The sequence below is a fragment of the Sphingobium lactosutens genome (assembly GCF_013393185.1).
Lineage (GTDB): Bacteria > Pseudomonadota > Alphaproteobacteria > Sphingomonadales > Sphingomonadaceae > Sphingobium > Sphingobium lactosutens_A.
In genome coordinates this window covers 1-54,590 of sequence record NZ_QJQX01000032.1, presented here as the reverse complement: position 1 = coordinate 54,590, position 54,590 = coordinate 1, and the positions used below count along the sequence as shown (strand labels likewise).

The following is a 54,590-nucleotide window of genomic DNA, read 5'->3' as shown; positions in this document are numbered from 1 at the left end:
ATCAGGCGGGTGATGGTGATGGCGCGGACATTTTCGGGTTCGTCGCTCATGATTCCTCTCCTTTCAGATCCTGCAGATACTCATCGAGCCGGTCGTAGCTGGCGGTCCAGAATGTCTTGTAATGATCAATCCACTGCGCGGCGGCGGCGAGCGGCGCAGCCTCCAGCCGGACGGGGCGCGTCTGCGCCGCGCGCCCACGCGAGACGAGGCCCGCCTGCTCCAATATTTTGAGGTGCTTGGATACGGTCGGCTGGCTGAGGCCCGATGGTTCGACCAGCGCATTTACGGTCGATTCCCCTCGTGCCAGTTGCGCCAGCATGGCGCGGCGGGTGGGGTCGGACAGGGCGCCGAAAATCAGGTCCAGCTGCGCGGCAGTCACAATATAGCTCTCCATCTATATAGATAAATGACTATATAATGACCGAGGGGGTGTCAACCATCCCGCGACTGTGCCACATCCCCGTGCGATGACCCGTGATTCTCAGATATTCTCGCTCCCCGGCTTCGATCTCGATGCCTTTGTGGCCGCGACTCTCGCCGAAGATCTTGGCCCCAATGGCTGTGACGTCACCAGTGAAGCGGTGATCCCTGCCGACGCCATGTTCGACGGCGTGATGGACAGCCGCGACGCGGTGACGCTGGCGGGGCTGCCGATCGCTGTCGCCTTCTTTCGCGCGCTCGACCCGGATGTGGAGATCGAGCTGCTGCACCAAGATGGCGATCGGGTCGCGGCGGGCACCGACCTGATGCGCATAAGGGGCAAGGCGCGGGCGATGCTGACGGCGGAGCGATCGGCGCTCAACACCGTCCAGCATCTGACCGGCATCGCCACCATGACCCGCGCCTATGTCGATGCGATCCTGGGCACAGGCGCGACACTGCTCGATACGCGCAAGACGATTCCGGGCCTGCGTTGCCTTGAGAAATATGCGATCCGCATGGGCGGCGCGACCAATCATCGCATGGGCCTGTGGGATGCGGCGATGATCAAGGACAATCATGTCGCCGTCGCCGGAACGGTCGAGGAGGCGGTGCGCCGCGCCGTGGCTGCGGGCGTGGAGCGGATCATCGTCGAGGTCGACCGAGTCGACCAGATCGAACCCGCGCTGGCTGCGGGCGCGACCCATTTGCTGCTCGACAATATGGACGCGCCGACTTTGCGCGGCGCGGTGACGCTAATCGGCGGGCGCGTGCCGACCGAATCGTCGGGCGGCGTCACGCTGGACACGATCCGCGCCAAGGCCGAAACCGGCGTCACCTATATCAGCGTCGGTCGCCTCACCCAATCGGCCCCTGCCGCCGACATCGGACTGGATTTCGCTTATGCTTAAGGCTCTTGTCGCTCCAGCCTTCGTTCTGGCCCTGACCGTCGCGCCCGGCGCTGCGCTGGCCCAGTCGGCGCAGTGCCGCATGCCCGCCCAGGTCGCCCGGCCGAAGCTCGAAGGCCCGACCGACAAGGAACCCAGGCGCGTCCTGCCGATCGGCAGCTATACGCTGGCGATCAGCTGGTCGCCGCAATATTGCTCGACCGCGCGCGACCGGAGCAGCCTCCAGTGCGGGGGCAAGACGGGCAAGTTCGGCTTCACCCTGCATGGCCTGTGGCCCGATGGCTATGGCAAGGAATGGCCGCAATATTGCCGCCCGGCCGACCTGGTGCCGCGCGAGGTGATCCGCCAGAATCTCTGCAACACGCCCTCGCCGCAGCTGATCCAGCATGAATGGTCGAAACATGGCACCTGCATGACCACCAAGCCGGAATTGTATTTCAACCTGTCGCGCGCCTTCTACCAGTCGCTGCGCTATCCCGACATGGGCGCGCTGGTGCGGCGCAAGTCGCTGACGGTGGGGCAGTTCGCCGAAGCCTTCGCCCGCGCCAACAAGGGGCTGAAGGCCGACATGATGCGCGTCACCACCACGCGCGGCAACTGGCTGAGCGAAGTGTGGCTCTGCATGGACCGGGCACTGGAGTTTGCCCGCTGCCCCGCGCATCAGGGCGGTGCGCCCGATAGCGCCTATCTGCGGATCGAGCCGGGTCCGATCATCCCTAATCCGCGCCGTCCCGCCCGGATGCCGACGCCCCAGCGCGAGCCGGGACTGTTCCTGAACCTCGATCCCAACGCCCAGCCGCCAGCCGACGGCACGCATTAAGCCTTATCCGTCGATCGTCACCGTCGAGGGATGGTGACGATCGAGATGCTTGCGGATGATGCGCAGATTCTTCGTATTCGACTTGTAGAGAAAGTCGAAGATGTCGCCCGCGAAGGGGATGGCGCCGACCAGCGTGTCGACGCCGACATTCGCGGCCATGCGGGTCAGCTGCCATTTCGACATGCCCAGGTTCCGCGCTTCCCAGACGATCCAGGCGCCCATGGCGGCAGTGGCGATATCGCCGACCACCGGGATCAGGCCGACCAGACTGTCGAGGCCGACGCGGCGGTTGGTGCCGGGAATGACGAACAGCCCCTCCAGCACCGCCTCCATCGCCTCCACCCGGCGCCGGATCGAGGCGGGGTCGCGGCCGAAGCCGGGCATGTCCCGCACCACGCGATCGAACTGTTCCTGCGAAAGCGCCATTCTCTAGTCTCCTTGCCCCTTAGTTGGGGCGGCGGAAGAGATGGTTCAATGGGTGGCGCGCGCGCGGGGACGCCATGAAGCCGGTCAGGCGCTTCGAGGCCAGCGACCAGCGCACCGGCGATCCCAGCGCGATATAGCCATTCTCGGCCTGCATCAGCGCTTCGGCTTCGGCAATGCGGGCGGCGCGTTCCTCACCGGTGCTGGCCAGGCTGGCGGCCTGCAACTGGGCATCGGCGGCATCGCTGCACCGGACCTTGCGGGCGCAGCCGACCCGGCCCAGATACCAGAGCGCGCTGTCATAGGGCGCAACCTCATCGACCAGCCGCAGGTCCGCCTCCGCGCGCATATCGACGCGCCGGGTGTCGAGGCCGATGGCGGCCAGGTCGTGCCGCAGCATGTTGAACAGCAGCGTAGCGCCCGGCCCGGCAGGCAGCGCGATACGCAACGCAGGTGTAGCGCCATGGTCGGTGCGCCAACGGGTGATGGTAGCGCTGGCCTGGGCGCGCCGGTCGTCCATCGACTGACCGGCCCACGAAGGTGGCGTCGGATTGCGGCTAAGGTCGAGCTGCGATGGCACGATTTGCTCGGTCGTGGCCCATCCGCCCAGCGGGAAGAGGCCCGGCAACTGGCTGCGGTCGATCGCCATGTTGATCGCGGCGCGGACATTGTCGTCGTCCAGCAGCTTGCCCTCACCCACTACCGTCAGGCCCAGCAGCCCCTGCACCGGATCGACCCGCACGGCATCGCGGTCGATCCCCGCGCGCACCAGCAAAGGCAGGTCGGTGAAGCGCCCACCGAGCATCAACGCCGCCTGGCCCTCCCGAAAGCGGATGATGGCGAGCGCCGCGCGTTCGCTGCGCACGATGCGAAGCTGGGATTCCGGCACCGGTCCTTCCGCCGATTCGTCATCGCCGCTCGACCGGTCGATGGGCGTCAGCAACAGCGCCTTGTCGCGTTGCGCGCGGCGATAGGGACCGGTTCCGCCCTCGCGCGAAAGGACGCCCATCTGCGGCTGGGCCAGCATCTGGAGGACGAAGGGGCGCGCTGCCGCCAGCTTGATCTCGATTACCTCGCCGGTCATCGGCACGACCGTCTGCACCACGTCGAGAGGTCCGTCGGGATCAAACCGTCGGAGCGAGACGATCCGCGACATCAGGATGCGCGCGACATCGGGGGCAGTGACCCGGCTTCCATCGGACCAGAAGGCGCGGCGGAGGCGGAAGATATAGCTGCGCCCGTCATCCTCCATGATCCAGCGCTGCGCCAGCGCCGGGACGATATCGCCGCTGGCGTCGAAGGCGACGAGGCCCTGCGCCGTGCTTTCCAGCATCAGCTTGGCGGCAGGGTCGGGCAGGTTCTGGAGCGGTTTCGCGAAATCGTCGCGATCGCCGACTACACTGACGACTACCGGCCCGCTGCCCTCGCCCGAGCAGCCGCCCAGCATGGCACCGAACAGAAGGCCGATCGACAGGCCGTGCCGGCAATGGCGAAGAAGGAAAGGGAAAGCGCCCATGTCTTCTCAACGACTAGCCGCTCATCGCGTTGCCGCCAACAAGGATCGTGGCAACCTGCAATGTCACATAATTGACATCTATAATACGTCTGTTTGTAACAGAAAATTCATACGGGCGTCGCCGAGATGAAAGAAAAACAGATCACGCCCCGCATTCGACTCGCTGCCGGTACCGCACTGGCACTGCTGATGACGACCATGCCTGTTGCAGCCCAGTCGATCAGCGGGGCGGAGGCGGATGCCCTGCGCGCGCAGGTCGCGGCGCTCAAGGCGCAGGTCGACCGGCTGGAGGCGCGTCTGAACAATGTGACGCCCTCGCCGTCCGTACCCGCGTCGACGCCGCCGACGGCTACCGGCGCACCGGTTCAGGTTGCGCAGGCCAAACCCGCAGGCGATACCGCCGTCAGCTGGAAGGGTGGCCCTGTGTTCAGCAAGGGCGCGGCCAGCTTCCACGTCAAGGGGCGCATCCAATATGATGCCGGGCTGCTGATGACGCCCGACAGCGTCAGCGATCGTGCCAAGGGCTATTCCAACGAGTTGCGCCGCCTGCGTCTGGGCGGGGAAGGCCAGTTGGGCGGTGGCTTCGGCTACAAACTGGAACTGGAACTATCGGACAACAGCGTCGATCTGGTCGACACCTTCATCACCTATGAGAAGGGGCCATGGCTGATCACGCTGGGCAATCACAATGCCTTCCAGTCGCTGGACGAACTGATCAGCGATACCGGCGGCGCGGTGATGGAGCGCGCGGCCTTTACGGATGCTTTTGGTTTCGAGCGGCGGCTGGGCCTGTCCGCCCAATATCGCGCCGGCATCGTGCTGGCGCAGGCGGGCATCTTTTCCGACAGCGCCGATTCGCTGACCAATGATTCGGATGGCGCCGACGGCGGCGACGAGAATAACAGCTATGGCGTGGATGGCCGGGTCGTGCTGGCGCCCAAGTTCGGCAAGACCCAGTTGCATTTCGCCGCATCGGGCCATTGGCGCGATTTCCAGCGGTTGAGTGAAAATCCGCAGCGTTACCGGCAGCGCGCCTATCTCCACAGCGCCAACAGCCGCTTCCTGGCGACGCCCAATATCGCTGCCGATGGCGAGAGCCATCACGGGCTGGAGTTCGCCGGTGAGCGCGGGTCGCTCTGGTGGGCGGGCGAGGCGCACTGGCTGCGCGTGTCGCGACCGGGGCTGGCCGATCCGACCTTCTTCGGCGGCTATGGCGAGGTCGGCTATGTCCTGACCGGCGAGAGCCGCGGGTACAAGAATGGTATTTTCGGCATCGTGAAGCCCGACAGCCCGGTCGGCAGCGGCGGCTGGGGCGCGTTGCAGGCGACGCTGCGCTACGATTATCTCAGCCTCAACGACAAGGACATCGTCGGCGGCACGCAGAACGGGATCATCGCGGCGCTGGTCTGGACCCCGATCGAATATCTGCGCTTCAACATCAACTATGCGCATCTGGACTATAGCGACGCCGCGATCCCGGCTGGCGGTCGGCGGGACTATGGCGTGGATGTGATCGGATGGCGCGCAGAACTGGACTTCTGACGCAAGGCGGGGATGGCGGCCTTTTGCTCGTTCGTCCTCGTCGATCAGAACTGATCGGCGATATCCATCAGGCCCAGCAGCTTGCGCGGTGCGATCTGGCGCCAACTGGCGTGCAGCCGCTCGGCGACATGGTCCCAGTCGGTGTCACCGAGGTCGAGGCGAATGCCGACCCAGTCATTGCCGAAATAGGCGGGGCGGTAATAGCGCTCCGGATCGGCCTCCATCAGCGTTGCCTGTTCCTCCGGCGCGGTGGTCTTCACCAGCACGGCAATGATGCCGTCGCCATGATGGTCGCGGGTGAAATAGGCGAATTTCTTGCCCTTGACGATGCCGAAGCAGGGCATGCCGTGGGACAGGATCTCGTCCGCCTGGGGCAGGGCGAGCGCGGCCTCGCGCACCTTGTTGAGCAGCCAGTCGGGCTGGCGCTCGCGCGTGACGAAGTCGGCGAGGGTGCGCGAATAAAGCTGATGCTCGGCAATCAGGATACGCGCGGCGAGGCTGTTTTCGGTGTCGCCGGGCAGGATGGCGACCGGGGTCTGGCCCAGCACCGGCCCGTCGTCCAGCTCGGCCGTGACGATATGGACCGAGCAGCCCGCATGGCTGTCGCCTGCGTCGATCGCGCGCTGGTGGGTGTCGAGGCCTTTATATTTGGGCAGCAGGCTGGGATGGATGTTGAGCATCCGGTTTTCCCAGCCCGACACGAACTCCGGCGAGAGCAGGCGCATATAGCCGGCGAGGGCGACATAATGCGCGCCAACCTCGCGCAACTGCGCATCGATGATGGCGTCGAACTCGGCCCGCTTCAGCCCCTTGTGGCTCTGGCCGAAGGTCGCGATGCCCTCGGCGGCGGCGAGGGCGAGGCCGGGGGCTTGCGGATCGTTGGCGGCGACCAACACGATCTCATAGGGGCAGTCGTCGGCCTTCGCCGCATAGAGCAAAGCCGCCATGTTCGACCCGCGGCCGGAAATCAGGACGCCGACTTTTGCCTTTTGCATAACCACTTCCGTTCGGTTCGAGCCCTTCGACTGCCTGCTAAGGCAGGCGCTCAGGACAGGCTGAAGTCGAGAACCCTGTCATAGCCGTTTCTCGACTTCGCTCGAAACGAACGGGAGGTACATATTATCCCAGATGTGTAGCCGACCAGTCGGCCTTCGCGCTCCAGGTTTCGATGCTGCCCTTGACGGTGCAACCCTTTTCGCCTTCGCTCACCCCGCCGATGCGGAAGACGGTTTCGCCCGCATCCACCAGCGCCTTGGTGACGGCGGCGACATGCGCCTCGTCCACGGCCAGCACCATGCCGATGCCGCAGTTGAAGGTGCGCGCCATTTCTTCCGGCTCAATATGGCCCTGCGCCTGGAGGAAGGCCATCAGGCGTGGCTGCTCCCAGGCGTCGGCGTCGACCGTGGCATGGGCGCCATCGGGCAGGACGCGCGGGATATTTTCCAGCAGGCCGCCGCCGGTGATGTGGGCGAGGGCATTGATCATGCCCGCGCGGACGAGCGGCAGCAGGCTCTTCACATAGATCTTGGTCGGCGCCATGAGCGCGTCGATCAGCAGCACGTCTTGGTCGAAGAGCGCCGGGCGATCGAGCTTCCAGCCCTTGTCGGCGGCGAGGCGGCGAACCAGCGAGAAGCCGTTCGAATGGACGCCCGATGAGGCGAGGCCGATCAGCACGTCGCCGGCCTTCACCTTGTTGCCGGTCAGCGCCTTGGACCGCTCCACCGCGCCGACGCAGAAACCAGCCAGGTCATAGTCGCCCTCGGCATACATGCCCGGCATTTCGGCGGTTTCGCCGCCGATCAGGGCGCAACCGGCGATGCGGCAGCCTTCGGCGATGCCGGCGATGACGCGTTCGGCCACGCCCGACTCCAGCTTGCCGGTGGCATAATAGTCGAGGAAGAAGAGCGGCTCGGCGCCCTGCACGATCAGGTCGTTGGCGCACATGGCGACCAGGTCGATGCCCACGCCGTCATGGCGATCATGGTCGATCGCGAGTTTCAGCTTGGTGCCGACGCCGTCATTGGCCGCGACCAGCAGCGGATCGTCATAGCCCGCGGCCTTCAGGTCGAAAAAGCCGCCGAAGCCGCCCAGTTCGGCGTCTGCGCCGGGGCGGCGGGTGGCCTTGGCCAGCGGGGCGATGGCACGGACAAGGGCGTTGCCCGCGGCAATGTCGACGCCAGCCTTGGCGTAGCTGTAGGATTCGTTGTCGCTCATGAGGCAGCGCTCTACGGTCGAAACGGCGCGATGTCGAGTTTTGCGCGGGGCGCGGCACGAAGCTGGGGATAAGTCGCGCCTTCCTGCTTGGCAGGGCGGGCAATGTTCGCCAAAAGGACGCCCGTGACTGTGAGCCTGACCCTTCCCCGCCCCGCAGCCTTTGCGCGCCTGCTTTCGCGGCCCGTCCAGATCCTCATCGCGATTCTGCTTGGCCTCGCCGCCGCCGCGCTGTTTGCGCAGATGGAGGGGGAGCGCGGCGTGCCGCCGATCGCCAGCGGCGGCGATTTCGAGGTGCGCGGGGTGAAAGTCGACGTCTTCGCCAAGGATGCTGACAGCGCGCGCTACGCCGGCTGGCGCATGGCGCAGCGGCAGGCATGGCGGATGCTCTGGACGCGGACCCATGGCGGGGGCGGCGCGCCGGCCCTGTCCGATTCGCAGCTCGAAGCCATGATTTCCGGCATCGAGGTCGAATATGAGCAGAACGGCCCCAACCGCTATGTCGCGACGCTGGGGGTGCTGTTCGACCGCGCGCGCACCGGGCAGTTGCTGGGCGTTTCCGGAAATGTCATGCGATCGCCGCCGCTGCTGGTGATCCCGGTGCTATGGGATGGCGGGTCGGCCGTGTCCTATGAGCGCACCAATGAATGGCAAAAGGCCTGGGCGCGCTATCGCACCGGGGACAGCGCGATCGACTATGTGCGCGTCGCTGGCTCGATCGCCGACCCGATCCTGCTCAACGCGGGCCAGATCGGTCGGCGCGGGCGCCTGTGGTGGCGCGTGCTGCTCGACCAATATGGCGCGGCGGACGTCGTGATCCCGATCGTGCGGCTGGAACGCGCCTATCCGGGCGGTCCCGTTACCGGCACCTTCACCGCGCGCTATGGTCCCGACGACAGCCTGATCGGCAGTTTCTCGCTGCGCGCGTCCAATGACGGCGGCATTGCGCAGATGATGGACGAAGGCGCGCGGCGCATCGACGAACTCTATATCCGTGCGCTCAACGATGGCCGCCTGCGGCCCGACCCGTCGCTGATCATCGAGGAGCCGGTCGATCCCAATGCGCTGGCGATCGAAAATGCCACCGAGGCGCCGATCGAGGCGCTCGACGTCCCGACCGTACCGACCGTGGGCACGAACAGCGTGTCGATCCAGTTCGACACGCCCGACGTCAGTTCGGTGGGTGCGGGCGAATCGGCGGTGCGTGGCATCCCAGGTGTGCGGTCGGCCGCGACGAGCAGCCTGGCGCTGGGCGGCACATCGGTGATGCAGGTCAGCTTCGACGGTACGATCGACACGCTGCGGGCCGGGTTGCAGGCGCGCGGCTATACTGTCGCCGTCAATGGCAACACTCTGCGGATTTCGCGGCGGCAGGCGTCCCCATCGCCGCAATGAGCCAGATCAGCCTGCCTTTCGAATGGCATGGCGGCGCTGGTGCGGGGGACTTCCTGGTCAGCGACGCCAATCGCCTTGCCGTCGCCCATCTGGAACGCTGGCGCGACTGGCCACTGTCGGTGAGCGTGCTGACCGGCCCGCCGCTGTCGGGCCGAACGACGCTTTCCGGCCATTTCGCGCAGATGAGCGGTGGCGAGATTATCGACGATGCGCAGGGTGAGGACGAGCATCGCCTGTTCCACGCCTGGAACGATGCGCAGACTTCCCGCCGCCCGCTGCTGATGATCGGCCGGACGCCGCCCGCCAGCTGGACGGTGGCGCTGCCCGACCTGCGTTCGCGGCTGGCCGCCGCGCCGCATGTCGCGATCGAGGAGCCGGACGAGCTGCTGGCCCGTGCGCTGATCTGCCGGGCGTTCGACCTTGCCGGCGCCAGCTATGCGCCCGATGTCCCCGACTGGCTGCTGCGCCGGGTGGAGCATCGTTATGGCGCGATTGCGGAGGTGACACGGCTGCTCGACGTGGCGGCGCTGTCATCCGGTCGTAAGATTTCGGTCGCAATGGCGAAAGAGACTCTGCAATCGGCGGGCTATTTGCCTATAGTCCCGCCCGATCCTTCCACCGACCAGCGCGAGTAATTCGTGGCCGAAGCCGATCCCATCGCCAGCCTGTCGCCCAGCGGCGAACGCTATTTCAACCGCGAGCTGTCCTGGCTGGCGTTCAACCAGCGGGTGCTGGAAGAGGCGATGAACCGCGCCCATCCGCTGCTGGAGCGGCTGCGCTTCCTGTCGATATCGGGCGCGAACCTGGACGAGTTCTTCTCGGTCCGGGTCGCGGGCCTCAAGGGCCAGCAGTTGCAGGATGTCGACATGCGCTCGGCCGACGGGCTGACCCCGGCGCAGCAGCTGGCCGCCATTACGGACACCACCGCGACGCTGATGCGTGCGCAGCAGAAAGTGTGGGGCGCGCTGCATGGCGAACTGGTGCAGGTGGGGATAGAGGTGATCGGCCCATCCGCCGAGATGGACGCGGTCTGCGGCGCCTGGCTGCGCGAGCATTTCCTGACGCAGGTCTTCCCGATCCTGACGCCGCAGGCGCTGGACCCGGCGCATCCCTTCCCCTTCATCCCCAATCAGGGGCTGTCGATCGTCTTCGACCTGGAACGGCTATCGGACAAGCAGCCGATCCGCGAGCTGGTGATGATCCCGTCCTCGCTCGCACGCTTCGTACGTATCCCCGGCGAACCCATGCGTTACATGGCGCTGGAGGCGGTGATTCGTCGTTTTTCCGCCGACCTCTTCCCCGGCTATCGCGTCCGCAACAGCGGCGTATTCCGCATCATCCGCGACAGCGATATCGAGATCGAGGAAGAGGCGGAGGATCTGGTCCGCTATTTCCGCAGCGCGATCAAGCGCCGCCGCCGCGGCCGCGTGATCCGCATGGAGATAGAGGAGCGCATCCCCGCGCCGGTCGAGGAAATGCTCCAGGACATGCTCCAGGGGCATGAGGCGAGCGTGGTCGAGGTGGAGGGTTTCATCGGCATCGGCGACCTCAGCGGCATCGTCGACGCCGACCGCCCTGATTTGAAGTTCGAACCCTATGTCCCCCGCTTCCCCGAGCGCATCCGCGAATATGGCGGCGACTGTTTCGCCGCGATCCGGGCCAAGGACATCGTCGTCCATCATCCCTATGAGGCGTTCGATGTCGTCATCTCCTTCCTGAAGCAGGCGGCGTCCGACCCGGACGTGGTCGCGATCAAGCAGACGCTCTATCGCGCGGGCAAGCAGTCCGCGATCATCCGCGCGCTGATCGACGCGGCGGAGGCGGGCAAGTCCGTCACCGCCGTGGTCGAACTGAAGGCGCGGTTCGACGAAGAGCAGAACCTGATGTGGGCCGACGCGCTGGAGCGTGCGGGCGTGCAGGTGGTCTATGGCTTCATCGACTGGAAGACCCACGCCAAGATTTCGATGGTGATCCGGCGCGAGGGCGAGCAGTTCCGCAGCTACTGCCATTTCGGCACCGGCAATTATCATCCTGTCACGGCGCGCATCTATACCGACCTCAGCTTCTTCACCGCCGACCCGGCCTATAGCCGCGATGCCGCCGCGCTGTTCAACTACATCACCGGCTATGTCGAACCCAAGCGGCTGGAAAAGCTGGTCATGTCGCCGCGCGATCTGCGCGACACGCTGTGCGCCTGCATCGATGCGGAGATCGAGCATGTCCGCGCCGGGCGGCCGGGCACCATCTGGGCCAAGATGAACAGTCTGGTCGATCCGGCGATCATCGAGAAACTCTATGCCGCCAGCAATGCAGGCGTGCAGATCGACCTCATTATCCGGGGCATTTGCTGCCTGCGTCCGGGCGTGCCGGGCATGTCGGAGAATATCCGGGTGAAGTCGGTCGTCGGCCGCTTTCTGGAACATAGCCGCATCGCCGTCTTCGGCAATGGCAAGGCGCTGCCCAACAATGGCGCGAAAGTCTATATCAGCTCCGCCGACTGGATGCCGCGCAACTTCGATCGCCGTGTCGAATTCCTGGCGCCGGTGGAAAATGAAACGGTCCACGACCAGATTCTCGACCAGGTGATGGTCGCCAATCTGATCGACACCGAACAGAGCTGGTCGCTCGACAGCGACGGCGTGTATACCCGTCTTGAACCGGGCGACAGGCCGTTCAACCTGCATCGCTATTTCATGACCAACCCGTCGCTGTCCGGGCGCGGCGCGGCGTTCGACAATGAAGCGGTGCCGACCCTGCGCCTGCGCGGAAGGGCCTGACGCCCATGAATTCGATGCTGAGCCGCATCCGCGACGTCGCCGAGCAGATGGCGACGTCGCCTCAGCCGGCCCATGCGCGCACCGCGATCATCGATATCGGCTCCAACAGCGTTCGCCTGGTCGTCTATGACGGGCCGCGCCGCATCCCCTTCATCCTGTTCAATGAAAAGGTGATGGCAGGCCTCGGCGCGTCGCTGGCAAAGACCGGCGCGATCGAGCCGGAGGCGATGGATCGCGGGCTGCGCGCCGTCGGCCGCTTCGCCCATCTCTGCCGTGCGATGAAGGTGACGGACATTCGCTGCGTCGCCACGGCGGCGGTGCGCGATGCGACCAATGGCGGCGAGTTCATCACCCGCGCGAAGGACATGGGCCTGACCGTCGAACTCCTGACCGGCGCGCAGGAAGCGATCGGCGCGGCGTTGGGCGTGCTGTCGGGCATTCCCAATGCGGACGGCATCGTCGGCGATCTGGGCGGCGGCAGTCTGGAGCTGGCGCGCGTGCGCAAGGGCGCAGTGGAGCAGACCATATCGCTGCCGCTTGGCGTGCTGCGCCTGCCGCAGATCCGCGTCAAGGGACCGCGCGCGCTGGAACGCTACGTCGCCAAGATGCTGGACAAGGCGGGATGGCAGCCGGAGCCGGGCCTGCCCTTCTATCTGGTCGGTGGATCGTGGCGCGCGCTCGCCCGCTTCGACATGCAACTGACCCATTTCCCGCTGCCGGTCGTGCATCAATATGAGATGGACGCGGCCCGCGCCGAGCAGTTGACCCGCATCGTGTCCCATGTCGATCGCACGCGGCTGAAGCAGATTCCGGCGATGACCGGATCGCGCGTGCCGACCATGCCCGATGCGACGGCCTTGCTGTCGGTGGTGGTGCGGCAACTGAAATCGAGCCGGCTGATCGTGTCCGCCTATGGCCTGCGCGAAGGGCTGCTCTACGAGGGTCTGCCGCAGGATATTCGCGCCCATGACCCGCTGCTGGTCGCGGCCGAGGCGGAAGGGGAGGCGCAGGCGCGCTTCCGTGGCCATGGCGACCGCATCGACCGCTGGATCGCGCCGCTCTTTCCCGATGACGATGCCGCCGCGCGCCGCATCCGTCGCGCGGCCTGCCTGCTTGCCGATGTCAGCTGGCGCGCCAATCCCGATTTCCGCGCCGAGCGCGGTGTGGAGATCGCGCTGCACAGCAATTGGGTCGGCATCACCGCGGCCGAGCGGGCGATGCTGGCGCAGGCGCTGCACACCCATTTCGGCGGCGGGCTGACCGCGCCGCTGGGGCTTGATCGGATCGCGAAGCCCGACGATCTGCGCCGCGCAGCGCTGTGGGGGCTGGCGATCCGGCTGGCGCAGCGGCTGTCGGGCGGTGTCGAGGGGCCACTCGCCGTCTCCCATCTGGAGCGTATCGGCGACCGCATCGATCTCCATCTGCGCGGTGAGGATACCGACCTCTATGGCGAGGCAGTGGAGCGCCGCTTGCGTAACCTGGCCCAGGCGATGGGCGTCAAATATCAGATGCTGCACGGGCAGGGATAGGAACTGCGTAACGCTTTGCCGGCGAGGATGGGTGGAAGGCGGGCATAAACTCCTCTCCCACCGGGAGAGGAAGGGGCCCGCTCGGCGCCGCCGAGTGGGAAGGTGAGGGTGAGTATTGCCGCGTCCTTCACCCTCACCCTTCCGCCGTGCTGCGCACGGCTCCCTCCCTCTCCCGATGGGAGAGGGAATATCCGCCATTGGCCACTTCTCCTCACCCATCCCCCCATCTTCCCCCGCGCGTCAAATGCCGGTAAGGGCTGCCGATGACCAGCACCTCCGCGCCCATCAGCCGTTCTCTCTTCGTCTTTTCCATCCTTTACGGCGGCATGGTCTGCATGGCCGGCGTGCTGGGGGTGAAGCAGGTGGCGCTGGGACCGCTCGCGGTCGAGGCAGGCATCTTCGCTTTCCTGCTGCTGGTCATCATTTCCAGCGCCGTGTCCGAGCTTCATGGCCAGAAGACCGCGACCGCTTTGGTGCGGCTGGGCTTCGTGCCGTTGCTGGTCTCGGCGGCGCTGATCCATATCGTCATCGCGTTGCCGCATGATCCGGGCATGTACCCCCCGGCGGTCGATGCCTTCCCGATCGTCGTGGGGCAGGGATCGCGCATGATGCTGGCGGGCCTCATCTCCTACGGCACGTCGCAGACGCTCAACGTCTTCATCTTCTCCAGGCTGGCTGGCGGCGAGGGCAGGCTGGTCTGGCTGCGCGGCATGATCGCCAGCGTCGTCTCGCAGATCGTCGACACGCTGCTGTTCATCACCATCTCCTTCCTTGGCGAACGGCCGATCATGGACCTGATGGTCGGGCAGATGATCGCCAAGGTGATCCTGTCGATCATCCTCGTGCCGCCGCTCATCTCGCTGGCGGTGTCGCTGGGGCGCAAGCTCGATCGCTAACTTGCAGCGGGGGCCATAAGGCCGTATGCGCGCGCGCATGAACAGCAAGCACGCCCCCGATCCCGCGCTCCTCGCGAAGGCCGAAACCCTTGTCGAGGCGCTGCCCTATATGCAGCGATATGCGGGCAAGACCTTCGTCGTGAAATATGGCGGCCACGCCATGGGCGATCCCGAGGCGGCGCGCGATTTCGCCGAGGATGTCGTGCTGATGAAGGCGGTCGGCATCAATGTCGTCGTCGTCCATGGCGGCGGGCCGCAGATCGGCGCGATGCTCAAGAAGCTGGGCGTCGAATCGCAGTTCGTCGGCGGCCTTCGCGTCACCGATGCCGAAACCGCGAAGATCGCCGAAATGGTGCTGGCCGGCTCCATCAACAAGGAAATCGTCGGCTGGATCGCCGGCGCGGGCGGTCGCGCGGTCGGCATTTCGGGTAAGGATGGCGGCCTGGTCCTGTGCGAGAAGGTGCTGGGCAAGCGCGAGGCGGACCCCAATTCGGGGATCGAGCGCAATGTCGACCTGGGCTTTGTCGGCGATCCCGTTTCGATCGACCGCCGTATCCTCGACACGCTGGCGCAGAACGGCATCATCCCCGTGGTCGCGCCGGTGGGCGTCGGCACCGATGGCCATACCTATAATGTGAATGCCGACACCATGGCCGGCGCCATCGCCGCCGAACTGAAGGCGTCGCGCTTCTTCCTGCTGACCGATGTGGCGGGCGTGCTCGACAAGCAGGGCCAGTTGCTGACCGATCTCGATCCCGAAGCGATCCACGGGCTGGAAGCCGATGGCACGATCAGCGGCGGCATGATCCCCAAGCTCGAAACCTGCGTCCGCGCGATCGAGGGTGGGGTGGATGCTGCGGTCATCCTCGACGGCCGGGTGCCGCACGCGATGCTGCTGGAAATCTTCACCGACCGCGGCGCGGGCACGCTGGTGCGGAAATAATATCAACTCATTCCCCTCCCTTGCAGGGAGGGGAGCTTATGGGCGGATCAGCATCCTCGGATCACCCCAGGCGATCCGCTTTTCCGGCAGGGTCCGGCCGTCCGGGCCGGGCTTGTCCCAATCCTCGACTTCCTGCCCGCCGCGCGCCGCATAGAAGCCCCGCGCCGCGACATTGTCGGTGTAGCACCAGAGGAACAGGCCCATGCCGGGCCAGCCCTCGACCGCCCAGCGCGCCGCCTGATCCAGCAGCGCGGTGCCGATGCCGCTCCTTTTGGCGGCGGGCAGGGCGTGGAGATTGTCGACCAGCGTCCCCCAGCGCGGATCGGCTCCGCCGATGACGCAGGTGAAGCCGATTGCCTGTCCGTCCTGTTCCGCGACGATGACGCGCTGGCCCGGCTGCGGCGCTTCCAGCCGTTGCGTCCAGGTCGCGAGCCGTTCGGCCTCGATCCCGCCCGCCAGATAGGCCGGGTCCATGATATGGGCATAGGCGATGCGCCAGCTTGCGACATGGATGGCGGCGATCAGAGGGGCGTCGGCGGGGATGGCATCTCGAAAGTTCATGCTATCCCTATAGCGCGGCATCCCGGCAAGTCTGGCGAATTTGTCCTGTCGTTGGTGGATTTTGCGTCGCAGCATGCTTGTGGCAGGGTGGCCGCCTCGGCTAGAGCGGCGCCAAGCATCCAACGGAGACCCCATGGCCTACGCCCTTTATCAGATCATCGTCATCCTTCTGGACGTGCTGTGGTGGATCATCATCATCCAGGCGATCATGAGCTGGCTGATCGCCTTCAACGTCGTCAACATGGGCAATGACTTCGTCCGCACTGTGATGACCGCACTCGACCGGATGACAGCGCCCATCTACAATCCCATCCGTCGGGTGATGCCGGACCTTGGCGCGCTCGACCTGTCGCCCATGGTCGTATTGCTCGCCATCCTGATCATCCGTCAGGCCGTGCTGCCGCCGCTCTTCGGTATGGTGTGAACGTCTGGAGCCGGTCCGGCGACGACCTGCTGCTCAGCGTCCGGCTGACCCCCGGATCAGCGAAAGAGGAGATTGGCGGCGAATGGACCGATGCGCACGGCGCGCACTGGCTATCCGCCCGCGTCCGCGCCGTGCCGGAAAAGGGCAGGGCTAATGGTGCAATGATTGCACTATTGGCGAAACAGCTGGATTGGCCAAAGGGCGCGATTTTGCTGGAATCGGGCGACACCAACCGGCTAAAGCGGCTAAGGATCATCGGCGGAGGCAGCGCAGGCGCGCGCCTGATCGCCCTCATCGAACATTGGGTAGAACAGACATGACCATCGGCAAGATCATCGACGGCAAGGCCTTTGCGGCGGGACTGCGCGACAAGGTGGCCGATCGGGTCGCGGCTTTCACCGAGCAGGCGGGGCGCAAGCCGGGCCTCGCCGTGGTGCTGGTGGGCGAAGACCCGGCGAGCAGCGTCTATGTCCGCTCCAAGGGCAAGATGACCGTCGCGGTCGGAATGGAAAGTTTCGAGTTCAAGCGCCCCGACAGCATCGGCGAGGATGACCTGCTCGACCTGATCGAGGAGCTGAACCATGACGATCGCGTCGACGGCATCCTCGTCCAGCTGCCTCTCCCGAAACATATCGACGAGGCGGCGGTGATCGGCGCGGTCGATCCGGCTAAGGATGTGGACGGCTTCCATGTCGTCAATGCGGGCCGTCTCGCGACCGGGCAGGAGGCGCTGGTGCCCTGCACACCGATGGGCTGCATCATGCTGCTGAAGGATGAGCTGGGCGACCTCAGCGGCATGGAGGCGGTCGTCGTCGGCCGCTCCAACATCGTGGGCAAGCCGATGGCGCAGCTGCTGCTGGCCGAAAACGCCACCGTCACCATCGCGCATAGCCGCACCCATGACCTCGCCAGCGTCGTCCATCGCGCCGACATCGTCGTCGCCGCCGTGGGCCGCGCGGAAATGGTCAAGGGCGAATGGATCAAACCGGGCGCGACCGTGATCGACGTCGGCATCAACCGCGTCGCCGATACGGAGGAAGAGGGCAAGAGCCGCATCGTTGGCGACGTCGCCACGGCGGAGGCGCTGGCCCATGTCCGCGCTATCACGCCGGTGCCGGGCGGCGTCGGCCCGATGACGATCGCGGTGCTGCTGCGAAACACGCTGGTTGCCGCCCATGCCCGAGCCGGACTGCCAAAGCCGGAGGGGCTGTGACGGCGGCGGCGCGGCTTGCGCTGCTGACATTGGGGGCGGTGGCGCTTGTCGCCGCAAAGCCGCCCCTGCGCTTCCAGCCCGATCCGAGTTCGGTGATTGCGGCGGAAATCGCCTTCAACCGGCTGGCGCAGCAAAAGGGGCAATGGACCGCCTTCCGCGAAACCGCCGCCGAGGATGCGGTGATGTTCGTCCCGCAAAAGGTGCTGGCACAGGACTGGCTCCGGAAACAGGTCGATCCCCCCGCGTCCGTCCAATGGTCGCCCTCGATCGTCTATGTCTCCTGCGACGGCAATCTGGCCGCCAGCACCGGCAACTGGAAGCGACCGGATGGATCGGTCGGTTATTTCACGACGCTCTGGCGGCGCGACAGGAAGGGCCGCTGGCAGTGGATTCTCGACCATGGCGATACGCTCGCCACCGCGCGTGAGGCGCCGGAATTTCTGACCGGCAAGGTCGCGACCTGCAAGCGCAGTCCACGCGCCGATGGCCCACCGCCGCCACCGCCCGGTGGCAAGCCCGGCAAGGGCGAAGTCGCGCCGCCGCCGGACGAGAGTCTGGTCTGGAGCGCCGATGTCGCCGCCGACAACAGCCGCCGCGTCACCGTGAAGATGTGGACCGGCAGCGCCTATGAAACCGTGATCGACGATAAGGTGAACGCCGGATCATGACAGCCCTGTTCCTGTCCGCCTTCGTCACTCTGTTCGTGGTGATCGATCCGCCGGGCTGCGCGCCCATCTACGCCAGCCTGACCGCCGGCGCGAGCCAGGCGCAGCGCCGGGCGATGGCGATCCGCGCGGTCGGTATCGCCGCCGCGATCCTGCTGGTCTTCGCCCTGTGGGGCAAGCAGTTGCTGGGCGTGCTGGGTATCGCGCTCGACAGCTTCCGCATCGCGGGTGGCATCATGCTGTTCATGATCGCCATGGACATGGTGTTCGAGAAGCGCACCCAGCGGCGCGAGGAGCGGGCGGAAAAGATCAGCGCCGAGGAACCGCATGTGGAGGACGTCTCCGTCTTCCCCATGGCGATGCCGATGATCGCCGGGCCGGGATCGATCGCGACGGTCATGCTGCTGATGTCGCGCGCCAACGGCATGGCGGAACGCGCGGTGGTGCTGGGCGCGGTGGTGCTGACACTGGCGCTGATGCTGGGTTCGCTGATGGCGGCGGGTCCGCTGATGGCGTTGCTGGGCCGCAAGATAGAGGCGGTCATCACCCGCCTGCTCGGCGTGCTGCTCGCCGCACTGGCGGCGCAGTTCGTGATCGACGGGATCAAGGCGAGCTTCTAGAGCATCGTGCGGAAAAGTGGGAACCGGTTTTCCGCTTAAAACGATGCGACAACAAAAACTTAGAGCGAGCGACCCGCGTCAGATTTAACGCAGCGCGCTCTAAGCCGCCTTGCGCGCCATCCGCGCGCGGGCGGTCAGGAATGGACCGGTCGGGTCGAGCGACGGGGCGAAGCGGCCGAAGCCCATGGGTTCCGGCATGTCGATATAGACCGCCTCCATCGCGCCGTTGCGGGCGTAGCTTTCGTGCCAGAAGCCCGCGCCATTGTCGCCCTTGGCGAAGTCGCGCCACCAGCCGGCATGCGGCATGGAACGGGTGAATCGTTCCAGGCCGTCGAGGTCGCGCCAATATTGGCGGATGCCGACATGGTTCCAGCTGAAGAGAAATTGCTCATGCGTCAGCAGCCCTTCGGGCGGGTCGCGCTCGATCGTGCGCAGCCCCTTGCCGATGCGCAGCAGCGCGGGCAGGCCGCGCAGGCGCGACACGCGAAAGCCGAGCAAGATCATGATGAGGTCGGGATAGGCGTCCAGATCGACCGACTGACGGACTTGCATGACACGACTCCATGCTGTTTATGCTGTAAACATAACACATACTGATTACAGTGTAAACATGACCCAAAGCCTGCACGATCGACTGGTGGATTGCGCCCTTGCTCTGCTGGAGGAGGGGGAGGCTGATATCAGCCTGCGCGCAGTGGCGCGGGCGGCGCAGGTGTCGGCGATGGCGCCCTATCGCCACTTCGCCGACAAGGCGGCGCTGATGGCGGCGGTGGCGCTGCGCGGCTTCGCGATGCTGGAGGAGCAGGCGGCCTACGCTGATGTGGTAGCCGATTCGGCGGCAGCGCTGACGGCGCAGGGGCTGGCCTATATCGCCTTCGCCCGTCGTCATTCGGCTCTGTTCCGCCTGATGTTCGCCGATGGAGCGGGTAACGAACTGCCGCACGAACAATGCCGGGGCGCCTATGCGCTGATGGCGCGGCGGGTGTCCGAACTGGCACCCACGAAGAGCGAAGCGGGAGCGCTGGCCTGTTGGGGACTGGTGCATGGCTTGGCGACGCTGGCGCTGGATGGCCGTCTGCCGCCCGATCCGGCAGGGGAGCGGGCGGCGCTGGCGCTGCTGACGCGGGCGCTCACCACCCGCGTCTGACAGTTGGTGTCAAAAAACAGTCCTTCGACAGGCTCAGCCCGAATGGCTCTTTTAAAGGCTTGACGTCTACCCCTTCACGTCAGCTTCCGTGACGGGCGCGATCTTGATTTCGACGCGGCGGTTGGACGCCTTGCCTTCCTCGGTCGCGTTGGAGGCGATCGGCTGGCTTTCGCCATAGCCGCGCGTGCCGATGCGCGCCGACTGCACGCCCTTCGTCACCAGATAATTGGCAACCGACTGGGCGCGGCGTTCGGACAGCGTCTGGTTATAGGCGTCCGACCCATCGCTGTCGGTATGGCCGTACACGTCGATATAGGTTTTGGGATATTGCGCCAGCACCGATGCGACATCGTTCAGCGTCGGCTGGAACTGCGGCTGCACGTCGGACTTGTTAAAGGCGAACGTGATGCCCGACGGCATGCGGAGCAGCAGATTGTCGCCGTCGCGGATCACGTCGACGCCGGTACCGGCCGTTTCCTCGCGCAGCTTGCGTTCCTGGGCGTCCATATAGGCGCCGATGCCCACACCCGCGACCGCGCCGATGCCTGCGCCCAATATCTTTTCGGTGCGGTCGTTGCGGCCGCCGACCAAATCGCCCAGCAGATAGCCGCCCAGCGCGCCGCCGATGCCGCCGATCGCCGCCTTGGAAATGCTGCGCTGGCCTGTCTGCGGATCGGTGGTGCAGGCGGTGGTGGCGAGCATCGCGGCCAGACCCGCGGCGCCGATGATGCGGTGAGAAATCCTCATTGATCCTGTTCCCTTTATCCTGTGCTGGCTGGAGCCTCTGCCCCCCTCAATAGCCAAGCGGTGATCTTTGTTCCACAAGCGAACTGAACTCTTGCTGATGCCGATGTTGTGAAATTGAAAGATTAGCGTTTATAGGGGGACACTGACCACCATGGCCACGATCCCCCCTCCCAATCCGACGCCCTTCCCCTGGGTAGACCTCATCATCATTCTGGTGCTTGTCGCGATCAATGGCGTTTTCGCCATGTCGGAACTGGCCATCGTGTCGGCCCGCAAGCCGCGTTTGCAGGCGATGGAGAAGGCCGGACGCAGCGGGGCGCGCTCCGCGCTGGCGCTGGCGGCCGATCCCGGTAAGTTCCTGTCGACGGTCCAGATCGGCATCACCCTGATCGGCATCATTTCGGGCGCCTATTCGGGCGCCAGCCTGGGCGGACCGACCGGCGAGCGGCTGGAGGCGCTGGGCCTGTCGCCCAACACCGCCGAAAATCTGGGCTTCGCGCTCGTTATCGGCGTCACCACCTATGCCTCGCTGATTATCGGCGAACTGGTGCCCAAGCAGTTCGCGTTGCGCCAGCCCGAACCGATCGCGGTGCTGGTGGCGACGCCGATGCTGTATCTGGCCAAGCTGACCGCTCCGGTCGTCTGGGTGCTCGACGCATCGAGCAGCCTGATCTTCAAGCTGATGGGCCTGACCCGCGAATCGGAACATCATGTCACCGTCGAGGAACTGCATCTGATCGTCGCGGAGGCGAGCAAGTCGGGTGTCATCGAGGAAAGCGAGCGGGCGATCATTTCCGGCGTCGTGCGGCTGGCCGACCGGCCTGTGCGCGAGGTGATGACCCAGCGCATGGATGTCGACTGGATCGACATCGGCGCGGATGAGGAGACGATCCGCGCCAAGCTGCTCGACACGCCGCATACCCGTCTGCCCGTCGGCCGTGGATCGGTGGAGGATATCATCGGCATCGTCCAGGCGCGCGACATCATGACCGCGCTGTTCCGGGGCGAGCCGCTGAACCTCGAAACGCTGATGCGCAAGGCTGAGGTCGTGCCCGATCAGGTCGATGCGATGGACGCGCTGGAAGTGCTGCGCCGGTCCGATGTGCCGATGGTCATGGTTCATGACGAATATGGCCATTTCGAGGGAATCGTGACCCCGGCGGACCTGCTGTCCGCCATCGCCGGCCATTTCGCCTCCGACCGCGACGCTTTCGACGAGCCTGACGTCGTCGAGCGCGAGGATGGCAGCTTGCTGGTGTCGGGCCAGATGTCGATCGACCAGCTGGCCGAGCGGATCGGCATAGACCTGTCCGAGGATCGCGATTATGCGACCGTCGCGGGCCATGTGCTGTGGCTGCTCAAACGTCTGCCGGAAGTCGGCGATTATGCCGAGGACCAGAATTGGCGCTTCGAGATCGTCGACATGGACGGGCGCAAGATCGACAAGCTGCTGGTCGCGGTGCAGTAACGTCGGGCCGGTCAGCGGGGCGAGGAAGCGGCGGCGAGCGATAGCTGCCGTGGCGCCTTACTCCTGCTCGATGGTTTCTCCTGGCGCCGCGTCCACCCACCGCCGGGCGACCGCATAATCATGGCCCGCGCGCAGGAAGGCGGCGATCGCCTTTTCCCGCTGTTTCGGGTCAAGCGGCGCGGTGGCATAGGGGCCGACGCGCTTGCGCCGCGCGAAGCGGTCAGCGGCGCTCCAGGCGTCCTTGCGGGTCTGGGCATCGGCCTGCTCCCGGTCACTCTCCGCGATGCCCGCGGCGCGCAATTCCTCTTCGACCCGGCGCGCGCCATAGCCGCGCCGGCCGAGCGAGGCGCTCTTCATCACCGCATAGCCGGCATCGTCGATATAATTGAGTTCGACGAAGCGATCGGCCAATGCTTCGGGATCGGCGGGACGCTCGTCGCCCCAGCCGCGCTCGCGCAGCTTGCGGTTCAGATAGGTGAGCAACTTGCCGCGGCTGACGGCAAAACGCGCGACATGGCGTAGCGCCAGGTCACGCAGCGATTCCTCGTCAAGCGGCGGAGGGAGGCGTTTCCCGGTCATATCGTGCCTCAATGCCCGATACGCCATGTTTATGCCACAGTCGGGCCGGAATTTTACCGCGCCTTGTCGGCTATTAAGCGACGCTGGAATGGAATAGGCGGTGCATCTGGCGGCCAAAGCTGCTAGCGGCCCCGCTTTCACAAGTTTTAAGACATTGGGTGAAACCAATATGACGGGTTCGCAAGAGATGATGGCACCGACGCCGACCACTGATGATCTGCCGCGCCGCTTCTCCGATTTCGAGACGCTGGGCGAGGCGCTGGACTATGCGGCGCAGGGCAGGCGCGGGTTGAATTTCCACGATGCGCGTGGGAATCTGGCGCGGCCCTATCCGTTCAGCGAACTGCGCGCCGACGCGATCGCCTGCGCCCACCGTCTGATCGCCCATGGCGTCAAGCCCGAAGACCGCGTGGCGCTGGTCGCCGAAACCGGCATGGACTTCGCTCAGCTCTTTTTCGGCATCGTCTATGCCGGCGCCTGGCCGGTGCCGCTGCCGCTGCCGACCAGCTTCGGCGGCAAGGAAAGCTATATCGACCAGCTGAACGTCCAGCTGTCGAGCTGCGACCCGATGCTCTTCCTCTTCCCCAAAGAACTGGAGGAAATGGCTGGCGAATCCGGTCGCCAGAAGAATGTCGAGAGCATCGCGTTCGAGGATTTCATCGCCCGCGACGCGATCCCCGCCAACCTGCCGCAGGCCAAGGGCGAGGAAATCGCCTATCTGCAATATTCGAGCGGTTCGACCCGCTTCCCGCATGGCGTCGCCGTGACCCATCATGCGCTGCTCAGCAACCTGTCGGCGCATAGCCATGGCATGGAAGTGCAGGACAGCGATCGCTGCATCAGCTGGCTGCCCTGGTATCATGACATGGGCCTGGTCGGCTGCTTCCTGTCGGTCGTCGCCAACCAGGTGTCGACCGACTATATGAAGACCGAGGATTTCGCCCGCCGTCCGCTTGCCTGGTTGGATCTGATCAGCCGCAACGAAGGCACCTCGATCAGCTATTCGCCGACCTTCGGCTACGACATCTGCGCCCGCCGCATGTCGAGCCAGACCAAGGCGCAGGATCGCTTCGATCTTTCCCGTTGGAGGCTCGCGGGCAATGGCGCGGACATGATCCGCCCCGACGTGATGCAGAGCTTCGTCGACGCCTTTGCCGATGCGGGCTTCAGCCCCAAGGCCTTCCTGCCCAGCTACGGCCTGGCCGAAGCGACGCTGGCTGTGACCATCATGCCGCCGGGCGAGGGGATCATCGTCGAACTGGTCGAGGAAACCGACCTGTCGGGCGGCGACGCGCCCGAAGGCCGTCCGCAGCGCTTCCGCTCGATCGTCAATTGCGGCAAGCCGGCCAAGGACATGGTCGTGGAAATCCGCGACGAGGATGGCGGCCTGATGAACGAGCGCCAGATCGGCAAGGTGTGGACCACCGGGCCGAGCCTGATGGTCGGCTATTTCCGTGACCAGGAGGCGACCGACGCCTGCATGGCCGGTGGTTGGCTCGACACGGGCGACATGGGCTATCTGAGCGACGGCTATCTCTACATTGTCGGCCGCGCCAAGGACATGATCATCATCAACGGCAAGAATCATTGGCCGCAGGATATCGAATGGGCGGTGGAGCAGCTGCCTGGCTTCAAGCAGGGCGACATCGCCGCCTTCGCCATCACCACGCCGGGCGGCGAGGAAGCGCCTGCCGTGCTGGTCCATTGCCGCACCTCGGACAATGAGGAGCGTTCGCGCCTGCGCGACCAGATTCGCGAGCGGGTTCGCGCCATCACCGGCATGAACTGCGTCGTCGAACTGGTGCCGCCGCGCACCCTGCCGCGCACCAGCTCGGGCAAGCTCAGCCGCTCGAAGGCGCGGAATCTCTATCTGACCGGCGAAATCCGTCCCTACGACATCGCCGCCTGACGGTTCCAAATATCGATGAAGCGCCCGGCAGCGATGGACGGGCGCTTTTTCATGCCTGCAACTGTCGCTCCACCTGCGTCCAGAGCGAGGCGAAGGCCTGCGCCGGGGGCGAGGCGGGAGCGAAGGCGCCCAGCGGCTTGCGCCGCACCGTCATCTGCTCGATCGTGCTGGCCATCGGGATGGCGTGCCAGCCCGACTGGCTTTCCAGTGCGGCGCGGTGCAGGCTGCGGCGGCGGTCGACCATCGAATAGACCGGCAGGATCGGTGCATGATTGCCGCCGCGCTGGACCAGATAGCGGGCGACTTCCCCCATGGCGCGCTGCGACAGCGGGGAGGGGATGACCGGGATGACGATCAGGTCGGCGGCGCGCAGCACCTGCTCGCTGGTTTCGGTAAGGCCCGGCGGGCAATCGAGGATGATCCGGTCATAGTCGCGTCCCAGGCTCTCGATCAGTTTGGCCAGCCGCTTCTTCTTGTCCATTTCGCGGAACAGATGGTCGAGGCCGCGCAGCGACGTGTCGGCGGCGATCAGGTCCAGCCCCGGCACGGTGGACGGCTGGATGAGTTTCCGTACCTCCACATCCTTGCTGAAGATCGCCTGCGCCGCGTCCCGGCTGGTCATGTCGGTGGAGATGAGCCAGCTCGACGCCGCCTGCGGATCGAGATCCCAGAGCAGTGTGCGCCGCTTCGAGATGCAGGCCGATGCCCAGGCTAGGTTGATCGCGAAGGTGGTCTTACCCACGCCGCCCTTGAGGCTGTAGACGGCGATGGTCGCCAATGCCGGTTCCTTTGCCATGAAGGAGGAGGCTAAGGCTTCCTCCCATCAAAGCAAGCGCTCAAATCATATGATTGTTACGCGAGCGTGACGCCGCGCGATCGGAAGCTGGACAGCGAAATAGACAATCTCAAACTGAAAATGCGTAATGCCATTCGTTTCGAATACGAAACGAATGGCATTACGAGGCATCAGAGGATGTCGCGGACCTTGTCCTGCGGGCGGCAGAAGCGCACGCCCTTGTCCGTTTCGACGAAAGGACGGTTCACATAGGCCGGATTGGCAGCCATTTCGTCCAGGATCGCGTCGGCCGACATATCGGGCAGGCCGCGCTCCTCGGCATCGGTGCCCATCAGGCGCAACGCCTCATGCGGGGTCAGGCCTGCGTCCGCGATCAGTTGCGCGACCTTCGCCCGCGTATAGGGCGTCTTGAGATAGTCGATGACCTCGACCTCGACGCCGGGCGTTTCCTCAAGGATCGCCAGCGTCTTGCGTGATGTGCCGCATTTGGGATTATGCCAGATGGTGGCTTTCACTGGCCATCCTCACGGGCGAGCCATTCTTCCAGCCACTTGATGGTATAGTTGCCGTCGAGAAATTCCGGATCGCGCAGCAGGGCCTGATGCAGCGGGATGGTGGTCTTCATCCCCTCGATCACATATTCCTCCAGCGCGCGGCGCAGGCGCATGATCGCGCCCTCGCGGGTGCGGCCATAGACGATCAGCTTGCCGATCATGGAGTCGTAATAAGGCGGCACCTTATAGCCCTGATAGAGGCCGCTATCGACGCGAACGTGCATGCCGCCCGGAACATGATAGCTGGTGACGGTGCCCGGCGATGGCGCGAAGGTCTTGGGATCCTCGGCGTTGATGCGGCATTCGATCGCATGGCCGGTGAAGCGGATATCGTCCTGCGCGACCGAGAGCGGCTTGCCTTCGGCGACGCGGATCTGTTCGCGCACCAGGTCGAGGCCGGTGATCATTTCCGTCACCGGATGTTCCACCTGCAGGCGGGTGTTCATCTCGATGAAGTAGAATTCGCCATTTTCCCACAGGAATTCGATCGTGCCCGCGCCGCGATAGCCCATGTCGGCCATCGCCTTGGCGCAGATGCCGCCGATCCGCTCACGCTCGGCTTGGCTGAGGACGGGCGAGGGGGCTTCTTCCAGCACCTTCTGGTGGCGGCGCTGGAGCGAGCAATCGCGTTCGCCCAGGTGAATGGCGTTGCCATTGCCGTCGCCGAACACCTGGATTTCGATATGGCGCGGATTGCCGAGATATTTCTCGATATAGACAGTGGCGTCGCCGAACGCGGCCTTCGCTTCCGAACCCGCCTGCTGCATCAGCGTTTCAAGGCTGTCGGGCGAGGTGCAGACCTTCATGCCGCGGCCGCCGCCGCCCGACGCCGCCTTGATGATGACCGGATAGCCCGCCGCTTCGGCGATGGCCTTGGCTTCCTCGACGTCACTGACCGCGCCGTCAGACCCTGGGACCAGCGGCAGGCCGAGCGCGCCGGCGGTGCGCTTCGCCTCGATCTTGTCGCCCATGGTGCGGATATGTTCGGGCTTGGGCCCGACGAAGGCCAGCCCATGCGCTTCCACGATTTCGGCGAACTTGGCGTTTTCCGACAGGAAGCCATAACCGGGGTGGATCGCGTCGGCGCCGCTGATTTCCGCCGCCGAAATGATCGCGGCGATGTTCAGATAGCTGTCCTTGGCCGCGGGCGGTCCGATGCAGATCGCCTCGTCGGCGAGGCGCACATGCATGGCGTCGGCGTCGGCGGTGGAGTGCACCGCGACGGTCTTGATGCCCATTTCATGGCAGGCGCGGTGGATGCGAAGCGCGATCTCGCCGCGATTGGCGATCAGCAGTTTCTCGATGGCCATAAGCTTGTGCGGGCCTTATTCGATGACGATCAGCGGCTGGTCATATTCGACCGGCTGGCCGTTATCGACCAGCACCGCCTTGACCGTGCCGGCGGTCGGCGCGGTGATCGCGTTCATGACCTTCATGGCTTCGACGATCAGGATGGTTTCGCCGGCGGCGACCTGCGCACCCACGCGAGCGAAGGGCGCGGCGCCCGGTTCGGCCGACAGATAGGCGGTGCCCACGATCGGCGACTTGACCACATTGCCCGAAGGCAGTGCGGCGTCGGCAGCGGGCGCGACAGGCGCCGCGGCGGCCACCGGGGCGGCGACGGGTGCAGCGGCCGGCGCGGCGGCATAGACGGGCGCGGCGGCCGAAGCCGCCTTGCGCGCGACGCGGATCTTGCGATCGCCGTCCTCAACCTCGATTTCGGTGAGGTTGGTGTCGTCCAGAAGCGCCGCGAGATCGCGCACCAGCTGCACGTCCACCTGCATTGCGCCCTTTTCTTGTTTGTCGGTCATGTGAAGTCCCTGGCCGGTGAATGTCGTTTCTTGTGCCCGCGCCTATGCGTATTTACGGCAAAGCGCAACTTTCGTGCGTCGAGCTACAGTTCGAGCGCGGCTTCCAGCGCCAGCATGTAGGACATCGGGCCGAAACCCGCGATGGTGCCCTTCGCCGCCATGCCGACATAGCTTTTGTGGCGGAAAGGCTCGCGCTTGTGCGGGTTCGACAGGTGAATCTCGATCACCGGCACGCTGATGCCCTTGATCGCGTCATGCAGCGCGATCGAGGTGTGGGTATAGGCGCCGGGATTGATGATGACGGCGTGCGCGCCTTCCGCATGGGCTTCCTGCAGCCAGTCGACCAGATGGCCTTCATGGTTCGACTGGCGGAACTCGATCTCCACATGGGCGCGGTTGGCGGCGTCCTCCATGCGTTCGGCAATATCGTCCAGCGTGTCATAGCCGTAGATTTCCGGCTCGCGGGTGCCGAGCATGTTGAGGTTCGGGCCATTGAGGACATAGATTTTGCGCGCGTCGGCCAAGGCGACCCCCTAATGCTGTTGCTTGGCGGACAGGGCCGCCCCTATATGCGCGACGATCCTTAGCCCTTCCGGTCTCGCCTAGTCGAGACATCTTCTCAAGTTCGGGACAGCGCAGTGAGCATTGACGGCACCATCTCCATCCACATCAATGGCGAGCATCGCCGCATCCGTGACGGTCTGACGCTGGCCCAACTGGCGAGCGAGCTGGGCTTCGTGCCGGAAAAGGTGGCGGTGGAGCGCAATCTGGAGGTCGTGCCGCGTTCGACGCTGGCGCAGGTCAAGGTCGAGGATGGCGACGAACTCGAAATCGTGCATTTCGTTGGTGGTGGCGACCATCCGGTCGCGGGCGGCGGCGACGATGTGACCGCGCTGGATGACGACAGCTGGACCGTAGCCGACAAGAGATTCCGGTCGCGCCTGATCGTGGGCACCGGCAAATATAAGAGTTTCGAGCAGAATGCGGCGGCGGTGGCCGCTTCGGGCGCGGAGATCGTCACGGTCGCGGTGCGCCGCGTCAATGTCAGCGATCCCAAGGCGCCGATGCTGACCGACTATATCGACCCGAAGAAGATCACCTATCTGCCCAACACGGCGGGCTGCTTCACCGGCGAGGATGCGATCCGCACCCTGCGGCTGGCGCGCGAGGCGGGCGGCTGGGAACTGGTGAAGCTGGAAGTGCTGGGCGAGGCGCGCACGCTGTATCCCGATATGGTCGAGACTCTTCGCGCCACGGAAGTCCTCGCCAAGGAAGGCTTCAAGCCGATGGTCTATTGCGTCGACGATCCGATCGCGGCCAAGCGGCTGGAGGATGCCGGTGCCGTCGCGATCATGCCGCTGGGCGCGCCGATCGGGTCGGGCCTCGGCATCCAGAACAGGGTGACGATCCGGCTGATCGTGGAGGGCACCAAGCTGCCGGTGCTGGTGGATGCGGGCGTCGGCACCGCGTCGGAAGCGACGGTGGCGATGGAACTGGGCTGCACCGGCGTGCTGATGAACACCGCCATTGCCGAGGCGAAAGATCCCGTGCTGATGGCCGCCGCGATGAAGGCGGGGGTCGAAGCCGGCCGCATGGCCTATCGCGCCGGGCGCATGGGCAAGCGCATGTATGCCGATCCGTCCAGTCCGCTGGCTGGTCTCATTTAAACGCCCGCGCGTAACTCCAGCCGGCTCGCCCGGTCGAAGATGGCGAGCACCAGCGGGTCGGATTCCGTGGCGCGGACGGCGACGTGGAAGTCGACTGGTGGCATGCCCGGCGCGCCGGGCACCGGCACCAGCCGCCCGTCCGCCATCTGATGCCGCACCATGGGCTGGGGAAAGATGCCGATCCCGCCACCCTCCAGCACGATGTCGATCATGGTGCGGACATTGTTGCAGAGGTTGAGCGGGCAGTCGGCCAGGTCCGACGCGGCGATCGCGTCCTTCATGATCCGGTAGAGCGGCGAGAGGTTGGAGAGCGACCAGATCGGCGTCCGGGTCGTGCCGACGGTCGACGGGCGGGTCAGCCAGAGCAGGTCGACGCTGCCGATCGGTGCCGTGCGCAGCATTGGATGGGCGATCCGCCCCGCCGCAAAGGCAAGGTCGGCATGGCCGGACGCGAGTTGCTGGATCAGGTCGGCGGTCAGAGCGATATCGACTTCCAGCGAAACCTGGGGCAGGTCGCGGCCCAGTTCCGCGACGAAGCCGGGCAGGCAACTGGCCGCCGCGATCTCGCCCGCGCCGATGCGGATGATGCCGGTCGCGCCCGATATGTCGCTGCATCCCATCAGTACGCCCTGGAATCGCGCCCAGAGGGGCTCGCTTTCCCGCACCAGTTCGCGTCCCGCAGGGGTGAGCGCCATGGTCCGCCCCTCGCGCCGGAACAGCGCGGTGCCGAGATGGTTTTCCAGCTCGCGCACCCGCGCGGAAATGGCGGGCTGGGTGGTGTTGAGGCGCGCCGCCGCCGCCGCGAACGTGCCCAGCCGGGCGATCCAGAGCAGCGTTTCCAGATGGTAGAAGGCGATGCGATTGATAGACATCGTTTGTGTTTAACCGAAAAAACAAATCATTGGTATTGATCGGTCGAGCTGCATAGAACGGTGTGAACTTACAAAAGGATGGATGCCGATGGTCAAGAAGCTCTACCCCGATGCCGCGACCGCGCTGGAGGGACTTCTCTTCGACGGGATGCAGATTTGCGCGGGCGGCTTCGGCCTGTGCGGCATTCCCGAACGGCTGATCGACGCGATTCGCGATTCGGGCGTGAAGGATCTGACCATCGCCTCCAACAATGCCGGCATCGACGGCGAGGGGCTGGGCAAGCTGCTGCGCACGCGGCAGGTGAAGAAGATGATTTCTTCCTATGTCGGCGAGAACAAGGAGTTCGAGCGGCAATATCTGGCCGGTGAGCTGGAGGTGGAATTCTGCCCGCAGGGGACGCTGGCCGAACGGTGCCGTGCGGGCGGGGCGGGCATTCCCGGTTTCTACACCAAGACCGGCGTCGGCACGCAGGTGGCCGAGGGCAAGGAAGTGAAGAGCTTCGACGGGCAGGATTACATCTTGGAGCGCGGCATCTTCGCCGACATCGCGATCATCAAGGGCTGGAAGGCCGACGAGAGCGGCAACCTGATCTTCCGCAAGACCGCCCGCAACTTCAACCAGCCGATGGCGACCGCCGCGAAGCTGTGCATCGCCGAGGTCGAGGAAGTGGTGCCGACGGGCAGCCTAGATCCCGACGCGATCCATCTGCCGGGCATTTATGTGAAGCGCATGATAGTGGGCGCACCCTACGACAAGAAGATCGAGTTCCGGACGGTGCGGGCGCGGGAAGCGGCCTGATGTCCATGACGATGCGCACGGTTTCGGTGCTGCTGCTGGCGCCGCTTGCCGCTTGCGCGACCGTGCCGGCGGCAACGACCTCCGCGCCGTCTGCGGATCTGGCCGCCAATCCGTCTGCGGGCATGCAATATCTCTATGGGTCGGGCGAGGGGGCTGCGATTTCGGTGCAGGCCTGGCACGCGTTGCTCGGCTATGTGGCGGCGAAGGTGAAGGCGCGTCCGGCCGACAGCGTGGTGCTGGAGGAAGGTGCGACCCTCGACGCGCCGAAATTCGAGCCGTGCGGCGACAGGCCCTTCGCGGCTGTGTTCGACGTGGACGAGACGGTGATGCTCAACACCGGCTATGAATATCATGCCGCCAGGACCGGGCAGGGATGGAATGAGGCGGATTGGGGCGCATGGGAGAAGACCGGCGAGGGTGCGGTCGGGCCGGTGCCCGGCGCGGACCATGTGCTGGCCGCGCTGCGCAAGCTGGGCGTGACGGTGATCTTCAATACCAATCGGTCCGTTGCCAATGCCGATGCGACCGCGCGCGCGATCAAGGCGGCAGGGCTGGGGGATGCTGTGCATGGCCAGACGCTGTATCTGAGCGGTGACGACGCCATGGGATCGCGCAAGGATGGCCGCCGCTGGACGATCTCCGGCAAATATTGCGTTATCGCCATGGGCGGCGACCAGCTGGGCGATTTTTCCGACCTGTTCAATGCGGGCCAGCCAGTGTCCGCCCGCCGCGCCGCGACCATGCAACTGCCGATCGCGGGCCTGTGGGGCAATGGCTGGTTCGTGCTGCCCAATCCGGTCTATGGAAGCGGCCTAAAGGGAGGGTTTGACGATGTTTTTCCGATGGACAGGAGGTGGGCGCCGCCCGCCGCTGGCGGCGGAAAATGACAAGGCATCCGACATGACCCAAGTTGAGCATCCTAACGCCCTATCGCTGGATCAAGGCGACATACTGACAGATCAGTCCCATGAGGTCATGCGGGTGTGGGTGACAAACGGGGCGGGCAGCAGTGTCTGGATTTCGGCTCAGATTTTGGAAGACCCGACGACATTCGGCTATCTTATGTCCGATACGATCCGACATGCCGCGCGAGCCTATGCCACGACATGGGGCTTGGACGAGCGGCAAGCCCTTGAATCCATCGTCGCCGGACTATCGGCGGAATTGCGTAATCAGGTCGGTGAAATAACGACCATTCAGGAAGGAAGTTTGAACTGATGCCCTGGACTCGTGACGAGATGGCCGCGCGCGCGGCGAAGGAATTGCAGGACGGTTTCTATGTGAATCTGGGCATCGGCATTCCGACGCTGGTGGCCAATCATATTCCCGATGGCGTGGAAGTGACACTCCAGTCCGAGAACGGGATGCTGGGCATCGGGCCTTTCCCCTATGAGGGCGAGGAGGATGCCGACCTGATCAATGCGGGCAAGCAGACGATCAGCGAATTGCCGCAATCGGCCTATTTCAGCTCCGCCGACAGTTTTGCGATGATCCGTGGCGGGCATATCGACCTGACCGTGCTCGGCGCGATGGAAGTCGCGGAAAATGGCGACATCGCCAACTGGATGATTCCCGGCAAGATGATCAAGGGCATGGGCGGCGCCATGGATCTGGTCGCCGGCGTCAAGAAGATCATCGTCGTCATGGAGCACACCTCCAAGAATGGCGACGCCAAGTTCATCCCGGCCTGCACCCTGCCGCTGACCGGCAAGAATGTGGTCGACATGATCGTCACCGACCTGTGCGTTTTCCAGCGGCCCGACCATGACAGCCCGTTCAAGCTCATTGAACTGGCGCCGGGCGTGACGGCGGAGGAAGTCGCTGCTAAGACGACCGCCCATTATACCAGCTAAGGGCAGCCCATGAGCCTCGACGGCACCTATGACGACGCCAATGTCTTTGCCCTGATCCTTCAGGGCAAGATCCCGTCGACCAAGCTGTATGAGGACGACAACACCTTTGCCTTCCTCGATATCATGCCGCAGACCAGGGGGCATGCGCTGGTGATTTCCAAATGGTCGAAGGCGCGCAATCTGCTGGAGATCGAGGATGAGGCGCTGGCGCAGGTGATGGCGACCACGAAGAAGGTCGCCACCGCCATTCGCAAGGCGCTCGATCCCGACGGCATTCAGGTCGCCCAGTATAATGGCGCGCCGGCGGGGCAGACCATCTTCCACCTACACGTCCATATCCTGCCGCGCTGGGAGGGCGATCCCAAGGGCTTTGCCGCGCATGGCCATGGCGCTCAAGCGGATGGCGCGCAATTGCAGGTGCTGGCCGAAGAGATTCGCGCGCAGTTCTGATGCCTCTTTTCTTTGCTGCCGGCCTGTGGGACGGGCGCTGACATGGCTTTGCGTCCCTTCAATGCGCCCGGCGCGCGGCTGGCCCTGCGCACCAAGCGCGCCAGCGAGCGTTTCATGGGCAAGCGAGGCGAGAGTGAGGTCATTCTCGATGTCTCCCGTCTGCTCTCGCGCGCTTTCCATCCCGCGCCGACGGGGATCGATCGCGTCGAATATGTCTATGCGCGCGAATTGCTAGATCGGATTCCCGACCGGCTGTCCTTCGCCGCGGTGCATCCGGCCGGCGGCTATTATGGCCGGCTGAACAGTGCGGCGGTTCGTCAGTTCCTGGCCTTCACGGCGGCGAAATGGCGCAATGCCCGCTCGGACGATGCGGGGGACAACAAGGCGGCGGTCATCCGCCACATGTTCGCCACCCGTCCCCGGCCAGTCCCGCGCGCCACCGGCCCGCGCATCTATCTGCAAGTATCGCCGCACCATCTGGACAATCACGGCCAGGTCGGCGCGATCCTGCGCGCCGAAGGGGCGAAGCTGGTGACGCTGGTGCATGACGTCATTCCGCTCAGCCATCCCGAATATGCGCGGCCGCAGGGTGGCGACGAGCATCGCAAGCGGGTGCGGACGATCGACAGCTATGCCACCGGGATCATCGGCAACAGCCAGGCGACGATCGATGCGCTCGAACCGCATTTGAACAAGGGGCTGGATGGCCGGGTGGTGCGGGTCGCCCATTTCGGCGCCGACGCGCCCGACATTTTCGGTGCGCCCGACGAAGACCTGCCGACGCGACCCTATTTCGTCTATATCTCGACCATCGAGCCGCGGAAAAACCATCTGCTGCTGCTCAACATCTGGCGGCGGCTGGTGGAAGAGCAGGGCGATGCCGCACCGGTGCTGGTGCTGGTCGGCCGACGCGGCTGGGAAAATGAGAATGTCATCGATATATTGGAGCGCGCGGAGATATTGCGCGGCCATGTGATCGAGGCGGGCGAAGTCTCCGACAACCGGATGCAGGCGCTGGTCGCCAATGCCCGCGCGATGCTGATGCCGTCCTTCATCGAAGGCTTCGGCATGCCGGTGGTCGAGGCGCTGGCGGCGGGCGTGCCGGTGATATGCAGCGACATCATCGCCCATCGTGAAGTGGGGGGCGACGCGCCCGACTATCTCGATCCGCTCGACGGATTGGGATGGAAGCGCGCCATCTGCGCCTATGCGCGTCCGGATTCGGCGGAGCGGGTGGCGCAGCAGGCGAGGATCGCCAGCTGGCGGGCGCCGACCTGGCGTGACTATTTTGACATTATCTCCGAGCTGATCGAAGAGGTAACAGCGTCTGTTTCTTGACCTGCGCTCTTCTGCCGCTCAAGGATGGCGGCGAAGGGGCATGGAAGATGCGGTGCGCGACGCGCTCAGGGAATGATCGGCACGGATATGTCAGGCCAGGCGCGCGCAAGGCGGCGGTGCTGACCGGTTGACGCCCATGCTCCCCTTTTTGAGATCGCCGCCATTCCCGCATGTCGCACCGTCCGTCGCGGCGGTCAGCACCGCGATTGACGATGGGCGGGCGGGGGCGTTCGTGCCGGACGGGGTGCTCGACGCCATCGTCGAGGCGCGCGTGGGCGGTGCTTTCTGGGGGGAGCGCACGGCCCCGGTACGGCTGTTGGTGCGGATGGGAATCGGCGTCGATCCCGCGGCGCTGTCCGGCGTGCAGCCCGACCAGATCGGCCTGCTGCCCGGCGCCGGGCCGACGCCGACCGTGGGCAGGATATTGTCGGCCGATTGCGATCCCTGGGCGATGATCGATGGTGTTCAGGCTCTCCATGCGACGGAGCAGGATGAATGGGCGCTGGTCGCCGGGCTGCTCGATGTGCCGGTGATCGGGCCGGACGGGAAACGGATTGATCCGGGCCGGTTGCGCGACGCGGCCAGGACGCGGATCGCGCTGGCGCGCTACCGCAATCCCTTTACCGGCGATCCTACGGATGCCGCCGCGGCCATCCTGCATCTTGCCGATTGGCGCCGCCATCTGGACGGCAATCGCGACATTGCCGCCGCCAGCGGCATGGCTTTCTGGAAGCGCGACGCGGTGCGTCGGTTCCTGTGGGACGGCAGGCGGTCGCCACCCTTCCTGTCCGCAGCGCGCGGTCTGCGCCGGGCGCAGAGGGAGAAGGGCGCGCTGGCCGTCTGGCCGTCCCGTGTGCCGAAGACAATGGCGCAGGATGCCGCAGACCGGGCTGTGCCGCTGGTGCGCGTGGAAGACGGTTTCATCCGGTCGCGGGGGCTTGGGGCGGCATTGCACCCGCCCGGATCGGTGGTCGTCGATCGCACCGGCATCTATTATAATGCGCTGGCGGAAAATGATCTGGAAACGCTGCTGGCCACGCATGATTTCCCCCTGCCGCTGGTGGAACGGGCCGCGCGCCTGCGCCGCCGCATCTGTTCGGCCGGGGTCACGAAATATGGCCAGGATTCCGGACGAATGCTGGCGCTGCCGGAGGGACGGCGCACCGTGCTCGCGATCGGCCAGGTCGATGACGACCTGTCGGTGCGGCTCGGCGGCGCAGGCGTGGAGGGCAATCTCGATTTTCTGGCCCGCGTGCGTGGCGCCGAGCCGGATGCGTGGATCGTCTATCGTCCCCACCCCGATGTGCAGGCGGGGCATCGCAAGGGACATGTGTCCGATGCAGCCATATTGACCCATGCCGATGCGATCGACGGCGGCGCCCCGTTGATGGAGCTGGTGCAGGCCGTTGACGAGGTGCATGTGCTGTCGTCGCTGACGGGGTTCGAAGCGCTGATGCGCGGCCGTTCCGTCACGGTGCACGGCATGCCTTTCTACGCCGGATGGGGACTGACACGCGATCTGGCCCGGCCCTGCGCGCGCCGGGGGCGGCAGTTGACCCTGGACCAGCTTGTGGCCGCTGCCTTGATACTCTATCCTCGCTATCTGGACGTGCTGACCCAATTGCCATGCGGGCCCGAAATAATGGTTGAGCGCATGGCGAATGGGACTACACCAGCCATGACGTCATTGATCCGATTGCGGCAATTACAGGGGAAGTTACGGCGATTTATGACCTTGTCCGCAGAGTATCTTCATGGTTGAGGCGTCCATGAAGACTTTCCTGTTCCTTCAGGGGCCGCATGGTCCTTATTTCGCGATGTTGGCGGATGCCCTGCGGGAAAGAGGGCATCGTGCGCTGCGGATCAACATCAACGGCGGCGACAAGGTCGACTGGCCGGGCGAAGCCACCGATTATCGCGGCACCTTCCGCAACTGGCCGCTCTTCTTCGACGATTTCATCGTCAATCATGGCGTCACCGACCTGATCCTCTATGGCGACTGTCGCCCCTATCATACCTCTGCGCATGGGATGGCGCGATTGCGTGGGTTGCGGGTTCATTGCATGGAGGAAGGCTATATCCGGCCCGACTTCCTGACGCTGCAGGACGACGGCGTGAATGGCAATTCGACCCTGCCGCTCGACCCGCAATGGTATATCGACCAGGCGGAAGGGCTGCCCGAATATGAGGGCGTCCTGCCGGCTGTCCCCTCGACCTTCCGGGCGCGGGCGCGCAACACCATGCGCAACGGTCTGGCGTCAGCGCTGATGCGGCCCTATTTTCCGTTTTATCGCACTCATCGGCCACACAGCTTCCTGCTCGAATCGGTAGCCTGGTGCTGCAAACTCCTGATGCGCAGGAGCGAAGAACGCAGGTCGCTGGCGGTATGGACGGCGGTCAAGGACCGGCCCTATTTCACCCTGCCCTTGCAGCTCAACTCCGACTATCAGATCCGCGTCCATTCGCCCTTCGGCAACATGCGCGCCGCTCTCAGGTTCGTCATCAAGAGCTTCGCCCGCCATGCGCCAGATGGTGTTTCGCTGCTCATCAAGCGGCATCCGCTCGATCCGGGCCTGGTGGCCTGGGGACGACTGACGCAGCGACTGGCGACCCATTATGGCGTTGCCGACCGGGTTTTTTATCTGCCAGACTGGGACATTGCCGAGGTGGTGGGCAAGTCGCTGGGTGTCGTGACGGTCAACAGTACGGTCGGCACGCTGGCGCTCAATAGCGGCAAGCCGGTGGTCGTGCTGGGGCATGCGGTCTACAAGGTGCCGGGCGTCGTCCATCGGACGGGGCTGGATGATTTCTGGGCGGCTCCGCGCCAGCCTGACATGGCGCTCTATTCCGCCTTCCGCCGGGTTCTGGTGGATCGCTGCCTGATACGCGGCGGCCTGTTGAGCGATGAAGGGTTGCAACTGCTGGTGGCCAATGCGATCGAGCGGCTGGAAAAGGAACCCTCCGAAGTGCTGCCCTTGCCACGGCCGGCCGTGCGCAAGCGACATTCCATGGGGGTGGTGCACGGCGACGCGGCTTGACGCAATGTCCGGCCGCGAGGGGCGGACTAGAGCAGATTCTAATCCGATTGAATCGGCTCGGCTGCTCTAGCTCTTTGTTTTACCGCGTTTTCCGAGCCATCAGGTGATTCCACCTGCTTCGAAAACGCTCTAGGTCGCCCGGCCGTTTTCGTTGGAGGGGTCAGGGCATCTGGAGGTCGCTGTCGTCGCCCTCGGGCTGGGGCGCGCGAGTTTCATGCTCGCCATATACCGTCCGGCCGTTCCAGAAGTCGTTATAATTGTTCCCGCCGGACAATTGGAGGTCGCCCAGGCCCGTTCCCCCTTCCTTGCGGGAGATTGCGATCAGCTTTTGATCGGGCGTGAAGCAGGCCAGGCCTTTGGGATAGCCCATGGGGGTCAGGAATCGCGCATGGCCGACCCATTGTTCGCTCCAGCCCTCGTCTGTTTCCTGTTCGGCCAGCGCCTTCACGAACGCGCGTCCGAGCAGCGCCGGGCCGGTGGGATGGAGCGAGTTCAGTCCATAATAGCGATTGCGGCAGTTCGCCAAAATCATCTCGATCGCGATTTCGATCTCCCTGCGCTTTGGGCGCGCCCAGATGATTCCGTTGGAGAGCGCTGTCCAGGCCGGACTGGAGGAGCGAACATCGAGGAACGAGACGATCGCTGCCGAAGGCGGGGGGCGGAGTGGCTCCATCCAAAAGAAGGAAATATCGCTATACAGGCCGCCCATTGCATGGAGCAGGCAAAGCCGGCCGAGATCGGCCTTGTACGCATAGGGGCGAAGCCCATCAAATGCCTGACACACTTCGGGAGGAAAAGCCTGCGTCATGAAGTCCCGCAGGTCATCATGCGTCCAAAGCCTATAGGTGGAGTTCGGGTATAGAAGCCGTAGCCGGTCCATATTCTCATCGAGCATCGGCGTCGATGCCACGAGCTTGTCAAAAGGCTCTGCGATAAGAATTTGGTGCACATGCGTGGGCGGGAAGTCCGGCGCGGAGCCGGCTGTCGCATCGGTCGGCCTTGGCGCCGAATGAGTATCTTGCGCCGCTTCTGCCATCCATCTGGTCTCCCGATCGATTGTTGCCGGACGCCAAGGTGCGGGGCCTGGTTGGACAAATATACATGGCGATGAAATGCGGTCATGCCAACGGGAGAGCGACAGAAAGGGGCTGCTCCGACCCGTTCCCTTTCGGAAGCAAGCCGAGGATCGTAGTTATCGGATCATATATCGCGATTTTCTGGAAGTTCTGGATGCCCGACGAGGATTCGAACCTCGATTGACGGAGTCAGAGGGCGTCCATAGGATACGGAAATGTGCGGATTTCATGGTCCATGTTGCATGCATGTTGCATCGATTCTTTCCGCTGCCTCACAGCCGGTGCTTTTCCATCCGCTTCCCGTTCTCCATCAGCGCACAAATGTACGAACGATCAGAGAACTCATCGTCGATTGCCTGGGAATGAGCGATAGCGTTCTCGCGGCACATCCGTAAGCCTGTGGCGCGGCCGATTAGCTGCTCGTCTTCCTCGTTATCAGCCGCCACGTTTTTCCAGTACCAGACTTCGTATTCCGCACGGCTTTCCACGTAATCGCAGGAATATCGAGACGCATATCTCTCGCAGCCGGCGATGCCGCATGCGCCCAACGCCAAGATTGCGGGCAGCGACAGGATAGCACGGATTTTGATAGGCATTGCAGCCATTACCCCATGAGTTCGCGTTCGATCGCGGCAGCCACGGCGCTGTCCTGATCCGCTTGGTCGAAAAGATGCCCGTAGGTATCGAACGTCACCTGAATCGAGCTGTGGCCCATCCATTTCTGCACCCGCTTGGGGTTCACGCGCTGCTCGATCCACAACGAGGCGGCAGCATGGCGGAAATCGTGGAGGGTGTAGCGCTGGGCCGTCATCGGAAGCTGCTCTTTGTCCAGCACAGGCTTACCATCCTTTATCACTGGATCGGTAGTGCCAGCCGCCGCTTGAATCGCGCCCATGATGTTCACGTTCATGAATTGATGGCTCATCACCTTCTTGGCCAGCGACGGAAAGACGAGATCCTGTTCGGTGGGAGGACAGGCGACCTTCCACACCTTCAACGCCGCGATTGCTGAGCCGGGTATGAACGGGCAGCGCGACGAGGCAACGCGTCAGGCTAGCGCCGACGTCTGGGCTAAGGCGCGAGCCGCTAACGCCGGCGCATCTGGTTCGCCTATCACTTCCGCTGGCGCTCAGCGCACGGCGCCGGCACCGACTGCATCGCAGAAGAAGAGCGATGACGTGTGGTCCCGGGCGCATGCCAAGAATCAAGCGCTGCGCGCTCATCTCGACGGAGGGGAGCGGTAATGGGCATTTTCAATCGAGAAACAGGGTCTGATGCAGAACTGCCGCCGATCGAACAAGCGAGAGTAGCAGTTGAGGCGATCGACATCGCCCCTCATGTCGATCGGCTCGACTCTATCAAACTGGCGATCGCCGCCAAGGAGAAGGCGCGCGCGCAAGCTCAGGAGCGTCTGCAGGAGGTCCATCGCGCTATTGGTGAAGCGCGACAGCCTGACGGAGATGCTATCGCGCTTGCGCTGCTTCGCCACGGGGAAATGCCGGCCGTTGCGCCAGATCTCGAGCGCGAAAAGGATCAGCTAGTCGCGGGCATCGCGGCGCTGAACCGTCAGATCAATGAGGACTACTATCCGCTGCGAGAACCGTGGAACGGGCTAAAAGACGAGATCTCGGAAGCGATGGATCCACTGATCGACGAGCTTTACCGACGGGCGCAGGAGATAATCGGGCAAGTCGAAACCCTGTACGCGGCCTCAGCGGCGCTCTCCCGTCTGACACGAACCAGCCGGGTCGATAAGCTTCGTCAGTTCAGTGGCACGATGCTGGCGAGCGGGCGCGAGTTCCGCCGGTTTTTCGATTTTCTGGTAGATATTCCCGTCGATCCAGCGCTGCTGGCATTCAACCAGCTGCCTGCGGTCAAAGCCATGCGGTATGGGCTGCCGGTCACAGTTGCTCCGCCCTCGCAGCTGCAGATGGAGCGTGACGGCCTCTGACAGACATAACTGGCTGGCGCTTCGGTCTGGCGCCAGCCGATAATCGATCGATGGGGCTTTTCATCCTTTTCCCCCATCGCACCTTGCCCGGCGCCGGCGCCATGACACCCAACGCGCCGGGCCACTTTTCGAGATCGCTATGGCTGACATCGTCCTTCATCCCGCCGCCCGTGAGAAACTCCAAGCCAGGCTGGCCGAAGTCGAGGCGATTCTTGCGCAGATTGATGGAGGCTTGCTGCATCTGCTGGCCGATCCGCAATATAGGGCGTCTACGGCAGTCAATGCGCGGCGCGAGGGGGTGAGCGTTGAAGAGATGCATCGCCGGGGATCGGCAGGGGCACGTCAGCATTTTGAGGCGGAAGCTGCCGGTATTCGGAAAACGCTGAGTTGAGGATGGCGGCGAAGGACTGCCACATCGATATGCTGGTTGCGGCGCGGATGTGGTGGGCATCTCCCGGGCGCTGAGGGGGCATCGCTCCATCGACGTGTGATCTTGATCACGAACGACTGGGGGAACAGCTTGATATCCGCAACGCTGGGAAGCTATTCGTTTCCCCGGGGACATTTTGGGGGTTTCATGATTCGAGTAATGATTTGCGCGGCCGCTCTGGTCGCGTCGACCGGCGTCTATGCTCAGACGGGAACTGCGTTGCCCGCCAGCACGCTTATTACGGTGACGCCCAACGAAGAAATCACCTCCAAGAAAATTGAGGTGGGAACGCAAGTTGCCTTTTCGGTGGTCAATGACATCGTGGAAGACGGCATTGTGGCTATCCCGCGCGGATCACAGGTTGCCGGCACCATCACATGGAAGACCGGCAAAGCGATCGGCGGAAAGTCCGGCAAGTTCGAGGTGAAATTCGATAGCGTGAATGTGCGCGGCCGGGCCTACGCACTGCGCGGCGTTCATCGTCAGGAAGGCAAAGGTAATACAGCGGCGGCATTGCTTGGCTCGATCCTCGTCAGCGGACGATCAGCCCAAATGCTGCCTGGACAGATGGCCAATGCTTTCACAGCCGAGCCAATCCCGTTCGCTATGGCTCGGGCAGTTCCAGCCGCGGCCGATCCGGCTGTCGCAGCAGCGCCCGCACCCGCACCGGTACGGGCCCCCGCGCCCGCCGCTTCGAGGTCGATGGTCGACTCGTCGCTGGAGATCAATCCGCGATAACCAGATTCGCATCGCGAGAATTGCAACCCCGTCTAGGGACGGCGGAGCATAGACTTGAAAAATAGCCCGACCTCCGCGCGGGGGGTCGGGCTAGTGGGAGGTCCTTTACAAAGCCTCCAGGTCGCAATGGCGGATTACTCCTTCCCGGCCGAGTCGCCGCGTGATTTCAATCACGCGATCGTTGCCCGCGCCGTGCAGCGTCGATATTGAGATGGCGGTCCTGTCGCGTGTCATCTCATCGCGGCGTGCGGCAGGGCTATCTTGGCGGTGATATCGGGCGCCGCGGATTTCTGCTCCACCAAGAATACCGTCATTCGCAGATGATCAATCGGATCCGATTTGGTGATCAGAGCTTCATAGCCGTTAACCGCGATTGTTCGGGAACGTAATGGTCAGGCGCGCGTCTCCTGTCCGCGACCTTACAGATCGCCCTTTCGATAGCCTCACCTCTCGCCTCCTTCTGGGAGGTGAGGCATTTCGCTTTCGAGAGCTTCACCATGTCCGTCTCAAAGGCATTATTTTTCAGTCTTGTGATCTGGGCACTGCTTATCTGCATTATGGTGGCTGCTGCCTGGGCTCTGCCAGTTCCCGTATAACCGATCGGATGTCCGCGGCTTAGGGCGACCCCATGCCATGGCAGGGATCGCCCGCCATGCAGTCCAAACGATGGCCTTAGTTTCCTCTCATATTAGACGGTGGTGTCAATATTGCTCGGCATCGATGCGCCCGAACTGGCTGGAGAAGCGGGCGCGGCGGAGCTTGACAATCAGCCCGGTCACGCGCGTTCGGAACGGCCGGACGGGCGCCCAAGTCTACGCCGGTGATTGCTATCTGGCATGCTAGCAATTGAGCAGGGGCAGGGCGATCTACAAGCCGAAATGGAGCAGCGGCGGCGGTTCGCGATAGAATGCCGTGCTGCCAGCCGCTTACGGACTGGTTGATTTCGATCAGCACGATTCTCCGGAACGCGACTCGGCGATGACCGGTTGAGCGCGCGTGTCATCAGACACAGCAGGGTCATCAGACACAGCAGGAGAGTGTGAAATGGCAGACCAGAACCAGAATCAGAACCCGGGTCAGCAAGGCGGTCAGCCCCAGCAGCCAGGCCAGCCCGGACAGCAGGATCAGCAGGACGAGCAGCGCCGCCAGCAGGGTGGGGGCCGGCAGCCAGAACGCCGCGACGACGAAGGTCGCGAACAGCGGTAATCACGCGTATCCCATAGCGTGAGGGGGCCGTCCCAACCGGGGCGGCCCTTTTTTATTGGAAACTGCGCGAGCGGCCGACATCGATGCGAATAGGCGTGACCCAGGTCACGTCCACATCTGTGATTTGCCGTCATAGTGAGCCGATGCATAGGGGGGATATGGAGCAAGACGCGCCGGAGCCAGATCAGGTTTTTGGGAATCAGGATGATGCTCGATCCTGGGACAGCGCCATGCTTCTTGAAATCGTCCTGATTACCGCCTTGGTCTTGATTGCAGCGCACGAAGGCATCAGCGCGATCTTCACGGCGGTCATGCAATAAATTTCAGCACTGCGCCGGGCAGGATGTGTTGACCTGCGCCAGCCAGCGTGGTCAGTCCGTGACCGATCCCGGTCGTTTAGCGACCACCCCCCAGACCGGACCTTATGGCCGGGATCAACTTTTGCTGCTGCGAGGAAAAAACGCCCGCCGGCATCGTACCGACGGGCAGTCCGGCCATGTCAAAGATTTAGGCCGGTGGGAGGGGGAGTGTGTCGATCGCCCGGCATAAGATCGCCAGGCTTATTTGAATGCTGGAGACAGTCTCGCACGACGAGCAACGACCTTGTCGGCAAAGTCTGCTTCGCGGAGCCAAGTAGCGGCTGCCGTCAGCTCAACGTCGCGTACGTTCGGAAGTGTGGCGGCATCGGCGCGAGCTTGATGGCCGGCTGCCTGCGCACGGCAGAAATCTGGATCTTGTGACATGTGTTCTCCCTATCGAGAGACACAATGTCTCGGCGCCAAAGATGTTCCGATTGCGCAATGAGTGCGGGTCTTTGCTCAGCTGGTAGCGCATTCGCCGCGCATATGAATCGATCCGTCGATGGGCGCTTGTGAGAGCGCAAATGATATGGAGATGTGGCCCGGCCAGGTCAGTGCCCCCCACGGATCTGGTGTTCGATCAAGGCCCCGTTTCATCCCCCCTTTCTCGAAACGGGGCCACTAATCCTTCAGAAATTGCTTCTCGCGACCAACGCCTCTTGTTTCGAGCCACTGCCCGATTGACCTGAGACCGTCCGGACCAAGGCAATGATGTTGGTGGAGATGGCCTTCAGCTCCGATGTTTGCGCGCCAAGTTCCGTCTTCATGACGGATACAAGCGTTGCCGTCTGGGTCTCCGTCGCCGAAACCATAGGCGCAAGGCTCATATCGCTAGCGAACAGGCCAGGCCTCGCCTCCGAGATGGAGGCGATATTGCCTTCAGCATCAATGCGGCTCTTGGTCAGCCCAGTCACCTCGTCCAGCAGTTTGAAATAGTCCTCGCTGGACCCATAGATTTGGCGCTGGAGATCGAGCAGCGTCTGGGCCGCATCGGCGTAGTCGTCATAGGCGGTGGTGTCGCCGGCGGCCACGCGCTGGGCGAGGGGATCATAATTGGCCTGCGCCTCCACCAGCCGGTCGCGCAGGGACCGGGCATCGTTGCCGACGGTCAGATCATCGAACAGCGATTTGAGCGACGCAGTGACCTTCTCGGCCGCCTCCTTGACCGCAGCGGCTCGCTCGATGCCATACAGCTCTTCCAGCTGGGCATATTCCTCAGCCGAAGCGCCGGCCTCCTCGAAGATGCCCCGGAGCCGCTTGAACTCCTTGTCGAGCGTGTCGAGCGCGGCGCCGACTGGATCCTTGTAGGATTTGAGGCGCGAGAAAACATCTTCGAAATCCAGCGCCTTTTGCAGCTGGGCTTCAACATCGTCGGAAGCGGCGAGCAGTGCCTGGGTCGACGCGCGGAGCCCCTCCAGCGCACCGTCTTTCACCGCATCAGCGATCGCGTACTTGATGGCATCCTCCGCGCCGTTCTCGCCGAAGTCCTTGATGTCGGTCCGCCCGGAGCCGCCCTTGAGCTTCCCTGTCCGACCCGTGGTGCTGACGCGCCACTTGCCCTTATATTGGCCGATCGAGACGTTGTAGCCGCCAACGTCCGCGCCGAACTGCTCGGCGATGGCGTCGAGTCCGCTCTGGATCGAGGTGCCCGCTAGGCCAGCGTTGGAGCGATAGGCGCTCTTGTTGCCGCCCACGGATACGTCGCTGTCGGCATTGCCGGTGACAGCAGCCGTGCCCCACTTCGCGCTGGTGAACATGCCTCCAATGGCACCGCCCAGAATACCGCCGGCGATAGATCCCAAAGGCCCGGCGAAGTCGCCCAAGCCTTTAGCGATAGTCTCCAGTCCTTTGCCCAGCACCTTCTCGCCGACCTTGTTGCCGATGGCCCCGCCGATTGCGCTGCCCAGGCGGTCATTCCCCGAGCCGAAGATCAGGCCGCCAGCCGTTTGGCCATATGCGGCGCCCTGCACGGCGGCAGCGACCTCCTTGCCGATATTCTTTGCCTGGTCCTCGGGAAGAGCTTTGGCGAGCAAACGTGTAAAGGTCGTCTCCATGAACGTAACCGGATCGCCAATAGCCTTGCGGCCATTCACCACAATGTCGGCATAGGCTTGTTGTGCGCCATTATCGTTAGCTGCTGCGACCGGTCCGCCGGCGATCTCGTTGGTAACGGCAGCAAGGGCATTACCCGTAGCTTCCACCTTGGTCGCCATAAGCATCAGAGCATCGTTGACCACTTCGCTGGCGCTCTTGACGCCGGTGGCCGCGCGGATCTCGTCATTGATGCCGCGGAAGATGTCGCCGAATAGCTGCTCGCTAACGACGTCCGAGAGCAGATTGTCGAAGGTGCCCATCACGTTGTTGACCAGGCCGCCAAGCGCCCCGAAGCCATCCGCCCTGATGCTGGCGATGCTCTGCTGGATGGAACTCTGGATGCTTGAGCTGGCCGCGAGGAAGGCCTGCTGCTCAGCCTGGAGCCTTTCCATGGATTTAGCCTGCTGATCCAGCGCCTGCACGCTATCGACGATGGCCTGACGGCGTGCCGCGTCAAGCGGACCCATGTCACGCTGCATGCCAAGGATCTGACGCACCGCTTCTGCTTCATTGCGTCTGCCGTCCAGCAGAAGGTCGCCGATGACGAGTTGCTCGCGCTGCCGGGCAATGAAGTCGTCATAAGGTCGAACGAGGCCGTCCTTGACGACAGCCTTGGCTTCGTTCGCTTGAGCGATCAGCCCCTCATAGCCCGCCGGCTTCCGCCTTTCGAGATCGCCAATCAGGTCGTCCAGTTCGCGCGTCGCCTGCGCCGCCCGATCGATGAGGCGCGGCTGATCATCGAATGCCTCATTGATCCGCTGGATGCGCTCTGCTGCCGTCTCGCCGAATTCGGCCAGAGCATTGGCCTTCGATTTCGAGCTGCGGTCGTCCTTCGGCTTGAGGAGCAGAGCCCTGTCAGACGCCGTGCCAGCTTGGCGAGCCAGACGCTCTGCGGCTTCGAAGGTCTTTTGGTTGGCCAATTCGACGCCAAGGCTGGCGACGGACTTCGCAGCTTCAGCAAACGCTTCATCCGTAAGCGCGCCAGCCTTGCGCAGATTGTCCAGCCGCTGCACAGCGGTGGTTGTGTCGATCTCGCCGGTCAAGAAGGCTTTCGAGATCGCGCCTACGGCTCCAGCCGGCCGCCGCTCCACGTCAAAGCCGCCACCCATGCCGCCAGAGAGGGACCAGGTAGGGCGCTGCAGCCCTTCGACCTCGCCGCGCAATGCGACCGCCCGTGCTTGCGCCTGGATCGCTGCCACTTTCGCTTGTGCAATCGCTAGGGCAATCAACTCCTGGCGCTGCGTCGAGATCTTGCCGGTCGTGATATCCATCACATTGCCGAGGATGCTTTGGGCATTGCCGACGCTGTCGGAGGAGAATTTGACCTTTTCCAGAGCGTCGGCCGCGTCCTCCGACTTGCCGATGAGGGCGCTGAGGGCCGTGCCTGCAATGAGCAGTGCGGCGGTCCAAGGGCTGGAAAGGATGCGGCCAACTGCTGCGGCCCGGCCGCCCATCTGAGAGAGAGCGAAAGCTGCCTGCGTGCCTTGTTGGGTGAGGATCATGAGCGGGTTCATGCCAAGCTGAAGCATGATGGCCGTGTCCTGCATCTGCTGGCCGAGCATCATCTGCGCCTGGCGATGCGCGTTGGAGGACCGCGCCGCCATAATCTGCCCGCTTGCCAGGGCCGTCATATCGATATTGTTGCGCCGCGCAGCATCAGCCATCTGTTCGACTGCGGCAACATGGAGATGCGCTGACCGTGCAGCATGCTCCTCCTCATCGGCCAGCCGGCGCGCCGTAACAATGGAGACCTGGGTAACAGCGCTATAATCAGCTTCAGCCGCCGCTGCCGCCGCCAGGGCATTAGCGAGTTGGCGGGCGGATTGGGCCCTGCCGTCGGCTGCTGCTGCGGCGGCGCGCATCTCGGGAATGCCGAAATCGCTGCGGCCGCCCACCACAGCCCGTTGCACTTCCCGTTGTAGATCTTCCATGGAGATCTCTGCCGCCTTGCGGGCGCGGTTGACGGAAGTCTGCATGGCGCGCTCGAAGGCCGGGACGCCATCAGACGTCTCCTGATAGGTCGCGCGGATGAACGCGGGAAAGACGGCTCCAGATGCCATATTATTTCTCCAGTTGGGCTGCGATGAGCGCGGGCAATTCGGCCCTGACACCATCGATGATCTTGTGAGGGTCGACGCGCGCCTGGCGCGACGTTGAGCGGATGCCGGTGAAGGCGATGAAGTTTTCGCGAAGAGTCCGACCGGCGCGGGCCTTCCCACTTTTCGGCAGGCGGCGAGGGGAGGGGCGGCCTTCCTGGCGCACCGTGACCGCCGGCACGATGAGCAGGACCTCGCCAGCGTGACGGCCGGGAATTTTGACTAACGGTCCAATTCGCTGCGCTAGGCCAGAAGACTGCCAGCTGCCGGGAGTGAGCCGAGCGCCACCTTTTACCCGGCGCTGGAGTTCGGGAGAGGGTATCCAGAGCCATCGTGCGTCACGCGGCCGGATGGCTGCGCCACGCGTGTAAGCTTCGATCGCGCCGACGGTCCTCTCGTTGCGGCTCTTCAGATGGATCGCGCTGGAAGCGGATACCTCGCGGATCGATGAACGGTGTAGGCGGCCGCCCTTTTCCAGATCCGAGGTTGCGTCAACAGCGTTGCCGAGGCGGCCAAGGCCAGCGCCCGACATGGCATTGCGGATACGGCCAGTTGCCCTGCGGCCAGCCTCGTGGCTGGCTTCAAGCAGCGCACGCTCCGCCTTCTCGCGGATCTGGTGTTCTAGCTCTCTGAAGTGGGAAGGAGACGGCCCGGTGACCGTAGATTTGAACATGGCAAGCGCTCCGCAGAAATGCGGCGCCATGACGAAACCGGAATGCACTGGCGCAAGCTGAAGTGCAAGCTTAGGTTCTTGAAACGCTTCTCAAAAGAGAGCTGGGGGACCGATGAATGTTAGATGAGGGTGATGTGGCAGTAGATGTCCGGCAAACACTCGAGCGTCTCGCCGCGGAGCATGGAGAAAATTATGCTGACCTGTCACGGCTGATCGGTCGTAACACGGCCTATATTCAGCAGTTCATCAAGCGCGGCACGCCGCGCAAGCTGGACGAGGATGATCGCCGAGTGCTGGCACGCTATTTCGGCGTGCCGGAGGCGATGCTGGGTGGGGCATTGGCCGAGGCTGCGCCGTCGCCCCAGCCGCGCCTGCGGACGACACCGGCGGTGGTGGCGGTGCCGCGTCTGGCGCTGGGCGCCTCGGCAGGGGGCGGCACGCTGGACGAGGATGAACGGGCATCGGGTGTGATGGCGTTCGATGCCCGCTGGCTGCGTCACTTAGGCGTGCAGCCGCAGCGCGTGTCGATCATCCGGGTCGACGGCGAATCGATGGCGCCGACGCTGAGCGATGGCGACGACGTCATGGTCGATCATGATGATGATGCAGAACGGCTGCGTGATGGCGTTTATGTGCTGCGCCTTGACGGCGTGCTGATGGTGAAACGGATCGCCATGGGGCCGCGGCGCGGACGGTTCAGCGTGGTGAGCGACAATCCCCATTATCCCGACTGGGCCGATATCGACCCAGCGTTAGTTAATATTGTCGGGCGGATCGTGTGGGCAGGCCGTTCCGTGAAATAAGAGGCTTGCCCTTATCGATTGCAAATTAGATTTTGAAGAAAATTGACGACAACATCAATCCCTGGCTTGGTTATCTTCAATATTTTACGTCTTCCATCAAATGGATCTTCCTCTTGTTTTACCAAGCTCAAATCATTTAATCGCTTTATCATGCGTAATGCTGTTGTTTGTGGGACTTGGGATGCGATGCATGCGCTGCTGACATATATGGATCGCTCTTCAATTTTTGAAACGAATAGATCTAATAGTATTTCCCAAGCAGGATCTTCGAACAGGCGAGGGTAGGATTCATCACGTTTTCTCCGCCAGCGCAAATAGCGTCGAGCTGCGGCAGCCAGTTCTTCCGGGGATGTGTGGTCGCCTGTTTTGGAAGACGGAGCAGCACCCAACCGGTCCCATCCGTCGGTTAGCGCTGCAAGCGCAGCGGAAATTTGTGCAACGGCATCCTCTGTAGCGCGCGTCAACATGAACAATCACCTGGTAGAATGAGAGTGCGAGGATCGGAATGCTGATGAATGTCCCGTTACGGGGCGCCGACATTTGCGCCGATGTCGGCGCACTGAGCTCTTAGCAGGCCAAACAAGCCCGTAGATCTCGGGAGGTGCCGGAGTGCATCGGAATTAACCCGCCAACTCCGTCACAAAAGCCCATTATCTCGGAAGCTGAATAGATTATCGCCCGCGACAACCAAATGATCGCTCAGCCGCAAGCCTACTAGACGACAGGCTTGAGCAACATCTCTGGTGACGTGACAATCTTGTCGTGAGGGTATCGCTCGGCCGCCAGGATGATTGTGTGCGACCATGATCGAACTGGCGCTACGCAGAAGGGCAGACCTCAATACTAGCGAGATATCGAATGGCGCGCTGTCGACGTCGCCGTCAAATCGCACATCTCCGACGTATTCCCCGTTGGCGTGAAACATAAAGTGGATACGTTCGTGATGTAGATCCGTGAATAGTGCGGCGACTGCTGCAGTCCATGCGTTATGCCGGTGATGAACTAGGCGCGGCGGAATGCGTTGCACCTCACGTTGAGGTAGGTGCAATTGTCCGCCAGAAGGTTGCGTGACCATAAGGCCTCCTTCTGAATTTTTGATGTGTTCGCTGAGTGCTAAGTGATAGCTCGCGCTATCGCACGAAGCAGACTGGCACCATATTTTGCTGGAGATAAACGCCAGCCTCGATCTTTACAGATGCCGATTACCCAAACCGCGAGAATAGGTATGCCCCATATAGTGGAGAGGGTGTAATAAATTACCCTCACATAGACGGGGCTCAGCAAAGCGGCAAAATGCGATGCCGTGCCGTTGGCTTGGAACGCCGCCATCCAGATGAGCCACCAGCGACGATAGATCATTGCCAAGGCGACGAGTGAGGCCAGAAAAATGGCGTCAGTAGCAATTCTAAGCGGCTCAACTTTGGTCAATATCGGATGGAAGATCGATATCACCACACCCATCATCGTGGTCCCCATTGCAGCGGCCGCGGTCCACCGCCCCGCTGGCCCCCCTGCCAGAGCGGAGAAGGCGCTGCATGCTAGAACCAGCATCGTAAAGGTGACCACGATGATCATTGGGCTATGGAAATGATCTCTCGACCGCGGTCAAGCAGCGATCGTTGCTGGCTTGTCCAAATCGGCGATAGTGCTGCTCGCAACAGCGGGTATGGTGCAGCCCCAGAGGTGCACGTCTGCGGAAGTGGAGCGCATCCTTATCTTATGAGCCTGTTGATGAACCGATACGAGATCCCCACGGGATCGGACCATATTCGCTGCGCAATCCGCCAAGCTGGCATATAGCTTCTGACTGGAAAGCGGATCGAGACCGGAGGCCTTCCCAGTTTCAACGATCATCGTGCCCAAGCGTAGTGTGTGGGCAATCATGTCGTCCAGCTTCACATAGCCTTCATTTAGCCCGGTTGTGATATCTTGGCACTGATTGCGATCCAACGGCAGGCGTTCGTTTGACGTGCGCATGTATCCTCCGTGGCAAGTATCTGCTTGCCTCGCTTGAGCTGTCAGTTTTTCGGTTTAGCGGGCCAGTTCGGCGAACTGATCCATGACCCAAAGATAAATCACAACCACCACAGCAGTTGAAACTGCCGTTATGAGCGAGAGCTGTATGATCAGCCCGAGCGTCCGTAGAGGGGTGAGTTCATCCGTGGGGCCTCCGATGGGTGGAAACAGCTTCTTCATCAATTTTGATGATCGGCTGGCCGGCTTCGATCCGGCGTCTTCACACAGCCCAATTCCCTCCGTTTCGGCAATATCTTCCATTCTAAATTTAGAATCTAACTGAGATAACTCTTTGAATTTTCTTGCAGCTTCGTGGCGGCCATTTGCTCCCAAACTGGCGGCCGCCTTACTGAGATAAACATCGATAGTAGCGGGTGACTTGTCGATCACGCGGCCGATGTCCTTGCTAGCCGTCACCCCATCGGCGACGAGCTGCAAAATTTGCCTCTGTGTCGCGCTGAGTTGCGACAAGTCCGTCATGGTCATCCCTCCTGACACTGGCCGACTCTCGAGGTGGACCTATTAACCCGGTTAAGGTCGAATTAGCGATAACGTTCCTGATACTGAGCAACAAATTTTCTGGGACCGGAAGACAGCCGTCCGATGTACGCTGGACACTACCTGATTGCCGCTAAATCACTGTTTTTTGCGCATGGCCAAGAGTGGGTGCTGAAAGTCGTTATTACGACCAGAGTTTCGACTCCGAGCTGACCGACCGCCACCACCTCCGAATCGGACGTGGCTTTTCTTCGCGCTGAAATTTCGGCAATGAATGCCTATGTTTCGATCAACTCTCCTTATCGCCGCCTCTTTCGCTATTGCATCGCCCACACATGCTTGGGGGCCGATTGGCCATCGTATCACTGGGGCTATCGCGGATGAGAATCTGAGCGGGGTTGCCCGGGCGAATGTCCGTCTGATACTGGGCGCTGAGGATCTTGCGGAGGCAGCAACCTGGCCCGACGATATGAAGTCGGAGCAAGCCGAGTTCTGGCAGAAGACTGCAAGCCCCTGGCATTATGTCACCGTGAAAGCGGGCAATGCCTACCAAGCATCAGACGCGCCGCCCGAGGGCGACGCGATGACCGCCTTGGTGAAATTCACCGCTAAGCTGAGTGATCCGAAAGCATCGGCCGAGAGCAAGCGCCTAGCTCTGCGGTTCATCGTGCACATAATCGGCGATCTTCACCAGCCGCTGCACGCTGGCGGCGGAAACGACCGGGGCGGAAACGATTTCAAGGTCATTTGGTTTGGGCGATCTACCAATCTACATTCGGTCTGGGATACGGCCATGATCGAGCACCGTTCGCTGTCCTACTCGGAATATGCCCGCTGGCTAGCCCGATCAATGAAGCCAGAACAAATTATCTCTTGGAGCAGTGCCAATCCGGCTATGTGGCTCAGCGAGAGCATCGCGCTGCGCAAGGCCATCTATCCCGCTGACACCAGCATCTCATGGGATTATGCTTACCAGCATCGCCCAGAGCTGGACGATCGTCTGAAGCGAGGCGGAGTTCGGATAGCCGGCTATCTCAACGGGCTATTCGCCGACGCCCCACCCCTGCCTCAGCCAACAAATCGGAAGTAGGATGCCGAGGGGAGCGCGCCATGAGCTGGTTGGAGTGCTTGTTGTCGATGGCGCATGGCCGGTCTTGCGCGTCGCAGATGGCGGCGAGTGGAGGCTGGACCTAAGCGGCCGTTATCGTCACTTGCTGGGAAACCGCGTGCGAGTATGGGGGTGTCGATCAGAGTTCGATATGCTGGACGTCGACAGGATTGAGCCAGCGTGACCATGTCGGAAGACCAAGTCATGCTTGGAGCCGCGATGATGCTGCTCAAGCGACATGGCGACTTAGCGCCTGCAAAGGTGGCTGAGAGGATCGGTGAGCTGCATGCTGAAGGCGACGAAATGGGAGTTGCCACATGGAAGGCGATTGCAGCTCGTATGGACGAGATTATGCGTGCCGGACCAATGCAATAGCGCGATGCGCGATCGGCGCTGGGCCGCTCCCGTGGCGGGCCTGAGAGGCTAAAATTGCGGGTCCTACCGTGCGGATTTCGGGGGATAAAGCGGTGCAGAACCGCATCTGAGACACGAATTACCGTCTCTACCCACTGCGATTGTTAGAACTTCGACTTTGGCGAGATGCCTTCCAACGATCATACTCATCTTCTGCAGACGGGTCTTTCACCGCCAAAGCTGGAAGGGCGAATTGCTGGGCAATGTACTGGTCTAACGTAAGCGCGCATTTCGTAGCACGCTGCTTCCGGAGGCAGTGCGGCCATCATAGTTGACGCTGGACGAGATAGGCCACCGCAGCGACGTCGGCGGGTCAGGCTTGTCTTTCGAAGTTGAATGGCAGCAGGTCGTCGATATCGGCGTCGTGAGGGCGCTGGGGAAGTTCAGTGAGGACATGGCGTAGCCACGCGAGAGGCTCGACGCCGCAGGCGCGGCAAGTCAGCATCAGGCTGTAGGTGACGGCGCTCGCCCGTGCGCCGTCCACGGTATCGCAGAAGAGCCAGGATTTTCTTCCTGTTGCAAAAACCCTGATGTCGCGTTCGAGAAGGTTGTTATCGATCGGCATCCTGCCGTCTTCGACGTAGCGCGTCAGGTATTCCCACTGGTTGAGGGTGTAGGAGACCGCATCACCAAGCTTGGTGTCGGGCACAACCTTGGGCGCGATGTCATCGAGCCACGCCTTGAGTGCATCCAGGACCGGGACGCTATGTTTCTGGCGGAAGCGGCGCATGTAGCTGGCCTGCGTTTCCCCCTCATCGGGTATTTCGTCCCGCGCCTGCCTTTCGATCCGGTAGAGCTGGTCGAAGAACTTGAGCGCCTGTGCGGGCGGCCCGCCTTGTTTCTTCCTCGCCTTGAGGGCGTCGGCAAAGCGCCGTCTGGCGTGGGCCATGCAGCCCAGATGCGTGGCGCCTTTCAATGTGCGCCAGGCCGTATAGCCGTCACTCATCAGGATGCCGCGATAGTCGCCGAGGAAGGCCTGCGGATGTTCCTGCCCGCGACCGGGTTGATAGTCGAACAGCACGATCGGCTGTTCGCTGTCCTGGCTGCTGCGGTAGGCCCACATATACGAGGTGCTGGTAGGAGCCTTGCCCTCTTCCTTCAGCACCTGAACCGTAGTTTCGTCGCCATGAATGACCTCCTGGGACCGGAGCCGCAGCTTCAGGGCGTCAAAGATGCGATGCAAATGCCTCTCGCTCGAAGCGATCACCCAACGGCCCAGAGCACCACGGCTGACAGG

62 protein-coding genes (1 of these 62 running past the window's edge) are annotated in these 54,590 nt (G+C 63.4%); 35 read left to right on the top strand and 27 right to left on the bottom strand.

Going from position 1 to position 54,590, the window contains the following annotated elements:
• Window positions 1–50: the start of an SRPBCC domain-containing protein gene (locus DM806_RS05240; RefSeq protein WP_179042181.1), read on the bottom strand. 436 nt of this gene lie to the left of the window's left edge; 50 of the gene's 486 nt are visible here — the first part of the coding sequence; the start codon lies at window positions 48–50; its stop codon lies off the left edge, out of view.
• A complete protein-coding gene (locus DM806_RS05235; RefSeq protein ID WP_372859279.1) occupies window positions 47–379 on the bottom strand; it encodes an ArsR/SmtB family transcription factor in 333 nt (110 codons plus the stop codon). The genes DM806_RS05240 and DM806_RS05235 overlap by 4 nt, the downstream gene beginning before the upstream one ends.
• Before the next feature lie 88 nt (window positions 380–467).
• Here DM806_RS05235 and nadC point away from each other — a divergent pair, with 88 nt between their 5' ends.
• On the top strand, window positions 468–1,331 hold the full coding sequence (gene nadC, locus DM806_RS05230) for a carboxylating nicotinate-nucleotide diphosphorylase (protein ID WP_179042179.1): 864 nt from the start codon (window positions 468–470) through the stop codon (window positions 1,329–1,331).
• The gene (locus DM806_RS05225; protein WP_179042178.1) at window positions 1,324–2,148 is read left to right on the top strand and encodes a ribonuclease T2 family protein; all 825 of its coding nucleotides are present in this window, start codon (window positions 1,324–1,326) and stop codon (window positions 2,146–2,148) included. The genes nadC and DM806_RS05225 overlap by 8 nt, the downstream gene beginning before the upstream one ends.
• A 3-nt stretch (window positions 2,149–2,151) precedes the next feature.
• On the opposite strand, the gene DM806_RS05220 is transcribed toward DM806_RS05225, so the two are convergent.
• Together DM806_RS05220 and DM806_RS05215 are read right to left on the bottom strand one after the other, a co-directional pair.
• The gene (locus DM806_RS05220) at window positions 2,152–2,574 is read right to left on the bottom strand and encodes a DUF4112 domain-containing protein (protein ID WP_179042177.1); all 423 of its coding nucleotides are present in this window, start codon (window positions 2,572–2,574) and stop codon (window positions 2,152–2,154) included.
• A gap of 19 nt (window positions 2,575–2,593) precedes the next feature.
• Window positions 2,594–4,087 carry an ABC transporter substrate-binding protein gene (locus tag DM806_RS05215; protein ID WP_179042176.1) on the bottom strand — a complete coding sequence of 498 codons (1,494 nt, stop codon included), beginning with the start codon at window positions 4,085–4,087 and terminating at the stop codon, window positions 2,594–2,596.
• 126 nt (window positions 4,088–4,213) lie between these two features.
• Here DM806_RS05215 and DM806_RS05210 point away from each other — a divergent pair, with 126 nt between their 5' ends.
• A complete protein-coding gene (locus DM806_RS05210) occupies window positions 4,214–5,629 on the top strand; it encodes a porin (RefSeq protein WP_179042175.1) in 1,416 nt (471 codons plus the stop codon).
• A 44-nt stretch (window positions 5,630–5,673) separates the two neighbouring features.
• On the opposite strand, the gene purN is transcribed toward DM806_RS05210, so the two are convergent.
• Window positions 5,674–6,624 carry a phosphoribosylglycinamide formyltransferase gene (purN, locus tag DM806_RS05205; RefSeq protein ID WP_179042174.1) on the bottom strand — a complete coding sequence of 317 codons (951 nt, stop codon included), beginning with the start codon at window positions 6,622–6,624 and terminating at the stop codon, window positions 5,674–5,676.
• Window positions 6,625–6,748: 124 nt separating this feature from the next.
• A complete protein-coding gene (purM, locus tag DM806_RS05200) occupies window positions 6,749–7,843 on the bottom strand; it encodes a phosphoribosylformylglycinamidine cyclo-ligase (RefSeq protein ID WP_179042173.1) in 1,095 nt (364 codons plus the stop codon).
• A gap of 102 nt (window positions 7,844–7,945) precedes the next feature.
• Between purM and DM806_RS05195 the strand changes: the two genes are divergently transcribed.
• The 6 genes from DM806_RS05195 (at window position 7,946) to argB (ending at window position 15,380) form a co-directional block, all read left to right on the top strand.
• Entirely contained in the window at window positions 7,946–9,235 is a 1,290-nt protein-coding gene (locus DM806_RS05195; protein ID WP_256869113.1) for a heavy-metal-associated domain-containing protein, read from the top strand.
• Entirely contained in the window at window positions 9,232–9,870 is a 639-nt protein-coding gene (locus DM806_RS05190; RefSeq protein WP_179042171.1) for a chromosomal replication initiator DnaA, read from the top strand. The genes DM806_RS05195 and DM806_RS05190 overlap by 4 nt, the downstream gene beginning before the upstream one ends.
• Before the next feature lie 3 nt (window positions 9,871–9,873).
• Window positions 9,874–12,012: an RNA degradosome polyphosphate kinase gene (locus DM806_RS05185; RefSeq protein ID WP_179042170.1), complete on the top strand. Its 2,139-nt coding sequence runs from the start codon at window positions 9,874–9,876 to the stop codon at window positions 12,010–12,012.
• A gap of 5 nt (window positions 12,013–12,017) precedes the next feature.
• Complete coding sequence (locus DM806_RS05180; protein WP_179042169.1) at window positions 12,018–13,541, top strand: Ppx/GppA family phosphatase; 1,524 nt, start codon at window positions 12,018–12,020, stop codon at window positions 13,539–13,541.
• 263 nt (window positions 13,542–13,804) lie between these two features.
• On the top strand, window positions 13,805–14,437 hold the full coding sequence (locus tag DM806_RS05175; RefSeq protein WP_179042168.1) for a queuosine precursor transporter: 633 nt from the start codon (window positions 13,805–13,807) through the stop codon (window positions 14,435–14,437).
• 25 nt (window positions 14,438–14,462) lie between these two features.
• Window positions 14,463–15,380 carry an acetylglutamate kinase gene (argB, locus tag DM806_RS05170; protein WP_179042167.1) on the top strand — a complete coding sequence of 306 codons (918 nt, stop codon included), beginning with the start codon at window positions 14,463–14,465 and terminating at the stop codon, window positions 15,378–15,380.
• A gap of 36 nt (window positions 15,381–15,416) precedes the next feature.
• Here argB and DM806_RS05165 read toward each other — a convergent pair whose 3' ends face one another.
• Complete coding sequence (locus DM806_RS05165) at window positions 15,417–15,941, bottom strand: GNAT family N-acetyltransferase (protein ID WP_179042166.1); 525 nt, start codon at window positions 15,939–15,941, stop codon at window positions 15,417–15,419.
• A 133-nt stretch (window positions 15,942–16,074) separates the two neighbouring features.
• On the opposite strand from DM806_RS05165, the gene DM806_RS05160 reads away from it, so the two are divergent.
• The 5 genes from DM806_RS05160 to DM806_RS05140 are packed head-to-tail and all read left to right on the top strand — an operon-like array spanning window position 16,075 to window position 18,863.
• Window positions 16,075–16,365, top strand: a complete 291-nt coding sequence (locus DM806_RS05160; protein ID WP_179042165.1) for a YggT family protein — start codon at window positions 16,075–16,077, stop codon at window positions 16,363–16,365.
• Complete coding sequence (locus tag DM806_RS05155) at window positions 16,362–16,685, top strand: DUF167 domain-containing protein (protein ID WP_179042164.1); 324 nt, start codon at window positions 16,362–16,364, stop codon at window positions 16,683–16,685. Before DM806_RS05160 ends, DM806_RS05155 begins: the two co-directional genes overlap by 4 nt.
• The gene (gene folD / locus DM806_RS05150) at window positions 16,682–17,578 is read left to right on the top strand and encodes a bifunctional methylenetetrahydrofolate dehydrogenase/methenyltetrahydrofolate cyclohydrolase FolD (protein ID WP_179042163.1); all 897 of its coding nucleotides are present in this window, start codon (window positions 16,682–16,684) and stop codon (window positions 17,576–17,578) included. Before DM806_RS05155 ends, folD begins: the two co-directional genes overlap by 4 nt.
• A complete protein-coding gene (locus tag DM806_RS05145; protein ID WP_372859277.1) occupies window positions 17,575–18,246 on the top strand; it encodes a YybH family protein in 672 nt (223 codons plus the stop codon). The genes folD and DM806_RS05145 overlap by 4 nt, the downstream gene beginning before the upstream one ends.
• Window positions 18,243–18,863 (top strand): MarC family protein, encoded by a 621-nt coding sequence (locus DM806_RS05140; protein ID WP_179042162.1) that lies wholly within the window; start codon window positions 18,243–18,245, stop codon window positions 18,861–18,863. Before DM806_RS05145 ends, DM806_RS05140 begins: the two co-directional genes overlap by 4 nt.
• Window positions 18,864–18,962: 99 nt before the next feature.
• On the opposite strand, the gene DM806_RS05135 is transcribed toward DM806_RS05140, so the two are convergent.
• Window positions 18,963–19,415, bottom strand: a complete 453-nt coding sequence (locus DM806_RS05135; RefSeq protein ID WP_179042161.1) for a monooxygenase family protein — start codon at window positions 19,413–19,415, stop codon at window positions 18,963–18,965.
• 58 nt (window positions 19,416–19,473) lie between these two features.
• On the opposite strand from DM806_RS05135, the gene DM806_RS05130 reads away from it, so the two are divergent.
• Entirely contained in the window at window positions 19,474–20,010 is a 537-nt protein-coding gene (locus DM806_RS05130) for a TetR/AcrR family transcriptional regulator (protein ID WP_179042160.1), read from the top strand.
• 66 nt (window positions 20,011–20,076) lie between these two features.
• Here the strand turns inward: DM806_RS05130 and DM806_RS05125 are convergent, their stop codons facing one another.
• Complete coding sequence (locus DM806_RS05125) at window positions 20,077–20,757, bottom strand: OmpA family protein (protein ID WP_179042159.1); 681 nt, start codon at window positions 20,755–20,757, stop codon at window positions 20,077–20,079.
• 151 nt (window positions 20,758–20,908) lie between these two features.
• On the opposite strand from DM806_RS05125, the gene DM806_RS05120 reads away from it, so the two are divergent.
• The gene (locus tag DM806_RS05120; protein WP_179042158.1) at window positions 20,909–22,225 is read left to right on the top strand and encodes a hemolysin family protein; all 1,317 of its coding nucleotides are present in this window, start codon (window positions 20,909–20,911) and stop codon (window positions 22,223–22,225) included.
• A 57-nt stretch (window positions 22,226–22,282) separates the two neighbouring features.
• Here DM806_RS05120 and DM806_RS05115 read toward each other — a convergent pair whose 3' ends face one another.
• Window positions 22,283–22,804: a regulatory protein RecX gene (locus tag DM806_RS05115; RefSeq protein ID WP_179042157.1), complete on the bottom strand. Its 522-nt coding sequence runs from the start codon at window positions 22,802–22,804 to the stop codon at window positions 22,283–22,285.
• Window positions 22,805–22,991: 187 nt separating this feature from the next.
• Here DM806_RS05115 and DM806_RS05110 point away from each other — a divergent pair, with 187 nt between their 5' ends.
• Window positions 22,992–24,713 carry a fatty acyl-AMP ligase gene (locus DM806_RS05110; protein ID WP_179042225.1) on the top strand — a complete coding sequence of 574 codons (1,722 nt, stop codon included), beginning with the start codon at window positions 22,992–22,994 and terminating at the stop codon, window positions 24,711–24,713.
• A gap of 49 nt (window positions 24,714–24,762) precedes the next feature.
• On the opposite strand, the gene DM806_RS05105 is transcribed toward DM806_RS05110, so the two are convergent.
• The 5 genes from DM806_RS05105 to aroQ all read right to left on the bottom strand — a co-directional run bounded on the left by DM806_RS05105 (window position 24,763) and on the right by aroQ (window position 28,398).
• Window positions 24,763–25,509 carry a ParA family protein gene (locus DM806_RS05105; RefSeq protein ID WP_179042156.1) on the bottom strand — a complete coding sequence of 249 codons (747 nt, stop codon included), beginning with the start codon at window positions 25,507–25,509 and terminating at the stop codon, window positions 24,763–24,765.
• A gap of 170 nt (window positions 25,510–25,679) precedes the next feature.
• A complete protein-coding gene (locus DM806_RS05100; RefSeq protein WP_179042155.1) occupies window positions 25,680–26,024 on the bottom strand; it encodes an arsenate reductase family protein in 345 nt (114 codons plus the stop codon).
• Window positions 26,021–27,373: an acetyl-CoA carboxylase biotin carboxylase subunit gene (gene accC / locus DM806_RS05095; RefSeq protein ID WP_179042154.1), complete on the bottom strand. Its 1,353-nt coding sequence runs from the start codon at window positions 27,371–27,373 to the stop codon at window positions 26,021–26,023. Before accC ends, DM806_RS05100 begins: the two co-directional genes overlap by 4 nt.
• Before the next feature lie 15 nt (window positions 27,374–27,388).
• Window positions 27,389–27,874 (bottom strand): acetyl-CoA carboxylase biotin carboxyl carrier protein, encoded by a 486-nt coding sequence (gene accB / locus DM806_RS05090; protein ID WP_179042153.1) that lies wholly within the window; start codon window positions 27,872–27,874, stop codon window positions 27,389–27,391.
• A gap of 83 nt (window positions 27,875–27,957) precedes the next feature.
• Window positions 27,958–28,398, bottom strand: coding sequence for a type II 3-dehydroquinate dehydratase (gene aroQ / locus DM806_RS05085; protein ID WP_179042152.1), 441 nt, complete (start codon window positions 28,396–28,398; stop codon window positions 27,958–27,960).
• A gap of 114 nt (window positions 28,399–28,512) precedes the next feature.
• On the opposite strand from aroQ, the gene thiS reads away from it, so the two are divergent.
• Window positions 28,513–29,541, top strand: coding sequence for a sulfur carrier protein ThiS (thiS, locus tag DM806_RS05080; protein WP_179042151.1), 1,029 nt, complete (start codon window positions 28,513–28,515; stop codon window positions 29,539–29,541).
• On the opposite strand, the gene DM806_RS05075 is transcribed toward thiS, so the two are convergent.
• Window positions 29,538–30,413 carry a LysR family transcriptional regulator gene (locus DM806_RS05075; RefSeq protein WP_179042150.1) on the bottom strand — a complete coding sequence of 292 codons (876 nt, stop codon included), beginning with the start codon at window positions 30,411–30,413 and terminating at the stop codon, window positions 29,538–29,540. The two genes, thiS and DM806_RS05075, sit on opposite strands and share 4 nt — an antisense overlap.
• An 88-nt stretch (window positions 30,414–30,501) precedes the next feature.
• On the opposite strand from DM806_RS05075, the gene DM806_RS05070 reads away from it, so the two are divergent.
• From DM806_RS05070 to DM806_RS05035, 8 genes are all read left to right on the top strand, one after another.
• Window positions 30,502–31,212 (top strand): CoA transferase subunit A, encoded by a 711-nt coding sequence (locus DM806_RS05070; RefSeq protein WP_179042224.1) that lies wholly within the window; start codon window positions 30,502–30,504, stop codon window positions 31,210–31,212.
• Entirely contained in the window at window positions 31,212–32,099 is an 888-nt protein-coding gene (locus DM806_RS05065; RefSeq protein WP_179042149.1) for an HAD family acid phosphatase, read from the top strand. The genes DM806_RS05070 and DM806_RS05065 overlap by 1 nt, the downstream gene beginning before the upstream one ends.
• 13 nt (window positions 32,100–32,112) lie before the next feature.
• Window positions 32,113–32,430 carry a DUF5076 domain-containing protein gene (locus tag DM806_RS05060; protein ID WP_179042148.1) on the top strand — a complete coding sequence of 106 codons (318 nt, stop codon included), beginning with the start codon at window positions 32,113–32,115 and terminating at the stop codon, window positions 32,428–32,430.
• Window positions 32,430–33,065 (top strand): CoA transferase subunit B, encoded by a 636-nt coding sequence (locus DM806_RS05055; RefSeq protein ID WP_179042147.1) that lies wholly within the window; start codon window positions 32,430–32,432, stop codon window positions 33,063–33,065. Before DM806_RS05060 ends, DM806_RS05055 begins: the two co-directional genes overlap by 1 nt.
• Before the next feature lie 9 nt (window positions 33,066–33,074).
• Window positions 33,075–33,515 carry an HIT family protein gene (locus DM806_RS05050; RefSeq protein WP_179042146.1) on the top strand — a complete coding sequence of 147 codons (441 nt, stop codon included), beginning with the start codon at window positions 33,075–33,077 and terminating at the stop codon, window positions 33,513–33,515.
• Between the two features lie 42 nt (window positions 33,516–33,557).
• A complete protein-coding gene (locus tag DM806_RS05045; protein ID WP_179042145.1) occupies window positions 33,558–34,853 on the top strand; it encodes a glycosyltransferase family 4 protein in 1,296 nt (431 codons plus the stop codon).
• A 136-nt stretch (window positions 34,854–34,989) separates the two neighbouring features.
• Entirely contained in the window at window positions 34,990–36,615 is a 1,626-nt protein-coding gene (locus DM806_RS05040; protein ID WP_179042223.1) for a capsular polysaccharide export protein, LipB/KpsS family, read from the top strand.
• Window positions 36,608–37,891: a capsule biosynthesis protein gene (locus DM806_RS05035; RefSeq protein WP_179042144.1), complete on the top strand. Its 1,284-nt coding sequence runs from the start codon at window positions 36,608–36,610 to the stop codon at window positions 37,889–37,891. The genes DM806_RS05040 and DM806_RS05035 overlap by 8 nt, the downstream gene beginning before the upstream one ends.
• Window positions 37,892–38,051: 160 nt before the next feature.
• Here the strand turns inward: DM806_RS05035 and DM806_RS05030 are convergent, their stop codons facing one another.
• The 3 genes from DM806_RS05030 to DM806_RS05020 all read right to left on the bottom strand — a co-directional run bounded on the left by DM806_RS05030 (window position 38,052) and on the right by DM806_RS05020 (window position 39,964).
• Window positions 38,052–38,771 (bottom strand): glycosyltransferase, encoded by a 720-nt coding sequence (locus tag DM806_RS05030; RefSeq protein WP_256869117.1) that lies wholly within the window; start codon window positions 38,769–38,771, stop codon window positions 38,052–38,054.
• Window positions 38,772–39,239: 468 nt separating this feature from the next.
• Window positions 39,240–39,563, bottom strand: coding sequence for a hypothetical protein (locus DM806_RS05025; protein ID WP_256869112.1), 324 nt, complete (start codon window positions 39,561–39,563; stop codon window positions 39,240–39,242).
• An 8-nt stretch (window positions 39,564–39,571) separates the two neighbouring features.
• Entirely contained in the window at window positions 39,572–39,964 is a 393-nt protein-coding gene (locus tag DM806_RS05020; RefSeq protein ID WP_256869111.1) for a tyrosine-type recombinase/integrase, read from the bottom strand.
• Between the two features lie 246 nt (window positions 39,965–40,210).
• On the opposite strand from DM806_RS05020, the gene DM806_RS05015 reads away from it, so the two are divergent.
• From DM806_RS05015 to DM806_RS04995, 5 genes are all read left to right on the top strand, one after another.
• The gene (locus tag DM806_RS05015; protein WP_179042141.1) at window positions 40,211–40,918 is read left to right on the top strand and encodes a hypothetical protein; all 708 of its coding nucleotides are present in this window, start codon (window positions 40,211–40,213) and stop codon (window positions 40,916–40,918) included.
• A 139-nt stretch (window positions 40,919–41,057) separates the two neighbouring features.
• A complete protein-coding gene (locus DM806_RS05010) occupies window positions 41,058–41,309 on the top strand; it encodes a hypothetical protein (RefSeq protein ID WP_179042140.1) in 252 nt (83 codons plus the stop codon).
• 186 nt (window positions 41,310–41,495) lie between these two features.
• Complete coding sequence (locus DM806_RS05005; RefSeq protein WP_179042139.1) at window positions 41,496–42,086, top strand: hypothetical protein; 591 nt, start codon at window positions 41,496–41,498, stop codon at window positions 42,084–42,086.
• Window positions 42,087–43,130: 1,044 nt separating this feature from the next.
• Entirely contained in the window at window positions 43,131–43,292 is a 162-nt protein-coding gene (locus DM806_RS05000) for a hypothetical protein (protein ID WP_179042138.1), read from the top strand.
• Between the two features lie 158 nt (window positions 43,293–43,450).
• Window positions 43,451–43,612, top strand: coding sequence for a hypothetical protein (locus tag DM806_RS04995; RefSeq protein WP_179042137.1), 162 nt, complete (start codon window positions 43,451–43,453; stop codon window positions 43,610–43,612).
• Window positions 43,613–44,280: 668 nt separating this feature from the next.
• On the opposite strand, the gene DM806_RS27160 is transcribed toward DM806_RS04995, so the two are convergent.
• Window positions 44,281–47,805, bottom strand: coding sequence for a hypothetical protein (locus DM806_RS27160; RefSeq protein ID WP_256869110.1), 3,525 nt, complete (start codon window positions 47,803–47,805; stop codon window positions 44,281–44,283).
• Window position 47,806: 1 nt separating this feature from the next.
• Window positions 47,807–48,514 carry a hypothetical protein gene (locus DM806_RS04985; RefSeq protein WP_256869109.1) on the bottom strand — a complete coding sequence of 236 codons (708 nt, stop codon included), beginning with the start codon at window positions 48,512–48,514 and terminating at the stop codon, window positions 47,807–47,809.
• 116 nt (window positions 48,515–48,630) lie between these two features.
• Between DM806_RS04985 and DM806_RS04980 the strand changes: the two genes are divergently transcribed.
• Window positions 48,631–49,317 carry a S24 family peptidase gene (locus DM806_RS04980; RefSeq protein ID WP_179042135.1) on the top strand — a complete coding sequence of 229 codons (687 nt, stop codon included), beginning with the start codon at window positions 48,631–48,633 and terminating at the stop codon, window positions 49,315–49,317.
• A gap of 11 nt (window positions 49,318–49,328) precedes the next feature.
• On the opposite strand, the gene DM806_RS04975 is transcribed toward DM806_RS04980, so the two are convergent.
• From DM806_RS04975 to DM806_RS04955, 5 genes are all read right to left on the bottom strand, one after another.
• Window positions 49,329–49,784: a winged helix DNA-binding protein gene (locus DM806_RS04975; protein WP_179042134.1), complete on the bottom strand. Its 456-nt coding sequence runs from the start codon at window positions 49,782–49,784 to the stop codon at window positions 49,329–49,331.
• Window positions 49,785–49,954: 170 nt separating this feature from the next.
• Complete coding sequence (locus DM806_RS27760; protein ID WP_179042133.1) at window positions 49,955–50,392, bottom strand: JAB domain-containing protein; 438 nt, start codon at window positions 50,390–50,392, stop codon at window positions 49,955–49,957.
• 38 nt (window positions 50,393–50,430) lie between these two features.
• Entirely contained in the window at window positions 50,431–50,781 is a 351-nt protein-coding gene (locus DM806_RS04965; RefSeq protein ID WP_179042132.1) for a hypothetical protein, read from the bottom strand.
• A gap of 141 nt (window positions 50,782–50,922) precedes the next feature.
• Entirely contained in the window at window positions 50,923–51,294 is a 372-nt protein-coding gene (locus DM806_RS04960) for a hypothetical protein (protein ID WP_179042131.1), read from the bottom strand.
• Window positions 51,295–51,348: 54 nt separating this feature from the next.
• Window positions 51,349–51,813, bottom strand: coding sequence for a LuxR C-terminal-related transcriptional regulator (locus tag DM806_RS04955; RefSeq protein WP_179042130.1), 465 nt, complete (start codon window positions 51,811–51,813; stop codon window positions 51,349–51,351).
• A 298-nt stretch (window positions 51,814–52,111) separates the two neighbouring features.
• Between DM806_RS04955 and DM806_RS04950 the strand changes: the two genes are divergently transcribed.
• From DM806_RS04950 to DM806_RS04945, 3 genes are read left to right on the top strand one after another with little or no spacing between them, the layout of a single operon-like run.
• Window positions 52,112–52,921 (top strand): S1/P1 nuclease, encoded by an 810-nt coding sequence (locus DM806_RS04950; RefSeq protein WP_179042129.1) that lies wholly within the window; start codon window positions 52,112–52,114, stop codon window positions 52,919–52,921.
• Window position 52,922: 1 nt separating this feature from the next.
• A complete protein-coding gene (locus tag DM806_RS27155; protein ID WP_256869108.1) occupies window positions 52,923–53,123 on the top strand; it encodes a DUF5818 domain-containing protein in 201 nt (66 codons plus the stop codon).
• A gap of 2 nt (window positions 53,124–53,125) precedes the next feature.
• Entirely contained in the window at window positions 53,126–53,314 is a 189-nt protein-coding gene (locus DM806_RS04945) for a DUF6961 family protein (protein WP_179042222.1), read from the top strand.
• A gap of 352 nt (window positions 53,315–53,666) precedes the next feature.
• Here DM806_RS04945 and tnpC read toward each other — a convergent pair.
• On the bottom strand, window positions 53,667–54,590 hold a 924-nt coding region (gene tnpC / locus DM806_RS04940; RefSeq protein ID WP_179041983.1), incomplete at its 5' end, for an IS66 family transposase.

Excerpts from the sequence above, each read along its gene's own strand:
- DM806_RS04980 (WP_179042135.1), top strand. The coding sequence starts at position 48,631 with ATGTTAGATGAGGGTGATGTGGCAGTAGATGTCCGGCAAACACTCGAG.
- DM806_RS05040 (WP_179042223.1), top strand. The coding sequence starts at position 34,990 with ATGCTCCCCTTTTTGAGATCGCCGCCATTCCCGCATGTCGCACCGTCC.
- DM806_RS05070 (WP_179042224.1), top strand. The coding sequence starts at position 30,502 with ATGGTCAAGAAGCTCTACCCCGATGCCGCGACCGCGCTGGAGGGACTT.
- DM806_RS05110 (WP_179042225.1), top strand. The coding sequence starts at position 22,992 with ATGATGGCACCGACGCCGACCACTGATGATCTGCCGCGCCGCTTCTCC.
- DM806_RS05035 (WP_179042144.1), top strand. The coding sequence starts at position 36,608 with ATGGTTGAGGCGTCCATGAAGACTTTCCTGTTCCTTCAGGGGCCGCAT.
- DM806_RS04945 (WP_179042222.1), top strand. The coding sequence starts at position 53,126 with ATGTCGGAAGACCAAGTCATGCTTGGAGCCGCGATGATGCTGCTCAAG.
- DM806_RS05220 (WP_179042177.1), bottom strand. The coding sequence starts at position 2,574 with ATGGCGCTTTCGCAGGAACAGTTCGATCGCGTGGTGCGGGACATGCCC.
- DM806_RS05045 (WP_179042145.1), top strand. The coding sequence starts at position 33,558 with ATGGCTTTGCGTCCCTTCAATGCGCCCGGCGCGCGGCTGGCCCTGCGC.
- DM806_RS04995 (WP_179042137.1), top strand. The coding sequence starts at position 43,451 with ATGGAGCAAGACGCGCCGGAGCCAGATCAGGTTTTTGGGAATCAGGAT.
- DM806_RS05190 (WP_179042171.1), top strand. The coding sequence starts at position 9,232 with ATGAGCCAGATCAGCCTGCCTTTCGAATGGCATGGCGGCGCTGGTGCG.
- DM806_RS27155 (WP_256869108.1), top strand. The coding sequence starts at position 52,923 with ATGCCGAGGGGAGCGCGCCATGAGCTGGTTGGAGTGCTTGTTGTCGAT.
- DM806_RS05125 (WP_179042159.1), bottom strand. The coding sequence starts at position 20,757 with ATGAGGATTTCTCACCGCATCATCGGCGCCGCGGGTCTGGCCGCGATG.
- DM806_RS05195 (WP_256869113.1), top strand. The coding sequence starts at position 7,946 with ATGTTCGCCAAAAGGACGCCCGTGACTGTGAGCCTGACCCTTCCCCGC.
- DM806_RS05025 (WP_256869112.1), bottom strand. The coding sequence starts at position 39,563 with ATGCCTATCAAAATCCGTGCTATCCTGTCGCTGCCCGCAATCTTGGCG.
- DM806_RS05210 (WP_179042175.1), top strand. The coding sequence starts at position 4,214 with ATGAAAGAAAAACAGATCACGCCCCGCATTCGACTCGCTGCCGGTACC.
- DM806_RS05215 (WP_179042176.1), bottom strand. The coding sequence starts at position 4,087 with ATGGGCGCTTTCCCTTTCCTTCTTCGCCATTGCCGGCACGGCCTGTCG.
- DM806_RS05005 (WP_179042139.1), top strand. The coding sequence starts at position 41,496 with ATGATTCGAGTAATGATTTGCGCGGCCGCTCTGGTCGCGTCGACCGGC.
- DM806_RS05060 (WP_179042148.1), top strand. The coding sequence starts at position 32,113 with ATGACCCAAGTTGAGCATCCTAACGCCCTATCGCTGGATCAAGGCGAC.
- DM806_RS05130 (WP_179042160.1), top strand. The coding sequence starts at position 19,474 with ATGACCCAAAGCCTGCACGATCGACTGGTGGATTGCGCCCTTGCTCTG.
- DM806_RS05115 (WP_179042157.1), bottom strand. The coding sequence starts at position 22,804 with ATGACCGGGAAACGCCTCCCTCCGCCGCTTGACGAGGAATCGCTGCGT.
- DM806_RS04960 (WP_179042131.1), bottom strand. The coding sequence starts at position 51,294 with ATGCGCACGTCAAACGAACGCCTGCCGTTGGATCGCAATCAGTGCCAA.
- DM806_RS05120 (WP_179042158.1), top strand. The coding sequence starts at position 20,909 with ATGGCCACGATCCCCCCTCCCAATCCGACGCCCTTCCCCTGGGTAGAC.
- DM806_RS05140 (WP_179042162.1), top strand. The coding sequence starts at position 18,243 with ATGACAGCCCTGTTCCTGTCCGCCTTCGTCACTCTGTTCGTGGTGATC.
- DM806_RS05180 (WP_179042169.1), top strand. The coding sequence starts at position 12,018 with ATGAATTCGATGCTGAGCCGCATCCGCGACGTCGCCGAGCAGATGGCG.
- DM806_RS05135 (WP_179042161.1), bottom strand. The coding sequence starts at position 19,415 with ATGCAAGTCCGTCAGTCGGTCGATCTGGACGCCTATCCCGACCTCATC.
- accC (WP_179042154.1), bottom strand. The coding sequence starts at position 27,373 with ATGGCCATCGAGAAACTGCTGATCGCCAATCGCGGCGAGATCGCGCTT.
- DM806_RS05055 (WP_179042147.1), top strand. The coding sequence starts at position 32,430 with ATGCCCTGGACTCGTGACGAGATGGCCGCGCGCGCGGCGAAGGAATTG.
- DM806_RS04965 (WP_179042132.1), bottom strand. The coding sequence starts at position 50,781 with ATGATGGGTGTGGTGATATCGATCTTCCATCCGATATTGACCAAAGTT.
- DM806_RS05105 (WP_179042156.1), bottom strand. The coding sequence starts at position 25,509 with ATGGCAAAGGAACCGGCATTGGCGACCATCGCCGTCTACAGCCTCAAG.
- DM806_RS05065 (WP_179042149.1), top strand. The coding sequence starts at position 31,212 with ATGTCCATGACGATGCGCACGGTTTCGGTGCTGCTGCTGGCGCCGCTT.
- DM806_RS05050 (WP_179042146.1), top strand. The coding sequence starts at position 33,075 with ATGAGCCTCGACGGCACCTATGACGACGCCAATGTCTTTGCCCTGATC.
- DM806_RS04950 (WP_179042129.1), top strand. The coding sequence starts at position 52,112 with ATGTTTCGATCAACTCTCCTTATCGCCGCCTCTTTCGCTATTGCATCG.
- DM806_RS27760 (WP_179042133.1), bottom strand. The coding sequence starts at position 50,392 with ATGGTCACGCAACCTTCTGGCGGACAATTGCACCTACCTCAACGTGAG.
- DM806_RS05030 (WP_256869117.1), bottom strand. The coding sequence starts at position 38,771 with ATGGACCGGCTACGGCTTCTATACCCGAACTCCACCTATAGGCTTTGG.
- DM806_RS05165 (WP_179042166.1), bottom strand. The coding sequence starts at position 15,941 with ATGAACTTTCGAGATGCCATCCCCGCCGACGCCCCTCTGATCGCCGCC.
- DM806_RS04985 (WP_256869109.1), bottom strand. The coding sequence starts at position 48,514 with ATGTTCAAATCTACGGTCACCGGGCCGTCTCCTTCCCACTTCAGAGAG.
- purN (WP_179042174.1), bottom strand. The coding sequence starts at position 6,624 with ATGCAAAAGGCAAAAGTCGGCGTCCTGATTTCCGGCCGCGGGTCGAAC.
- DM806_RS05015 (WP_179042141.1), top strand. The coding sequence starts at position 40,211 with ATGGGCATTTTCAATCGAGAAACAGGGTCTGATGCAGAACTGCCGCCG.
- DM806_RS27160 (WP_256869110.1), bottom strand. The coding sequence starts at position 47,805 with ATGGCATCTGGAGCCGTCTTTCCCGCGTTCATCCGCGCGACCTATCAG.
- DM806_RS05010 (WP_179042140.1), top strand. The coding sequence starts at position 41,058 with ATGGCTGACATCGTCCTTCATCCCGCCGCCCGTGAGAAACTCCAAGCC.
- accB (WP_179042153.1), bottom strand. The coding sequence starts at position 27,874 with ATGACCGACAAACAAGAAAAGGGCGCAATGCAGGTGGACGTGCAGCTG.
- DM806_RS04955 (WP_179042130.1), bottom strand. The coding sequence starts at position 51,813 with ATGACGGACTTGTCGCAACTCAGCGCGACACAGAGGCAAATTTTGCAG.
- folD (WP_179042163.1), top strand. The coding sequence starts at position 16,682 with ATGACCATCGGCAAGATCATCGACGGCAAGGCCTTTGCGGCGGGACTG.
- DM806_RS05075 (WP_179042150.1), bottom strand. The coding sequence starts at position 30,413 with ATGTCTATCAATCGCATCGCCTTCTACCATCTGGAAACGCTGCTCTGG.
- argB (WP_179042167.1), top strand. The coding sequence starts at position 14,463 with ATGCGCGCGCGCATGAACAGCAAGCACGCCCCCGATCCCGCGCTCCTC.
- DM806_RS05160 (WP_179042165.1), top strand. The coding sequence starts at position 16,075 with ATGGCCTACGCCCTTTATCAGATCATCGTCATCCTTCTGGACGTGCTG.
- DM806_RS05175 (WP_179042168.1), top strand. The coding sequence starts at position 13,805 with ATGACCAGCACCTCCGCGCCCATCAGCCGTTCTCTCTTCGTCTTTTCC.
- nadC (WP_179042179.1), top strand. The coding sequence starts at position 468 with ATGACCCGTGATTCTCAGATATTCTCGCTCCCCGGCTTCGATCTCGAT.
- DM806_RS05225 (WP_179042178.1), top strand. The coding sequence starts at position 1,324 with ATGCTTAAGGCTCTTGTCGCTCCAGCCTTCGTTCTGGCCCTGACCGTC.
- DM806_RS04975 (WP_179042134.1), bottom strand. The coding sequence starts at position 49,784 with ATGTTGACGCGCGCTACAGAGGATGCCGTTGCACAAATTTCCGCTGCG.
- DM806_RS05000 (WP_179042138.1), top strand. The coding sequence starts at position 43,131 with ATGGCAGACCAGAACCAGAATCAGAACCCGGGTCAGCAAGGCGGTCAG.
- purM (WP_179042173.1), bottom strand. The coding sequence starts at position 7,843 with ATGAGCGACAACGAATCCTACAGCTACGCCAAGGCTGGCGTCGACATT.